The sequence below is a fragment of the Pseudomonas sp. TE12234 genome (assembly GCF_054061835.1).
Genome location: NZ_JBSSEP010000026.1, coordinates 1 through 56,105, shown reverse-complemented (window position 1 = coordinate 56,105; position 56,105 = coordinate 1). Strand labels below are relative to the sequence as shown.

Here is a 56,105-nt window from a genome sequence, read left to right as displayed (position 1 = left end):
AGGGAGTAGCTGAAACTGGCCTCGCGAAACGGGAAGGGCGAGCCGTTGCTGCCTTTGTGCAACAGCAACACGAAACCGATGCCTTCCTGCCATTTCACCACGCTTTCATCCAGGTACTGGCCACCCTTGCGCAGCACCCGGCGACTGGCGCCGATGCCTTCCTGTGGGCCGGGATGAAACCGGCAACCGGTGAGTCCCGGCACGTAGTGCGGGGCAAGACTCAAGTCACGCAGCTTGGCCCACGCGGCCTGTGGCGGGAGATCGAGCACAACGCTGTGGCTGGCAATCGCGGACATGTCGGGGCTCCTCTTGTCAGTGGGATCGGGCGGCATCGAGAAAGGCCGGACGTTCGCCCGCGCCATGCACCGCGATGTCCGCGCCGCTGACATAACGAGCCAGCGTCGAGGCCAGGTACAGGCAGGTATCACCGATGTCTTCGGGACTTGCCAGGCGTTGCAAGGGGATGGTCGCGGCCACCCGCGCAAGGCCGGCGTCGTCACCATAGTGCATGGCGGCCTGCTCGGTGAGAATCAACCCGGCGGTCACCGCATTGACCCGCACCTTGGGCGCCCACTCCACCGCCAGCGAGGTGGTCAGGTTCAGCAAGCCGGCCTTGGCTGCGCCGTAAGCGGCGGTGCCGGGGGAAGGGCGGGTCGCGCTGACGCTGCATATGTTGATGATTGCACCGCCATCGACCTGGGCCTGCATCACCTGGTTGGCTTGCTGACAGAGGTTCAATGGCGCCAACAGGTTCAGGCGGATGATCGCCTCGCTGAACCGGGGTGATGCCGTGGCGGCGTCAGTATTTGGCGAGCCACCGGCATTGTTGACCAGCACGTCGAGGCGCCCGAAGCGCTCGACGATCTGCTCGACCAAGCGCCCCGACTGCTCGACGTCGCGCAGGTCGCAAGGTACGAACCAGGCCTCGCGCCCGGCGCTGGCAGGCAAGGTCGTCGGAGCTTCGCGGCCGCAGATCACCACGTCGGCGCCATAGTCCAGAAAGCGCTGGCTGATGCCGCGTCCGACCCCTTTGCCACCGCCGGTGACCAGTACCACTTTGCCGCGAAAGTCCATCGGATCAAGCATGGGAGTTCTCTTTTTGTCGCTCGGGAATACCGCCGATGCTAGGTCTGCCGACCGTGCAATCCAACGTCCGATGAGACTAGAGACTGTGCAGGGGCGAGCAGGCTCGCTCCTACGGCGCGTAGTCCTGTCGGACGATGTTGATGGGCCGGCCCGCAGGAATAATCCGGCGACAACAACAGGCCGGGAGGACACCTTATGGGCGCTTCAGCGCAAGGGCACTTCGTTACGCTGCCGGAAGGTTTGCAGCTGCACTACTTGGATATCGGCGGGCAGGACGCCGGCAGCGGCGAACCGGTGATTTTCATTCATGGCAGCGGGCCGGGCGCCAGCGGTCACAGCAACTTCAAGCAGAACTACCCGGTGTTTGCCGAAGCCGGCTACCGCGTCATCGTCCCGGACCTGCCAGGCTATGGCGCCTCGGACAAGCCCGAGACCCTCTACACCCTGGACTTCTTTGTCGGCGCACTGAGCGGTCTGCTCGACGCCCTCGACATCCCGCGTTGCGTGCTGGTCGGCAACTCCCTGGGCGGTGCCATCGCCATCAAACTGGCCCTGGACCAGCCGCAACGGGTCAGTCGACTGGTGCTGATGGCACCCGGTGGCCTGATGGAAAAAGAACAGTATTACCTGCAGATGGAAGGCATCCAGAAAATGGGCGCAGCCTTTGCCAAGGGTGAACTGAATGACGCGGCGGGCATGCGCCGTTTGCTGGCGCTGCAGCTGTTCGACGAAAGCCTGATCAGCGACGAGACGGTCAACGAGCGGGTGGCGGTGGTGCAGCAGCAGCCCGTCTGCGTGCTGTCGACCATGCAGGTGCCGAACATGACCGCGCGCCTGGGTCAATTGCAGTGCCCAATCCTTGGCTTCTGGGGCATGAACGACAAGTTCTGCCCGTCCTCCGGGGCCCTGACCATGCTCGAGCATTGTTCCGGCATCCGTTTTGTGATGCTCAGCGAATGCGGACATTGGGTTCAGGTCGAGTACCGCGAGTTGTTCAACCGCGAGTGCCTGGCATTTCTTCAGGAGGCCCGCGGATGAGCGTGCAATTGCGCCGTGAATTCGGCGAAGAACTTTACCAGGCGCTGCTCAGCGGCTCGACCCTGGCACCGCTGACCGAGCGCTGGCCGGCGATCAGCATCGAGGACGCCTACCATATTTCCCTGTACGCCATCGAACGCCGCGTCGCGGCCGGGGACCGGATCGTCGGCAAGAAAATCGGCGTGACCTCGGCGGCGGTGCAGCAGATGCTCAACGTGCATCAGCCGGATTTCGGGTTCATCACCCGACAGATGTCGTTCGCCGACGACGCGCAGATTTCCCTGTCGGCCAACAAGCTGATCCAGCCCCGTGCCGAGGGCGAGATTGCCTTCAAGCTCAAGTACGACCTGGTCGGCCCCGGCATCACCGAAGCCGACGTACTGGACGCCACCGAGTACGTGATGCCGTGCTTCGAAATTGTCGATTCGCGGATTCACGACTGGCGCATCCGCATTCAGGACACCGTCGCCGACAACGCCTCTTGTGGCGTATTTGTGCTGGGCGACAGCCAGGTCGATCCCCGTGGCCTGGATCTGCCCAACCTGCGCATGCGTGTGTTCAAGAACGGTGAGCCCCTCAGCGAAGGCCTGGGTTCGGCGGTGCAGGGCAATCCGCTGACGGCGGTGGCCTGGCTGGCCAACACCCTGGGCGCCTTCGGTATTCCGTTCAAGGCCGGGGAAATCATCCTTTCCGGCTCGCTGGTACCACTGGAACCGGCCCGCGCCGGCGACCGTTTCGAATTGACCATCGATGGCCTGGGCAGTGCCCGGGTGTCTTTCTGCGCCTGACTTGTGGGGTTTTAACCGGATGAGCAAGAAACTCAGAGCGGCCATTATCGGCCCGGGCAATATCGGCACTGATCTGCTGATGAAGATGTGCCGATCGGAATGGATCGAGCCGGTATGGATGGTCGGCGTCGACCCGCAATCGGAAGGCCTCAAGCGCGCCCGCGAGATGGGCGTGAAAACCACCGCGGAGGGCGTCGACGGGTTGCTGCCTCACGTCCTCGATGACGATATTCGCATCGCCTTCGATGCCACCTCGGCTTATGTGCATGCGCAAAACAGCCGCAAGCTCAACGAACTGGGGGTGATCATGATCGACCTTACGCCGGCGGCCATCGGCCCGTTCTGCGTGCCGCCGGTCAACCTCAAGGAACATGCGTCGAGCCTGGCGATGAACGTCAATATGGTCACCTGCGGCGGTCAGGCGACCATTCCGATGGTGGCGGCCGTGTCACGGGTGCAGTCGGTGAGCTACGGCGAAATTGTCGCCACCGTGTCCTCCGGTTCGGTAGGGCCGGGCACCCGGCAGAACATCGACGAATTCACCCGCACCACGGCCGGCGCGGTGGAGCAAATCGGCGGCGCGCGACGCGGCAAGGCGATCATCGTGATCAACCCGGCCGAGCCGCCGCTGATGATGCGCGACACCATCCATTGCCTGACCGATGACGAGCCGAACCAGGATGCGATCCGCACGTCGGTGCTGGAGATGGTTCGCGAAGTGCAGCGTTATGTGCCGGGCTACAAGCTGATCAACGGGCCGGTGTTCGACGGACGCAAGGTGTCGATTTTCATCGAGGTCGAAGGCCTTGGCGATTTCCTGCCCAAGTCCGCCGGCAACCTCGACATCATGACCGCCGCCGGTTTGCGCACAGCCGAGATGTTCGCCGAAGAAGCCCACAAGGGCACCCTGCAACTGCCGGTCCGTTGAGTGGAGAATCCCGATGAATTTACAAGGCAAGAGCGTCCGTCTGCATGACATGAGCCTGCGCGACGGCATGCACGCAAAACAGCACCAGATCAGCCTCGAGCAGATGGTTTCGGTGGCCTCCGGCCTCGATGCAGCCGGGGTTCCTCTCATCGAAATCACCCACGGTGATGGCCTGGGCGGTGCATCGCTGAACTACGGTTTCCCGGCCCACAGCGACGAGGAATACTTCGCAGCGGTGATCCCGAAGATGAAGCAAGCCAAGGTTTCGGCGCTGTTGCTGCCGGGGATCGGCACCCTCGATCATCTGAAAATGGCGCATGAACACGGGGTCTCGACCATTCGCGTGGCCACCCACTGCACCGAGGCCGACGTATCCGGCCAGCACATCGGCATGTCGGCGAAGATGGGCCTGGATACCGTCGGCTTCCTGATGATGGCGCACATGGTCAGCGCGGAAACACTGCTGGCGCAGGCGCGGCTGATGGAAAGCTATGGCGCCAACTGCATTTATTGCACGGACTCGGCGGGCTACATGCTGCCCGATGAAGTGACGAATAAAATCGGCGCCTTGCGTGCTGGACTGAATGCCGGGACCGAGGTGGGTTTCCACGGTCACCACAACATGGGCATGGCCATCGCCAACTCCCTGGCCGCTATCGAGGCCGGTGCCGCGCGGATCGACGGCTCGGTGGCAGGCCTGGGGGCGGGGGCGGGCAACACGCCGCTGGAAGTGTTCGTGGCGGTGCTGGAGCGGATGGGCGTGAACAGTGGCGTCGATCTCTACCGGATCATGGACGTGGCCGAAGACCTGGTGGTACCGATGATGGACCAGCCGATCCGCCTCGACCGCGATGCGCTGACCCTGGGCTATGCCGGGGTCTACAGCTCGTTCCTGCTGTTCGCCAAGCGTGCCGAGCAAAAATACGGCATTGCCGCCCGTGAGCTGCTGGTGGAGCTGGGCCGACGTGGCACGGTGGGCGGCCAGGAAGACATGATCGAAGACCTGGCGCTGACCCTGTCACGGGCTCGGGGAGTGTTGCCGACCTGAGGCTGGGGCGAACAAAAAAACCACCGAAGATTCGGTGGTTTTTTTTGCGGCCACTGCAAGCCTCGATCAGGGCAGCAGATTGCGTACCAGTGGCGGGTAGCAATTGATGGCGCTGCTGGAGCAACTGAAATACGCGGTGGACGGTCGAAAGGCTTCATCCTTGAACAACTGGCACAGGCTGGCGCTACTGCCGGCGCAAACAATGATGAACAGGGCACAAGTGGCTTTTCGCATGGCGAGCCTCGACACGGATATTTGTTGTTGTGCAGGTACGTTATGGCGAGAGACGCCAGCCGGCTTCGTCCGAATGGACTACCCGGAGAAACTGAAGCCAGCCCACAGCCTTTGTGGCGGCCCCGGCCTCTGCATACACCGCCAATCCCCTGTGGGAGCTTGCTCGCGATGGCGTCGGGTCAGGCACTTTGGTGCTGGATGTGCCACCGTCTTCGCGAGCGGGCTCGTTCCCACATTGGATCTGCGCCGGCCAATATCCTGCCGGCCTGCCTGGCCCGGATGGAGAAGCAACCGTCGGCTGTTCCTACAAAAAGCGCCGACATGCTCGGCATTCAGCAGGTGTTTTCCCACAGGATTTTAGGGTTGCCGGTAGGAAGTGGCTTTTTTAATCTGCCGGCCGTCGCTGCCAATTCAGCGACACTGGACTGGAAACCCGGTGACTAAACGGCGCAAAAGCGCCCTTCATAACGTATGCTTGCGCGCCTTTAATGTGTGCACTCCGTTATGGCGGCTGTGCGCGGGAGACCTTCGGGTCTACCGGGTTGCCGTTTCCCCGGGTTTCCAGCCTGCGTACAGCTGCCACCCTTCGCCTGGAAACGAATGGAGCAGCTCCCACCAGCAAACGGAGCTCCACCATGCCCAAACCCACCCCCAATCCCCCCGAATCAAAAGCCGACAGCACGACTCCCAGCCTTCACCTCAAACCCACCCTCCTGCAATCCAGCATTCCCCACACCCCGAGCAAGATGTTCCTCATCGCCCCCGACATCGACACCGAGAGCCTGCTGGCCCACGCCTGTGAATCACTGGCGTCCGCGAGCATCATGGCCACCGACTTCGCGACCTTCGTGGACGGGCCGCAGCGCAGCATGTTGTTGGGTATCCAGCAGGTGATCATGCTGGCCGAGCTGTCGGTGAACCGTGCACTGGATAACCTCGCTCCGCCCGGTTAACACCGGTCCATTGTGGCGAGCGAGCTTGCTCGCGCTGGGTTGCGAAGCGACCCCAAACCCGATGAATGCGGTTTATCAGACAAAACGCAATCGTCAGCGATGGGGCTGCTTCGCAACCCAGCGTGACGGTGCGGCGTTCCGACAAACTCGCTCGCCACAGATGTTTTGCGATCCATAAAAAACGCGACCCCACAAAGGGCCGCGTTTTTTCACACCCCACAACTACTTCTGCAAAACAGTCGCCGAGTTCGCCGAACCAAACTGCTGCACGCTGGCCGTCTGCGCCATGCCGCTCTGATCAACACTGGCGATGTTGCCAGTACCGCCCTGGGTCACATAAGCCACGTTCATGCTGTCAGCCTGCTTGATGGTGATCACGTTGTCGTCGCCATACAGCTGGTTGGTGAACGCCTGGTTGCCGCTGCCTTCCTGGTTGAACTCGGTGCTGTTGCCGCTGCCGTTGCTGCTGCCCTGGGCCAGGTTGTTGGTGCCGCGCTGGTCGGCGATGAGGATGTTGTCGCTGCCGTTCTGGTCGAAGTACAGCTCGTTGTAGGAATCGGCCTGGGTCACGGTGGTTTTGTTGCCGGTGCCGGTCTGGTGGGTGGTCATGATGTGGCCGGCGCCGTTCTGGGTGAAATTGGCGACGTTGTTGGTGCCATTCTGGTTGACGGTCGCCCGTTGGTTGCTGCCGAACTGGCCACCTTTCTGCGGGCCTTTCCAGTTGCTGGCGTAGACCTTGTTGCCGGTACCCGAGGAGGTGGCGTTGAGCACATGGCTGTCGCCGCTCTGGTAGGTGAAATGCACGTTGCTCGTGCCGGTTTGATAGAGCGCCAGGGTCGAGCCGACGGAGTCGAACTGGTCGGCGTAGATCGCGTTGAGGTCGCCGACTTGCATCACATTGGCGACGTTGTTTTCGCCGAAGCTCTGGTCGACCACGGTTTCGTTGGTCTGCCCGTATTGGGTGACGGTGGCCTTGGCGCCGAGCTGGGTGTCTTGCCAGACTTCGGTGCCGTTGCCGTCGCCGGACTGGTTGATGCTCAGGTTGCCGCCGGTGCCGTTGCGTTGGTCGCCATAGGCGTAGTTGGTGTTGCCGGCCTGGTTGATGTCGATCTGGCCGCCCATCTGGCCGATCTGTTCGGCTGTCGCGTAGTTGGTGGTGCCGTACTGGATGATCACCGCATTGTTGCCCGTGCCCAGTTGAATCTGTTCGATGTTGGCCTCGTTGCCGTCGCCGTACTGGTAGGTCTTGGCGGTGGCGCCTTCCTGACTGTCCTGATAGATGAACGAGAAGTTGCCGGTGCCTTCCTGTTGCTGCAGGGCTTCGCCGCCGCCGACACCGATCGACTGGCTGGCATGGCTGGTGTTGAAGCTGCCGCTCTGGTTCTGGGTGATGGTGCTGTTGTCCTCGAACAATTGCTCGGCGTAGCCGGCGTTGTAGTCGCCGACCTGGGTCTGGCTGATGGTGCTGGTGGCCGTGTCTTGCACGGCGGCCGCATCATTGCCCTGGCCCGTTTGCTGCTGGGTGGCGGTGCTGAATGGCGCCGAGGTTTGCTTCACATCGGCGATGTTGGCGGTACCGGACTGGTTCTGCGTGGACACGCTGTCGTTGGCAAGGGCCTGGGCACTGACAATGACCAGGATGGCGGCGGTGAGGGGCGTCAGTTTGAACATGGTGAAACCTCCAAGTGGTGCAGTGCTTTAGCGATATTGTTTGACCGATACGCTCATGCCGTTGCCGGCCTGGGTGACGGCGCTTTGCTGTCCTGAGCCGGCCTGTTCGATGCTGGCGTCGTTGTTGTTGCCGTTCTGGGCGATTTGCGCGCGGTTGTGGCTGCCGCTCTGGATGATCGAAGCGGCGTTGCCCGAACCTTGCTGGGTGATCAATGCCATCAGGTCGCTGCCTTGTTGCAGGATGAAAGCTTCCTGATTGCTGCCCGACTGCACGATCTGGCCGAGCAGCGACTGACCGTTCTGCTGCAACAGCGCGATGTTGGCCTGGCCGTTCTGGTCGATCAGTGCGTGCTGGCCAATCGGCGGTGGCAGCTCGCCGAGATCGACGGCGGGGGCCAGGTCTTCGTTCTCCATCAAATCGTCGGCGCGCACGCCTGCGCTGCTGCAAAGCAGAAGCAGGCAGAGCAGGGCGGCGGTCGACAGGTTCATGGCGTTGTCCTGTGGGAAGCGGCCAGCCCCATCGACCCGGGAGTCGATGGGGAAAGGGCTCAGTTGGAGATCACCGACACGGTGCGCACGGTGCCTTGGGACGAGGTGATGGTGGCTGTCGGGTTCGCCGACGGAATCACCGTGGTGGTGTTGTTCACTGTCAGCCTCCAGCGACCGGTCACCGGCACCGTGGTAGTGCCCAGGGTTTGCAGCCCGGTCGGGGTGCTGACCTGGATGGTGATGGTGTTGCCGGTGGTCACCGATGAGGTACCCGCGAAGTCCCAGGTGAAGCGGTTATTGGAACGGGCGGTCACCGTGGCCGTGGTCACCGTGAAGGTTTCCGCAGCAGGCCGTGGCGAGACTTGCACCGTGACCGTGGCCGGCGTCGTCGACACAGCACCGAAGCTGTCCTGGGCGAAGTAGCTGAAGGTGGTGGTGAAGGCTGTGGTGACCGTGGCCGGTGGGGTGTAGGTCAGGACCGTGCCGTTACTGCTGACGGTGCCGCGACCTGTCGGTGGTTGAGTGAAGCTGGCGATGGCGAGTGGGACGTTGCCTTCCGGATCGGTGTCGTTGGCCAGCACGTTGATTGGAATCGCCACACCCAGGGTCGCGACGCTGTCGGCGACGGCTACCGGAGGTTGGTTGGGCGCCACGGTAATGGTCACCGTCGCAGGATTGGCCGAGGCCAGGCCTTTGATGTCTTGAGCCTTGTAGGTGAAGGTCGTGGTCAGTGGTGCATTGACCACGGCTGGCGGGGTGTAGATGACCGCGGTCGATCCGCTCAACGCCACCGTGCCCTGGCCGGCGGCCGGTTGAGTGAGCGCGGTGATGCTCAGCGGCACGTTGCCATCCGGGTCGTTGTCGTTGGCCAGCAGGTTGAGGGTGATCGGCACCCCGAAGCTGGTGCTGCCGCTGTCGGCCACGGCGATCGGCGCCTGGTTCTCGCCACTGTCCGGGGCTGTACCGACCACCACCACAGGCTCGGTGTCGCTGCCGCCGGCGGCGGATTTGACGGTGACCGTGGCGGGTGGTTGCGGCAGGTCCGCCACCGTCAGACGTTGCAGGGTGCCGGACTTCGACAGTCGGCCATGGCCTTGAGCGACCATGTCGGGAACCGCCACTTCGTCGCTGGACGTCGCCTCGATCAGCAGGCTGTGATTGCTCCAGTTGTAGCGAGCCGTCTGGATTTTCACCAGGTCACTGAGCTTGCTCGACACGGCGGTCGGGCGGGTGGAGCCGGTCGGGTTGGTGGCGGTGAGCACCACCACTGCAGGCACGGGGCCGTTGAACAGGCGCTGGCCGAAGAACAATCCGGTGCCGTCGCCGGTCAGGTTGGTCAGGCAGGGACTTGGCGGTGGGCCCGGGACCAGGGCGACGGTTTCGCGGAAACACAGCGTGGAGCTGTTGTCGGCTTTGCCGAAGACTTCGACCCGGGTGCTGGTGCCGGTGCCCGACGTGGTGCGGCGGTAGGTGGCGCGGTTGAGTTCGACCGCGGTCTGCGCCCGGTTATCGAGGACTTTGCCGGACACGGTGAAGAGGTTGGTCTCGATGGTCCCGGCGGGGCCCTGGATGCGCACGAAGTTGGTGTTGTTGGGGCTGCCGGTGACCTGTTCGGTGAGGTTCGGGTCGCCGACGTAGGTTTCGATGGTGCCGGTGTCCGGGTTCACTTCGGTGTAAGGCCCGTTGACGCTGCGCAGGAATGGCCCGATCGCACCGTTAAGCGCGCCGCTGAAATTGCCCGGTGCACCGATGCCTACATCTCTGGTGATGTTGATTGCGCGACGTCCTGGTGTCGTGACGTTGACGGTTTCCACGCCGTAGGGGTGGGTAATGGTGTAGGTCCCGGCGACGGGCACGCTAATGCGCATGCGAATCCGCGCGAAACTGATTTGATCGCCATCGACCGGGGTTCCGCTGGCAAATGCCGCTTCGATTCCGGCGACGTAGGCGTCCATTCCATAGCCGGCGGCATTGTTGGGGATGGTGGCCTGGGCGAGGAACCAGAACGATTCGTCTGGCCAGTTATCCGGGAACACCATCGGCAGGGTGTCGTCGAAAATGCCCGGGTTCGGCAGCAGGGTGCACATGTAGGCCGGTGGCGTGGCAGCCGCCACCCGCGAGCTCACGGCCCGGGACTGGCACAGTTCCATCGACAGCAGATTGTTGTCCTGATACCAGATCGGGAATTTCCCGGTGGCAAAGGTATAGGGGCCAGGGTCGACGGCAGCGAGTTGCGCGAAAGCACTGCCGGACAGCGAAAGAGTCAGTCCCAGGGCGTTGAGCGCCAGGCGTGGCCAATTGTTCATGATGCCTCCTGATGGGGATCTGGGCATGTGAGCGTTCATTGCACGATGACCACTTCTTCGGTGTCGCTGCCGCCATTGGAGGACGTCACGCGAACCTTGGCCGGCGGAATCGGTGAGAGGCCGGTGGACAGGCTTTTCACGGCGCCATCGCCGCTGAGCGCGCCGATGGCGGCCCCGGTGCCGGAGGTGGCGGTCAGCACCGGCGGCGATGTTTCATCGCTGGTGGAGGCCACCACGGTGATTTGCCCGGTGCTCAGGCTGTACTCGGCGCGTGAAATCACCACCAGGTCGGTCAGAGGTATCGGCAACGTGGTCGGTGTGCTGCTGGGGATGGCCAGGTGGTTGTCGGCGGTCACCTGCAGGGTGCTCGGCAACGTCGGGTCGGTGGAGGACTGGGCGTACCAACTGCCGGTGCTGTCAGCCTCGGTCAGGTTGAGCACCGGGTTGTTGCTGTCCAGGGTCACTTTGGCGGGCGGTGGCGGGGCCAGGACGAAAACGTCCTGATGGGCCACAGGCGCACTGCTGCCGGCCGTACGCGAGTAGGTGCTGCGCTGGGTGATCATCGGAGTCGGCCGGGTCACCGTCGACAACTTGCCGGAAATGGCCATCACGGTCGTGCGCAGATCCAGCCCGTTGGGACCTTCTATGCGGATGTAGTTGGTATTGAACGGGCTGCCGGTGAAGGCTTCCACCAGGTTTGGGTCGCCGACGAATTGCTCGGCGGAACCGGTGACCGGGTTGGTTTCGGTGTAGGGGCCATTGACGCTGCGCAGGAACGGCCCGACGTCACCCTTGAGCGCGCCGTCGTAGGTTTTCGGTGCGCCGATGCCGATGTCCCGGGTCATGTTGATCGCCCGGCGACCGGGGGTGTCGACGTTGAAGACTTCGACGCCGTAGGGGTGGGTGATGACGTAGGTGCCAGCGGTGGGCACGTCGACGCGAATGCGGATGCGGGCGAAGCTGATCTGGTCGCCTTCGACCGGGTCGCCACCGCTGAAGGCCGCTTCGACGGCACTGACATACGTCAGGTCGATACCGCGTGCGGCATCGACGATTGAGCCGTCGCCGGTGAACCAGAACGCTTCATCGGGGAAGTTGCTCGGGAAAACCACCGGTTTTGTGTCGTCGAAAATCCCGGGAGCCGGCAGCAGATTGCACATGTAGGTGGGGGCCCCCGGCGCGCTGGGGACCCGCGAACTGACGGCCTTGGACAGGCACAAGTCGAGCGTGCGGCCATGGGTGTCCTGGTACCAGGACGCGAAGGAGCCAATGGCCGGTAAATAGGGGCCGGGGTCGACGGCAAACAGTGCTGCCTGGGCAACGCCTTGGGCCAGAGCGGTGACGACCAGGGCAGTCGCGGTTTTGGACAGTAAAGGGTGCATGAGTATTCCCTCTATCAGAGTACCTGCCCCTTGGGGATGGGTCAGTTGGCAGGGCTTCGGCAACTTCCATACCAATCGTTGGAAATACCCCTGAGAGCCCCGCGATACAGGCGTTTGTGACGCAGGCGCAGAACCTGGCCCGATAAAGGGAACGGGCCTCTTTCCCCAACATTGGGGGCAGATGGGGATGGTGCGACAGTGGGGAAAGGGTGGGGGGGATGAGACCCAACTTTGGGCAAACTGCCAGCAGTGGGCTATAAACCCTCTAGGGTTTTTTCGGAAAAACGTCGATGACCATGCAGGCAAAAACGCTGGAGTCCGATAAGGGCGACATCCGCTTGAGCAGGCGCAAGCGGCCGTTCAATCTGCTGCGCTGGTTTTCGCTCATCAGCATGGCGGTGATCGGTACGGTGGCGGTGGCGCTCGGCTCGGTATCGACCAGATTCGTGATTACCGAAAGCGTGCAGCGCGATGCGTTATTGACCTCGCAGTTCCTGACCGCGATTGCCTCGGCCGAGGTGCGCCATGTGTCGATCCCCAACGTGCGGACCATGGGTGAATTGCTCGACCCGCGCAAAGACCGCGACTTTCCCGATGTCGACCCGATGGCCCGGGCCAACGCCCGTGGCGAATTCCTCGACCACATCTCACACTTGCCGGACGTGATCCTGGCCAACGTTTACGCCCCCGACCGCATGGTGATCTGGTCAACCAACCCTGCCTTGATGGGCACCACCATTCATGCCGATGAAGACCTGGACCGGGCCTTCGCCTCAATGACGCCGGTATCGGCCAGTTACCACGATGTGGACAAGAGCCGCATGGAACAGAAGTTCGTGACGCCACCGCAATACATCTTCATCGAGAACTACATTCCACTGTTCGATGCCGATGGCGACAAAGTCACCGCGATGGTCGAAATCTACAAGGAGCCCCAGGACCTGATCCAGCGCATGGCGCGCGGCCTGGTGCTGATCTGGCTGGCCACGGCCCTGGGCGGTGGGCTGATTTACCTGGGCCTGTACTGGATTGTGCGGCGGGCAGCGATTCTGCTGGCGCAGCAGCAAAAGCAATTGATCACCAACGAAACCTTTGTCGCCCTGGGCGAGATGTCATCGGCGGTCGCCCACAGTTTGCGCAACCCGCTGGCGACCATTCGCTCAAGCGCCGAACTGGCCCTGGAGTTCGACGGCGGGCCTGCGCACAAGAACATCAACGACATCATCGGTCAGGTCGATCGCATGTCGAAGTGGGTGCGCGAGTTGCTGCAATCCTTGCGACCGCTGAGCGACGAAGCCGAGCCGGTGAACCTGGTCGCGGTGTTGCTTGACAGCCTCGCGGCGTTTGAGCAGCAGATCGCCAGGGCCGGGATCAACGTCGTGTTCGAGCCTCAGGACACGCCCATGGTGTTGAGCCAAAAGGTGCAACTGACGCAGATCCTCAACAGTTTGCTGGCCAATGCCCTGGAGGCCATGGACGAAGGCGGAACGCTGACCATCAGCCTGAAGCCGATCGATGCCCGCCGCGTGTGCCTGGTGATGAGCGATACCGGCAAAGGCATGAACGCGGAGCAGCGTGCCATGGCGTTCCGGCCGTTCTTCAGCACCAAGCAGGGCGGGCTCGGAGTCGGGCTGCTGCTGGTCAAGCGAATCATGGAGCGTTTTGGCGGCACGGTGGCCCTGGACAGCCGTGAAGGCGAGGGCACGCGTGTCCGGTTGTCGTTCAAGTTGATTCCCTGAAAATGGGGGCGAAGTTTCCCCGCTAGCGGGTGCCATTCCCCAGTCGTTTTTTTCAGGTCATGGCACATTGATGTTGATAAGCCATTGTTTCAGCGTGTATTAATTCTTTCGTATAACGCTGTTACAAATTTGGCGAGCTATTTGCAAAACCCCCATCACCCCCTTCACGCATACGAGGCGGCTGGTGATGGACAGAAAAGCGCGGTATCCCTTCAAATGGTTTGGCCTGGCGCCCTTGAGCGTCATCCTCTCAATGACACTCAGCACAGGGACGCTGCGCGCTGCACCCATAGACGACGAGCGACAGCCGGAGCCGTCCGATCCTTCCGCTTACTACGATGAGCCGGCGGACGAGCCGGCCGCATTGAACGCCATCTTGACCATGCCGGAGGCCAACCAGGATTCCTTCGAGTTGCCTGACGGGGTCAAGGGAACACGCGATTCCACCCGGGTGGAAAACGTTCTGCCGCCCACCGTGCAGACCAGTTTCAACTACCCCACCAATGGCAAGCCGAGCCCGTTGTTTGGTGCGCAGCCGTTCACCCAGCAGTTGGTGCTGTTCGAAGAATTCGGCCCGGAAAAACTCGACCCCACCACGCCTGCGGCGCCATTGCCGTTTCCACCGGCAGCCATTGGCCCGTTGCCCCAGCAGGACCCCACCAATGCCGCCCGCAGTGCGCCACCCAGCAACGCACTGGATGCGTTCCTGCGTCAACCCGGGTTGACCCCGTTCCCCAGTCAGTACTCCAACGTGGTGGACCGCAATCCTTGGCAGGCGCAGATCGAATATTTCCTCAACCGCCGCATTGGTTCGTCGGCTGAAGGTCGTCCACCAGGAAAGGGCTGGTCGCATCAGCGCTGGAACGAGTTCTACCCGCAGATGGCCTACAAAACCGTGCAGACCGGTGCGCGGGTCAACAGCGGCTGGCGTGACAGTCATCAGATGCACGGCTATGCCGTCGGTGAGTTCGGCCCCGGTGGGCTCTACCATAACGTCGCCGGTGTACCGGCAACGGACGGCACCTCCAAGGGCGTCGATGCGCGTTTCCACCCGAGCATGCCGGTGCAGAATCACAATTCGGTGTGGACCTTCGACGGTACCTTGCCGCCCAAATTGTTGATGGTGCGTTACGGCCAACCGGTGTTGATGCGCCATTACAACGGTTTGCCCATCGACCCTTCGGCGAACATGGGGTTTGGCCTGCACACCATCAGCACCCACGAGCACAACGGTCACGCGCCGGCGGAAAGCGACGGCTATGCCAACGCGTTTTTCTTCCCCGGCCAGTATTACGACTACCGCTGGCCGATCCAGTTGGCCGGCTATGACAGCATCAACACCGATGCCCATGACCCACGCGCGGCCTTCCCTTGCGCGCCGGGCGAAACCCTGTGGACCAACGACGTCAATCCCAGCCGCAAGACCTGCGAGAACGGCACGATCAAAATTCGTGGCGACTGGCGCGAAACCATGAGCACCCACTGGTTCCACGACCACATGCTCGATTTCACCGCGCAGAACGTCTACAAGGGCAACGCGGCGATGATGAACTACTACAGTGCCCTGGACCGTGGCAATGAATCGGTGAAGGACGGCGTCAACCTGCGCTTTCCCAGCGGCAGCGCCTTGCCGTGGGGTAACCGCGACTACGACGTCAACCTGGTGTTTGCCGACAAGGCCTGGGACAAGAACGGTCAGCTGTGGTTCAACCCCTTCAACACCGACGGCTTCCTCGGTGACCAGGTGCTGGTCAACTGGCAATGGAAACCGACCCTGGACGTGCGTGCCCGCAGCTACCGCTTCCGCATGCTCAACGGTTCGGTATCGCGTTACTACAAGTTTGCACTCGTACGTGAAATCAAGGGCACCAGCGGTGAGTTCCAGGGGCCCAAGGGCTCGGGTGTGTCTTATGCTCGGGTGCCGTTCCACATGATTGCCAACGACGGCAACATCATGGAGCACAGCGTGCCCTTCGACGGCACCATGGACCTGGACGGCGACGGCGATAAACAGAACCACAACGCGATCCTGCCGACCCAGGGGATTGCCGAGCGCTTCGACATCATCGTCAATTTCGCGAAAAACGGCATCAAGCCAGGGGACAGGATTTTCTTCGTCAACCTGCTGGTGCACGAGGATGGCAAAGGCCCGAAAGAACCGGTCTCCCTGGCCGACGTGCTGTCCGAGAAATACCTGGCGGTGATCAAGCAAACCAGCAACGGACCGCAGTGGGACAGAGGCGATCCGGCGGTGGGCAAGGTGTTGCAGCTCAACGTCAAGCCCTACACCGGTCAGGACCTGGCCATGGACCCGGCGCTGTATGAACCGGCCAAACCGGGCAAGGCTGAAGGCCTGGTGATGATCCCGCTGAAGATCCACCGCGACAACGCGGCCGACAAGGCGCTGCTGGCCAAGGCCCGTCACCGCACCTTTGTCTTCGGTCGTTCCGACGGCACCGACGAAGCCCCGTGGACGGTCAAGACCGATGGCGGCTTCGGCTTCCACATGGACCCTCGTCGCCTGAACGCGGCGACCCAGTTGGCCAGCTGGCCCACTGATGCCGGGACGACCGGTTTCGGCACCCTGGAAGTGTGGAACATCAAGGCCGGTGGTACCGGCTGGAGCCACCCGGTGCATGTGCACTTCGAGGAGGGGATCATCCTCAGTCGCGGCGGCAAGGCACCACCGGAATGGGAAAAATGGGCACGCAAGGACGTTTACCGCATCGGTTCGGAGAAGGATGGCCTGGACAATGTGGAAATGGCGATCAACTTCCGCGAATTCGCCGGGACCTACATGGAGCACTGTCACAACACCCAGCATGAAGACAACTCGATGCTGCTGCGTTGGGACATTGAGAAGCCCGGGCAATTCCAGTTGATGCCGACACCGCTGCCCAGCTGGGATGGCGTGCGCTATGTAAACTCGGCGGCGCTGCCAACCTTCCGCACTGGCGACGGCATGGGCCCACAAGTGCTGGTCAAGTAATGAACCGGGAGGGTGTCGACATGAAGTGGCAAACACCACGCTCACGAGACTGGGGCATGCACCTGGTGCTGGTATTGGCGACCTGCGTGCTGGCCAGCCAGTTGCTGGTCGCCGGCCAGTCACCGTCGACACCTGCACCTGCATCGACAGCCGCTGATACCGCGGTCGCCGACTCCGCCACCCCGTGGGGTGGCGACTATTTCCCCAACACCTTGCTGACCGATCAGGACGGTCGGCAGGTGCATTTTTTCGACGACCTGATCAAGGGCAAAGTGGTGGTGATCAACTTCATCTTCACGTCCTGCAGCGACTCCTGCCCGCTGGAAACCGCGCGCCTGCGCCAGGTGCAGAAACTGCTCGGTGATCGGGTCGGCAAGGACGTGTTTTTCTACTCCATCAGCATCGATCCACTGAGCGATACACCGGCCGTGCTCAAGGCTTATGCGCAACGCTTCCAGGTCGGGCCGGGCTGGCAGTTCCTCACCGGGGAATTCGCCGATGTCACCGAGCTGCGGAAAAAACTCGGGCTGTTCATTGAAGGTGTCGACAACGGGCGCAGCAAGGATCACAACCTGAGCCTGATTGTCGGCAACCAGCACACCGGGCGCTGGATGAAAGCGTCGCCGTTCGAAAATCCGTGGATTCTGGCCGACCAGTTGGCCAACACCTTGCAGAACTGGAAGCAACCGAGCATTGAGCAGAGCTACGCCGACGCTCCGCCAATCCGGCCGCCGAGTAACGGCGAAGAGCTGTTTCGCACCCGCTGCGCGTCGTGCCACAGCCTCGGCCCGCAGGACGGGCAGGGCATCGGCATGCGCAGCATCGGCCCGGACCTGATTGGCGTGACCCGTCAGCGCAATCCGGTCTGGCTCAACCGCTGGATTCGTGAGCCGGACCGCATGCTGGCGGAAAAAGACCCGATTGCCATGGCGCTGTTCGAGCGTTTCGACAAGATCCCGATGCCCAACCTGCGCATGGACGAGCATTCAGCGCAGTCGATCATCGAATTCCTCGAGGAAGAAACCGAGCGTCAGCATCCGGTCGCGACATCGTTGGCCAGCAGCACAGAGGCACCGGAACATCATCAGGCGATCGCGGTGCCCGGCAAGGCCCTCGATAAAACCCGGGCGCAGTAGTGGCTAAATAATTTCAATGGGCAGTCAATCCCGGTCAATGCCACCTACACTGATCCGGGACATGGCTAAGAAGGCTTGTTTCAAGTCTCCAGGACGGTTCCATGCAGAGACCAGAACAACAAAAAATACCTGCGCCGGATGCGCCGGCAGCAGAAGGCAAGGGCTGGCGTCCGCCATTCAATCTGGTGCGCTGGTTTTCCCTGGCGAGTTTTTTCATCATCGCCGCCGTGGCCCTGGGGCTGGGTTACATTTCCACGCGCTTCGTGGTGGAAGAGAGCATTGAGCGCGACTCGCTGCTCACCGCCCAATTCATCCAGGCCATTGGCGATGCGGAAATTCGCCATGCCGGAATAACCACGACCAGGACCATGGGCGAAATGCTCGACCCGCGCCTGGACAACGCCTATCCCGATGTCAATCCGGGTTCCCGTGCCGCTGCCCGCATAGAGTTTCTCGACCATGTCGAGCACCTGCCGGACTCGTTGTTGGCGGTGGTGTATGCGCTGGATCGCACGGTGGTCTGGTCGACCAACCCGGAGATGATCGGCATGCGCATCGAAGGCGACGATGAGCTGGACGAGTCCTTCGAAATGAAAGAGACGGTGTCCACCAGCTACCACGAAATCGATGAAGAGCGTCCCGAGCAAAAACTGTTGCGCGAGCCTGAGTATTTGTTCGTCGAGAACTACATCCCGATGTTCAACGCCGACAAAAGCAAAGTGATTGCCATGGTGGAAATCTACAAGGAGCCGGCCGACCTGGTGGCGCGTATCCAGCGCGGATTCAAGGCGATCTGGCTGGCGACCCTGCTCGGTGGCGCGGCCATCTACCTGGGGCTGTTCTGGATCGTGCGGCGGGCGGCCACGCTGCTGCAGAGCCAGCAGAAACAACTGATCGCCAACGAGACGTTCGTGGCCCTGGGGGAAATGTCCTCGGCGGTGGCCCACAGCCTGCGCAACCCGCTGGCGAACATCCGCTCCAGCGCCGAACTGGCCCAGGAGATCGCCAGCCAGTCCGCACAGAAGAACATCGGCGACATCATCAGTCAGGTCGATCGCATGTCGCGCTGGGTCCGTGAATTGCTGGTGTCGTTGCGCCCGGTGAATGACGACGATGAAAACGTCGATCTGGTGCTGGCCGTCGACGATGCCCTGAGCGCCTTCGACCCCTTGATCAAACGTTCGAACGTCGAAGTGCGCTTCACGCCCAAGAGTGTTCCGCCGGTCGTCAGCCAACAGGTGCTGCTGACGCAAATTCTCAATAGCCTGTTCGCCAATGCCCTGGAGGCCATGCCCAAGGGTGGCGTGTTGAGCGTCGATATCGAATCGACGACGCCCGAGCAGGTGAGCCTGATTATCAATGACACCGGTAAGGGCATGACCCGGCAACAACTGCACTCGGTCTTCAAGCCGTTCTTCACCACCAAGCAAGGCGGGTTGGGCGTAGGCCTGGCCCTGGTCAAAAGAATAATGGAGCGTTTCGAAGGTTCGGTCGAACTGACCAGCCAGGAGCAGGAAGGAACTCGCGTCAGTCTCAACTTTAAAGTGGCAACGGGAGGGGAATATGGAACACAGCATATTGCTGGTCGAGGATGATGAACTCCTCGCCGAGAATATTCAGACCTACCTGGAGCGCAAGGACTTCGAGGTGACAGTCTGTCACTCGGCGGAAGACGCACTGGAGCAATTGGGGACCTTCGTTCCTGACGTCGTGCTCACCGACAACTCCTTGCCAGGCATGAGTGGTCACGACCTGATCCAGAAGTTGCGCATCAGCGCACCGGACCTGAAAGTGATCATGATGACCGGCTACGGCAACGTCGAAGATGCCGTGGTGGCGATGAAAGAAGGCGCCTTCCATTACGTGACCAAACCGGTGGCCTTGCCAGAGCTCAAGCTGTTGCTGGACAAGGCCCTGGCCACCGATCGGATGGAGCGCACGCTGTCGTTCTACCAGGAACGCGAAGCCCAGAAATCCGGGGTGCAGGCATTGATCGGTGAATCGGCACCGATGCTTTACCTCAAGGGCACCATCAACCAGTTGCTCGACGCCGAACGCCGCATGGCCAACTCCGATCTGCCACCGGTGTTGGTGGAAGGCGAAACCGGTACCGGTAAGGAGCTGGTGGCCCGCGCCCTGCATTTCGATGGTCCGCGCGCCAAGGGGCCGTTCATTGAGTTCAACTGCGCCTCGATTCCATCCAACCTGGTGGAGTCGGAGCTGTTCGGTCACGAGAAGGGCGCGTTCACCGACGCCAAGGACCGTCGCCTCGGTCTGGTCGAAGCGGCCGATGGCGGCACACTGTTTCTCGACGAAATCGGTGAAATGGACCTGCTGCTGCAGGCCAAATTGCTGAAGCTGCTGGAGGACCGGACGATTCGCCGGGTCGGTTCGGTCAAGGAGCGCAAAGTCGATCTGCGGGTGATCAGCGCCACCAACTGCAACCTTGAACAAATGGTCCAGCAGGGCAAGTTCCGCCGCGATCTGTTCTTCCGGTTGCGCATCATTTCGATCAAGGTGCCGCGCCTGTATGCCAGGGGTGAAGACATCCTGCTGCTGGCCCGGCACTTCCTGGCCACCCACGGCAAACGCTACGGCAAGCCGAACCTGCACTTCAGCGACCAGGCCGAAGAGTTGCTGCTCAACTACAGCTGGCCCGGCAACGTGCGCGAGCTGCGCAATATGCTCGAGCAAACCGTATTGCTGGCGCAGCACGACACCATCGCGGCCCATCAGCTCAACGTCTGCCTGAGCCTGGTGGATGAGCCGCCGATGTTCCAGCACGAGATGCCCCCCAGCGAGCCGCGTCCTTCCTACAACGGCAGCGAGTCGATGAACCTGCCGGAAGTCGAGCGCGACATGGTGCGCAAGATGCTCGACAAGACCGACTGGAACGTCACCAAATCCGCACGCCTGCTGGGCCTGAGCCGCGACATGCTGCGCTACCGGATCGAAAAGCTCGGCCTCGCTCGCCCGGACAAACGCCAGTGGTAACGAGCCGCTTCAAGCGGGAGCGGCCCTTTACAGGGCCGGGTCCGGTGCGCTGCGACAGGACTGCATGCACGAGGGATCGAGGACTTCCTGGTTCACGTAGACACCGCGCTCCGGGTCGTAGGAGCGGATGAACACGCGAACGGTGGTGTCCGCTACCGTCGGCAGGCGGGAGTCGGAGAACACATGCTCGCTTGAAATCGGGATGAATTCGGCGGGCGCCGTCGGGATGTATGAGCCTGGCGGCACGGTGTTGATGGAAGGCGGCGAGGGATGGGCGAAGGGTTGGTCTGACCCGTAATAATGGAACTCGGTGTTCGATTGATCGGTTTGCATCAGGCTGTCGTCCGCCTGTACACCCGTGGCGGCAGTCAGGCACAGGGCAAGCAACAGTGTCTGTTCGGTTTTGTTCATGGCAACACCTGCGAAATCGGTTTTCGCGCATTTCCCCAAGGCCATTAACTATAGCGTTCCCGTGGCCAGGCGTCGGTGTGGCCTGGCTTACAAGATCACTACAACCTCCGGATGGGGTGATTGCCAGGCATGAACTAGAATCGGCGCGGTCAATCAAGACCCGATTCTGGAGCGTGCAATGGAAATGCCGACAAAAGATACAGCCATCGCCAGCAACCGCGATGCCTGGAATGACTCCGCCCGCCACCACAAGGACAGCGCCGAATGGCAGGTGCTGTTGAGCGCGGTGACTCGCAGCGATTTCTCTTGCCTGGACGACACCCTGACCGGGTTGCTCACGCAGGTCGGGGTCGACGGCAAGGAGGTGGTGCAACTGGGCTGCAACAATGGTCGTGAAAGCCTGTCGCTGTATGCCCTGGGGGCCAGGCATGTGGTCGGCGTCGATCAGTCGGCGGCGTTTCTCGATCAGGCGCGGGAACTGGCCTCTCGCTCACCCCGTGATCCGGAATTCATCGAGGCCGACATTCACCACTTGCCGCTTCAGTTGCAGGGTCGCTTCGACCTGGCGCTGATCACCATCGGCGTATTGAACTGGATGCCGGACATCGGCGAGTTTTTCCGCCACGTGGCGCAGACGCTGAAGCCGGGCGGCGCGCTGGTGGTGTACGAAACCCACCCGTTCCTGGAAATGTTCGACCCCGAGGCCGCCGAGCCTTTCGGACTGGCCAGCTCCTACTTTCGCGCCGAGCCTTTTGTCCAGAACCAACCGATCGTCTACGAAGGCAAAGTCGAGCAACCGGCCGCCGCGTCCTACTGGTTCGTCCATACCCTGGGCGCCATCTTCACCGGGGCCATCTCCGCCGGATTGCAGATCAGCCACTTCAAGGAGTACCCGCATTCCAACCGCGAGGAGCTCTATGATCGCTACCAGAAGCAAGCGGCGCAGTTGCCGTTGTGTTTTACCTTGGTGGCGGTGAAGTGCTGAGTAGGTGTTGCGCTGACTGACGCCATCGCGAGTGAGGCCTCAGAAGTTTTCGCCCCGATCAACCTTCCCCAGCCACGCCATAGGCCACCCTCGGCACCCCTGGCAGGTGCTGCTCCAGCAGTTCACTCAACGACTCGCCCTGCTCCAGACAAGCATCGCCAAAGTCGGCACCCAGTTGACTGGGGTGGGCGACGATTTCCAGTAGACCGTCGTCCGGTGGTGGGGCGTTGCGCAGGTCCTGCGGGGTGCCCACGTAGTCGGCGGTGGCGCCGGCCAGGCGGCTCAAGCGGTGATTGAGCAAGTGCTTGAACATGCGTTTGGGCAGGCTTTGCGTGTGTCCCAGGTTACGCGCCAGGCGCAGGGGAACGCCTTGGTCGGCGGCGAAACGCGCGACGATTTCGCCGATCGGCCAGATGGTGTGCACGTTCTGATGGGAGTCCAGATGGCTGGGCCTGACACCATGGTCCAGGCAGCGTTGCCACTGCGCTTCGAGTTCTTCGTGTACGGCGCGGCGATCCTGATGGCCGAGCCACAGACGGGCGCGGGACAGGTTGAGGTCGAACAGGCCGGCGCTGTCGCAGAAGGTCCGGCGCGTCAGAATGCGCCGGCTCAACGGGCGGCCGGAGGTGAGGTTGAAGTGCAGGCCCACGCGTCCTTCCAGCAACGGATGCCGGGCCAGTGAACACGCCGCTTCGAAGGCCGGCATATTGGCCATGGCGGTGGCGGAACTGATGACCCCGGCCTGGAAGGCGCCCAGGATCACCGCGTTGTCGCAGGCACTGAGGCCGAAATCGTCAGCGTTGACGATGACTTGGCGAGGCATGTTCGTCCTCCATGGGGGGTAGGTGGATGCAAGGGCTCAGAAATCAATCCAAGGGGTATAGACCAGACTCCCGCATCCATGACAGCCAAATGTCAGATCAACATCTCCCGCTTTTGCGGCCAATTGCCATCAAGCGCTTGCCGCTGCTGGATCTGCAACAGGCAGGAAGGGCCGGGAAGGCTTTGGGCAAATCGATAAACGGTCGTGAGTCTTTGAATTCGCGGCAGGCGCTACCGTCTTTTGAACACGGCTCGAAGGTCGTTCGGTAGCCGACAAAAAACATTGAGTCCCGCTATTCTTGGCCCACGCTCCTCCAACAGGTTCTTCCATGCTTGAAGTCCGCGGTGTCTTCAAAAGCTACGCCACGCCCCAAGGGCCATTGCCGGTGTTGCAAGGGGTCGACTTGACGCTGAAACCCGGCAGCAGCCTGGCGTTGATGGGCGAGTCGGGCAGTGGCAAGAGCACCTTGCTGCACTTGATCGCCGGTCTGGACAAGGTGGATCGCGGCAGCATCCGCCAGGGCGAGCATCGCCTGGAGCAGATGAACGAAAGCCAACTGGCGAACTGGCGGCGCACCGAGATCGGTTTGGTGTTCCAGCAGTTCAACCTGATCGGCAGCCTGCGGGTGGAGGACAATCTGGCATTCCAGGCGCGGCTGGCGGGGCGGCATGATCGGCGTTGGCAGGCGCATCTGGTGCAGCGCCTGGGGTTGAGCGAGTTGCTGCGGCGCTATCCGGAGCAGTTGTCCGGAGGGCAGCAGCAACGGGTGGCGTTGGGGCGTGCCCTGGCGTCGCGGCCGCCGTTGCTGTTGGCCGACGAACCCACCGGCAGCCTCGATGAAGCCACCAGCGATGACGTGCTCCAGCTGTTGCTGGAACTGCTCGATGACAGTCCGACGACCCTGCTGATGGTCACCCACAGCCCCCATGTTGCGGCGCGGCTGGCCGACAAAGTGGTGCTGCACGGCGGACGTCTGGCCGGTGTGGGCGAGCGCTGAGATGGGCATTTTTGGCGAGACCCTGCGCGCGTTGCTCAGCCATTGGCGGCTGCATCCGGTGCAGTTTTTCAGTGTGCTGACCGGGTTGTGGCTGGCCACCAGTCTGCTGACTGGCGTGCAGGCGCTCAACAGCCAGGCGCGGGACAGCTACGCCCGCGCCAGCCAGTTGATCGGCGGTGAGCCTCAGGCCAGTCTCAGTGCGCCGGGGGGCGGGACCTTCTCACAGCAGTTGTTTGTCGACCTGCGCCGCGCGGGTTGGCCGGTGTCGCCGGTGTTACAGGGCCGGCTGATGCTTCAGGGTCATGAGGACCAACGCTTGCAACTGATGGGCATCGAGCCGGTGTCATTGCCGGCCGGTGCGGCGGTGGCCGGGCAGGCCCTGGCCATCGAGCAGGTGGTCGGGTTTTTCACGGCGCCCGGCAGCACCTGGATTGCGCCGCAGACAATGCAGTTCCTGGGGTTGAGCGAAGGGGCGCGCCCCCTCGCGGCAAATGGTCAGATGCTGCCGCCCTTGCACGCGCAAAGCGACATGGCCCCTGGGGTGTTGCTGGTGGACATCGGTTTCGCCCAGGCGATTCTCGGATTGCCGGATCAGTTGTCGCGTCTGCTGCTGCCCAAGGGCTTCACCGCGACATTACCGGATGCGCTCAAGGGGCAACTTCAGCTCAAGACCGCGGGCGAAGAAAACAATCTGGCGCGCCTGACCGAAAGCTTTCACCTGAACCTCGACGCCTTGGGTTTTTTGTCATTCGTGGTCGGCCTGTTCATTGTGCATGCCGCCATAGGCCTGGCGCTGGAACAACGTCGAGGTTTGCTCAGAACCCTGCGCGCCTGCGGGGTCAGTGCACGGATGCTGATCACCTGCCTGGCCGTCGAACTGGGTGTGCTGGCGCTGATGGGCGGGGTGGCCGGCGTGGTCAGCGGCTATTGGCTGGCCGGCGTATTGCTCCCGGACGTCGCCGCCAGCCTGCGCGGGTTGTATGGCGCGGAAGTGGCGGGGCAACTGAGCCTCAGTCCGCTGTGGTGGCTCAGTGGGATCGGTCTGAGCCTGCTGGGCGCCTTGCTTGCCGGAGCCAACAGTTTGTGGCGGGCGGCACGCTTGCCATTGCTGGCGCTGGCCGATCCGCAGGCCTGGCATCAGGCCCATGCGCGCTGGCTGCGACGCCAGGGGTGGGTGGCGACCCTGGCCTTGGCTATCGCATGGCTGGCCTTGCTGCGCGGTGACAGCCTGGCCAGCGGTTTTGTACTGATGGCCACGCTGTTGCTGGGGGCCGCGCTGGCGTTGCCGGTGCTGCTCAATACCTTGCTCAATGGTTTGCTCAGAGGCAGTCGATCCGTGCTCGGCCAATGGTTCCTGGCCGATTGCCGGCAGCAATTGCCCGCGCTGAGTCTGGCGCTGATGGCGTTGCTCCTGGCGCTGGCGGCAAACATCGGTGCCGGCAGCATGACCGCCGGTTTTCGCCAGACCTTTAGCGACTGGCTCGAGCAACGGCTGACCGCCGAGCTGTACCTCAATCCGCAAAACCCGGCCCAGGCCCGGGAACTGCACGCCTGGCTCAAGCAACAGCCGCAGCTCACGGCGGTGTTGCCGAACTGGCAAGTCGCAATCCAGTTGCAAGGCTGGCCGGTGGATGTCTTTGGCGTGATCGATCACCCGACTTACCGCGAGCATTGGCCACTGCTCGAAGCCTTGGGCGACAAACCCTGGGATCGCCTGGCCAGGGACGACGCGATGATGCTCAGCGAACAACTGGCACGACGCTTGAAAGTGCAACTGGGCGATCACCTGACGATTCCCACGCCCAATGGCGACTGGTCGCCGCGTATCGTCGGGATCTACGCCGACTATGGCAATCCGAAGGGGCATGTGCTGGTCAACGTCAATCACTTGCTGCGCGGCTGGCCGCAATTGACGCCGAACCGTTTCAACCTGCGCATCGAGCCGGCATTGATCACGCCGTTCGTCACGGCGCTGCAAGCGCGTTTCGCCCTGGATGACAGCCGCATCGTCGATCAGGCCCGGCTCAAGGGCTGGTCCACGCAAGTCTTCGAACGCACCTTCGCCGCCACCGCCGCGCTCAACAGCCTGACCCTGTGCGTAGCGGGCGTGGCGCTGTTCATCAGTCTGCTGACCCAAAGCCAAAGTCGCCTCGGGCAACTGGCGCCGCTGTGGGCGCTGGGCGTGACGCGCCGGCAACTGATGCTGCTCAACCTCGGGCAAACCTGGTTGCTGGCATTGCTGACGCTGGTGCTGGCGTTGCCGCTGGGCATTGCCCTGGCGTGGTGCCTGGACACGGTGATCAACGTCCAGGCCTTCGGTTGGCGCCTGCCATTGCGGGTGTTCCCGCTGCAATTGCTGCAACTGATGGGGCTGGCGGTGCTGGCGACCTTGCTGGCCTCGGCATGGCCGCTGTATTCGCTGTATCGCACGCAACCGGCGGACCTGCTGAGGACCTTTGCCCATGAGGATTAGGCTGGGTGTATTGATAATTGCCGCCTTGCTCGCCGGTTGTGATCAATCGGCGCCGGTGGACAAAGGCTTTGCCGGGCTCGGCAATCAAGCGGCCGCATTCACCCCGGTGGTGCCGGGTCGCGTGTTCAGTTTTCCGGCAGATCATGGCCCGCACGATGGCTTTCGCATCGAGTGGTGGTACGTCACCGCCAACCTCAAGGACGCGCAGGGCCGTGAGTTCGGCGTGCAATGGACGCTGTTTCGCAGCGCCTTGCAAGCCACGCCCGAGCTGTCTGGCTGGGCTAATCGGACCTTGTGGCTCGGTCACGCGGCGGTGACCTCGGCGGGGGTACATCACGCCGCCGAGCGTTACGCCCGTGGCGGTGTGGGCCAGGCCGGAGTGAACCTGACGCCATTCGATGCGTGGATCGACGACTGGCGTTTCAGCAGTCAGGCAACGGTGGCCGACCCGCTGGCCGATCTGCAACTCAGCGCCCGCGACAAGGGGTTCAGCTATCAATTGCACCTGACCTCCAATCGGCCCCTGGTGCTTCAAGGCGACCAGGGTTTCAGTCAGAAGTCCGAACAGGGCCAGGCGTCGTACTACTACAGCCAGCCGTTTTTCCAGGCCAGCGGCACCCTGGAAATCGACGGCGAGACGCATCAGGTCAGCGGTCCCGCGTGGCTGGACCGTGAATGGAGCAGCCAGCCCCTGACCGCCAACCAGACGGGGTGGGACTGGTTTTCCCTGCACCTGGACAGCGGCGAACAGGTGATGCTCTATCGCATGCGGCAAAAGGACGGCGCCCCTTACCTGACCGGTACGTGGATCGACGCCCAGGGGCAGGCGCAGTTGTTGAAGGCCGACGACATCCGCCTTGCTCCCCAGGACACCGCCAGGGTGGCCGGGCGCAAGATGCCGGTCAGCTGGTCGATCCAGATCCCCGGCAAACACCTCGACATCGTCATCAGCGCACTCAATCCCGGCGCCTGGATGGATTTGCGCATTCCGTATTGGGAAGGGCCGGTACGCCTGAGCGGCAGCCATGGCGGGCAGGGCTATCTGGAAATGACCGGCTATTGAGGGCGATGCTGCTCAGATAAGAGATAGAGCGAGCAATCAATAACCTGTGGCGAGGGAGCTTGCTCCCGCTGGACTGCGCAGCAGTCCCTTTTTTGGGGGCGCTTTGCGCCCCAACGCGAGCAAGCTCGCTCGCCACAGATGCAGTGTTCGTCCTTGACTGAACAGCATTGGGCTATTGAGGGGGAACTCTCGACAGCGCGCTATCCTCCCAAGTCAATAAGCCCTTTCACAGGAGCCTGCCATGCGCGAAGACCTGACACCGCCCGACCTTGAAACGTGGCAGCGCCTGTTCGAAGACGAGGGCTACTGGCAACAATCCCCCGATGCCCACTACATGGAACTGCAGCGCCTGGCCGACGACCTGTTGGGGCAGGGCGCCATTGACCTGGAACAATGGCAGGACCTCAAGGCCAGGGCTGAGCAATCCCATAAGGACTCCCCGGCCGTGAACGTGGCCCGGGAAGTCGACGATCCCGAAACCTGAGGACAATTCCGTGAAACCCTGCGCCCTGCGGCCCCACCCCGGCACCAGGGCCGGGGCAATGGAAGCGCCAGCAGCGAATCGATGTCGCAAGAAACCGCCAGCAGTCCCTGATCAGCGTCTATGCTCATCGGCACGGTCGGCGCTTGATCGAGGTTGAGCGCCTTTCGCTGCCATTCTTCACAGGGAAAGTACCGCTATGAAACGTCACACTCGCAAGCTCTCCACATTGACCCAGGCGATCAGCCTGGCGGCTGTGTTGTCGACGGCCAGCTTCTGCGCTTTCGCTGCGGACATTCCGTTGGCGGAGTCCGTGATTTCCGATCATGTCACCACCAAAGTCGTGTCGGTCGACGTGCCCAACCGTCAGGTGGTGCTGGAAGGCCCTGAAGGTCATCAGGTGTCGTTGCAACTCACTGAAAAGGCCAAGAACCTGGACAAGCTGAAGGTCGGTGACAAGGTCAAGGTTGATGTTCTGCACTCGGTCGCGGTCTCTCTGGACACCAGCGTCGATAAAGGCCTGCCGGGCACTACCGAATACACCGGAGAGACGCGCAATGCACCGGGCTCGGCCAAGCCAGGTGGAGAAGCCTACCGGCAGGTGAAGGTGGAGTTGCAGATCACTGATATCGATCTCAAGCACCATCGCGTCACCTTCAAAAACCCGGCCGGCCAGTCGAAAACGGTCGATGTGCAACGGCCTGAAGTTCAGGCCAAGCTCAAGGACCTGAAAAAAGGCCAGAGTGTGGTGGTGACTTATACCGATCTATTAAAAGTGACCACTCTGAAATAGATGGATAGTTGGTTTTACAGGGCGATTGTTCTTGTATAAGCGTTTGTACAAGAACAATCAGTTGTTAATGGACGAACTGGTGAGTTTGGTTTTTTTGTTCGAATCAACTATCCGTTGATATGTCAGTAACAGGTGTAACTGCAAATTTCATGTTGTAAACGCGGTTTTTCTCAACGACATCAATTAAAATGCTTCTCGTTCGCCCAGTGCCGAGGCTCTTTACCAGTGCAAGGATTGCCGAGGCCATTGCACTGGGCGAACAACTTTCTCCAGTCATTCCAGCCTGTTTTTCACCTCCTCAAAAGAATCCAAGTCGATCAGCCGCGCGGATCGATATTGATGTCGCCTGCGCAGACTTTCCCATGAGGGATGAACGTCACTCATCGAAAGTTGAAGTTCGGATATTCCGTCAGCCCCCATCATGTTGGGGGCACTGAAATGCAGCTCTGCAAAATGTACAAAGTGCAGGCGTTCACCCCCGGATACCGATCAACACGGTCCCTTACTTTGAGTTCGGCCATGGACAGGCGAATTCGCTTGTCGCGCACTATGCTAGAGGGCCGGCAAGTCGAACGATCAGTGCCGCGCGAAGGTCATACGGCAGGACCCTGCGCCACGTTGTGCGCACCATGGCTAAAGCCACCACTGCAGTCCCGAGATGGAGTGAAGACGACATGAAAATCCTGATGGTTTTAACGTCCCACGATCAATTGGGTAACACCGGCAAGAAAACCGGGTTCTGGCTGGAAGAATTCGCCGCCCCGTATTTCGCCTTCAAGGACGCGGGGGCTCAGTTGACCCTGGCTTCGCCCAAGGGCGGGCAGCCACCGCTGGACCCGAAGAGCGATGAGCCCGATGCGCAAACCGAAGCCACCGAACGCTTTCGCAAGGACGCCGCAGCACAATCGGCGTTGGCATCGACAGTCGTCCTCAGTTCGGTGAAGGCCGACGATTACGACGCCATCTTCTACCCCGGCGGCCATGGGCCGTTGTGGGACCTGGCCGAAGACAAGCATTCAATCGCGTTGATCGAAGCCTTTTACAAGGCAGGCAAACCGGTCGCGGCTGTGTGTCATGCACCGGGTGTCTTGCGCCATGCCAAAGGCGCCGATGGCCAGCCACTGGTCAAAGGCAAGAAGGTGACGGGGTTTACCAACAGCGAAGAAGAAGCGGTGCAACTGACCCACGTCGTGCCGTTTCTGGTGGAGGACGAACTCAAGGCCAAGGGCGGGATTTATTCAAAGGGACCTGACTGGGCCAGCTATGTGCTGACCGATGGTCTGTTGCTGACCGGGCAGAATCCGACGTCTTCGCAAGCGGCTGCCGAAGCCTTGTTGGCAAAATTGAAGTAGATACTGCTTTTGTCGGAGCACGGCTTGCCAGTGATGGCGCAGGCGAAATCGCTATCGCTGGCAAGCCAGGCTCCCACAGTCCCGTGTGTTAGAGAGTGCTCAACACGGCGAAACACTGCTCGATCGAGCGCCGCTGCGTCTCGGCGTACAACCCCAGCTCATCAATCGTCGGACGGCCCAGGGCCTGCTCGAACGCTTGCTGGTTGGAATGCACCCCGTAGTGGGTTTGCGCCGCATCACCCAGGTTTGACTGAAATATCCCCGCCGCACTGACCGGTAGGAAATCTTCGTACACCAAGGGTTCAACCTGCAGATAGCCACCGCTGACCAGATCTTCCAGCGTCAAGGTGTTCAGCCCCTTCGCGGCCAGGCCTTTTTCCGTCACGAAATAGCGAAAGTACGCCAGGTCCTGTTGGCGCATGCCTTCGTACGTGTCGGGAAACTCACTGAAATGCTGCACCATCAGCGCGTTGTAGCGAGCGGCGTTGGCTTCGTTGGGGAAATCCTTGAGCTCATCGCGCGCCGCATTGAGCAAGCGGTCGTACAGCGCCCGTCCTTTGGGCGTGAGGGCCGCGCCGCGTTGTTCGATTTCACCGAAACGGGCGCTGTGGCTGCCCCGGGCCTCGGCCTGGTCAGTGAACGCGATCGGCTCGTCGAGTGCCTTGAAACTGGTTTGGCGCAACAGGATCGGGCACTGACGGCGGGGCGGGCCTTCGATCACGGCTTTGGGGGTGATGCCATGCGCCGGCATTTGCGCCTGGACGATATCGATGTCGAGGGTGCGCGGTGTCAGGTGATTGATGTGCGGGCCCTTGAAGGCCACCACATCGGCAATCAGGCGATGCTGGGCGCTGAGCTGACGGTACTGCTCGGCAGTGACGGTGGCGCTGTGGTGCCAGCGGAAGGTTTCCAGCGCCTGTTCGACGAAGTCCCGGGCTTGCGGTTCGGTGAGGCCGCCCTGGCTTTCGGCTTGATCGATAAGGGCGAGGGCGGTGGGGGTGAAGATCGAGCGTTTGTCGAGCGTCGATTGGGCGAATGCCCGCAGCTGCGGATCTTCGATCAACTCCAGGCGCAACAGCGAAGTGAATACCCGGAACGGGCTGACTTGCAGCGCCTCTTCATGCACGGCACGAAACGCGGTGGAATGCACTGGCACCCCGGCCGGCGTCAGGTCGTAATAACCCACCGGTTGCATGCCCATGACCGCGAACAGACGGGCGAGGGTCGCCAGTTCTGCCGCCGTCCCGACACGGATCGCGCCGTGGCGCTCCAGGTCCAGGCGCTCGATTTCGCCGGTGCTTTGCAACTGCCGGGCCACTTGTGGATCGCTGTCCAGCACATGACGGTTGGTCTGCTCCACCAGTTCCATCAGCGCGCCGTACAGCGGCACCTCTTCGCGGTACATGTCGGACATCGCTTTGGAGAAGCGTTGGCGGATCAGGTCGGGGCTGACGAAGTTCGGGTGATTCATGAACACAATTCCTGGCGCGGTGACGTTGAGCAAAAGATCGCAGCCTTCAGCGTCGCCGACAAACGAAGTTTCTGACGAACTTCATTCTGCAAAGGACTGCATCCTCAGTGCAGTCGTTGATCCTGAGGGCTTTCCGAGCGCAGGGATGCCAAAAACTCCCGATACAGGCGCGCCGAACCGGAGGGCGCTTCGACCATCGGCATATGGCCGATGCCTTCCCAGACTTCCACCCGCAGATTGGCCAGGCCTTTGCTCCAGATGGCCACGCTGCTGACATCGATCAAGCGATCCTTGCGTCCCCACAGCAACAGCGCGGGTGCTTGAATGGCTGGAAGCTTGGGCTCCATCGGTGGGCTGGCGCGAAAGTCGCGGAAGATTTCTTCCAGTTCGTCGCGTGCCTGTTCGTAGCGATGGGCCATGGCGTCCAGCACCACCCGCGGCACCCAGGGTGGAGCGGCCATGGTCATGCCATAGAAGTATTTGAATTCTTCCCGGGAGTTGATCAGGAACGGGTTGTGGCCCTTGGCCAAGTGCCGTTCCAGGTCACTGGGTTCGGGGGCGGTGACGCCCGCCGGGTCGAACAGGGCGACCGAGGCAATGCGGTCCGGATAGGTGGCCGCCAACCATGCCGCAATGTAGCCGCCCATCGAGTTGCCGATCACATGGACCTTGTCGACCCCACAGACATCGAGCAGCTGGATCATGCGCTTGGCCTGCAGCGGGATGTCATAGCCGCCGCCTTCCTTGAAGCCGGTTTCGCCATGGCCGGCGATGTCGGGAATGATCACCCGGTAGCTGCCGACAAAATGCCGGGCAAAGCGCAGCCAGAGATTCTTGTCGGCACTGAAGCCGTGCAGCATCAAGACGTTGCTGGACGCCTCATAAGGGCCGCCTTGCCAGGTCGAGACGGTCATTTCGGATATGGGCACGACGATCTTGTGCAACTTGTACAGCTTGGCCTCGGTGGCCACGCTCAAGTCATAAAGCCAATAGCCGATGGCCGGATAGCTCAACCAGCTCCAGGCGGCAAAGACCGCGATAGCGACAACCAGTAAAAGCATCAGGTGTCTTCCTTCTAACGGTTCAGGACAAAATGTGATCGGCGGGTTTCAGGGCTCGGGTCAGGCGATGGAAGCTGAAACTGAACCCCGGAAACATGGCAATCACATGACCGCTCTTGCTTTGATACCAACTGTGGCAGCCTCCTGACTTCCACACGGTGCGTTCCATTTCTCTATGGATCATTTCAGTGTAGGTACGTTCTGCCTCGGGGCGAACTTCGATGCTGCGCAAACCTCGTGATTTGAGGGTACGAATGCAGTCGAGGATGTAATTCATCTGCGATTCGATGATAAACAGCGCCGACGTATGGCCGATGCCGGTGTTTGGGCCGGTGACGATAAACAGGTTGGGAAAGTCCGGCAGGCTGGTGCCGAGGTACGCGCGCGGGAACCGGGCCCAGACATCTTTCAGGCGAGTGCCGTGCTTGCCGGTGACCGGGTAGGAGATCACTCCGTCGGTAGCGTCGTAGCCGGTGGACCAGACAATCAGGTCCAGGTCGATGTGCTGGCCGTCCTGCATGACGATGCCGGTTTCGTCGAGGGCGGCAATGCCTTGTTCACGGCTGTGCAGCGTCACATTGCTGCGACCCAGTGCTGGGTACAGCGTGCTCGACAGGATCACCCGTTTGCAGCCGATGGTGTAGTCCGGCGTCAGTTTTCGCCGAAGTTCGGCGTCCGGCACCTGGCGCTTGATGAAGCGCAAGGCCTGGTGCTGGACCATGCGTATCGCCGGTTTGGAGTATTTGAAGGCAATCACCCGGGTTTCGAATTGCCAGTAAATCAGCCAGCGCAGCAGTTTGTAGGCCGGTTTCAGCCCGAGCAACCAGCGCTGGAAGCGGCCAAACGAGCGGTCAGCCCGGGGCAATACCCAGTGCGGCGTGCGCTGGAATACATGCAGGTGCGCGACATCCGGGGCCATTGCCGGAATCACCTGGGCCGCACTGGCGCCGCTGCCGACAATGGCCACGCGTTTTTGTCGGTAGTCGTAGGTGTGATCCCAGTTGTTGGTGTGAAAAGTCTTGCCCTGAAAGCGTTCCTGGCCTTCGAAGTGCGGGACCACAGGCTGGCTCAGCGGCCCGGTGGCATTGATCAGGAACTGCGCGTAGAAGGTGCCCTTGGCGGCCGTGTGGACCGCCCAGCGTTTGTTTTCGTCGTCCCATTCGACGCGTTCGACATTGGCTTGCAGTTCAACCCGGTCGCGCAGGCCGAAGTGCTCCACGACATAGCGGGTGTAGCGGTGCAGTTCGGCCTGTTCGGCGAACATCTGCGTCCAGCGGTAGGGCGCGAAGGACAGCGAGTAAAGCGGCGAGGGCACGTCGACCGCGGCGCCCGGATAGGTGTTCTGGCACCAGGTGCCGCCGAAAAAGTCCCGTCGCTCGAGCAGGCGAAAGTCGGTGATGCCGGCCTTGAGCAAATTGACCGCTGCACATTGACCGCCAAAGCCGCTACCAATGATCAACACCTGAAAGGTCTGCATGGGCCTCCTCTTTATCGTTTTTGCGTCAAGCCTGTCTTCATGTATAGCCAAACATTGAGCGTACGCCTGGCGGCTATGCCACGGTATTCAGCCCGCCCACCGGTGATGGCTATTTAACGTTGCCCTGTTAGACTTCGAGGCATACGCGCAACCCTGGAAGCATCAGGTACCGCTCTGTGGAGAGGTCCCAATGGGAAAGATGGGAGTGAAAGGGCTTTCACTGGCCAGGAGGCTCTACACGTCGCGCATGCTTGGCCTGGTGCTGGGGCTGTTATGCGTGAGTGTGGCGATGTACCCCCTGAACCCGGCACCCTGGGTCTGGGCACTGATGTTGTTCAACGGCCTGATCTGGCCGCACCTGGCCTATCAATGGGCGCGCCGGTCCCAGGCTCCCTATCACGCCGAACACCGTAACCTGCTGGTTGACGCCTTTCTGGGTGGCTTCTGGGTGGCGGCCATGCAGTTCAATCCGCTGCCCAGCGCGACCACCATTTCCATGATGGCCATGAACAACGTGGCGATCGGCGGCTTGCGCTTTCTGTTGGCGGGCAGCGTTACGCAGATCCTCGGGATCGGTATCGGATGGCTGATTTTCAAACCGCTGTTCATTCCTGAAACCAGCCAGATTCAGCTTTACGCCTGCTTGCCCTTGATGTGTTTTTATCCGCTGGCGCTGGGCTGGATCTGCTTTCGCCAGGCCCATACCCTCGGACGGCAGAAACGTGAATTGCTGGCCCTGAGCCGAACCGACAGCCTGACCGGTCTGCTCAACCATGGCGCCTGGAAGGATCAACTGGAAGTCGAGTTTCAGCGCTGCCAGCGCCAGCATCAGGGCGGGGCGATTGCGCTGATCGACATCGACCATTTCAAAATCATCAATGACACTTACGGTCACGTCGCCGGTGACATCGTGTTACGGCAACTGAGCAAGATGCTCAAGCAGAACCTGCGGGCCACCGATGTTGCCGGGCGTTATGGCGGTGATGAGTTTTGCGTGATTCTTCCGGATCTGCCCTTGATCAATGCCGCGGCGGTCATGGAAGCGCTGCGTGATCGCTTTGCCACGTTGGGCTATGAGCAGAATCCGGCGCTGACCGTCAGCCTGAGCATCGGCCTGGCTGCGTTCAATCCCGCTCACAGTGACGCGACCTTATGGCTCAGCGATGCTGACCGGGCGTTGTACGAGGCCAAGACGACGGGGCGTAACCGGGTCATTTGCTGCGGTGATGGTCGGGCTGAGCATGAGCTGCTTGATTCGGTTTGATGATCTTTGAGGCAGCCTGCCTTGCTCCCCGATTCCTTGTAGGAATTGGCTTGTCGGGGCGTCGCATCGCAGCGATGGCGGCCTGACAGCCGACCCATCACCCGCAGGTGCACCCGATCCACTGTAGAAGCGAGCTTGCTCGCGATGGTGGCATAGCAGGCGATGTGGAGTTGGATGTGCCCGACTCGTCGCGGGCAAGCCTGCCACAGGGGGAACTGGATGTTCCCGGGTTTTGCGTCGGGTCAGAGCCCGAGGTCAAGGGCGTCGGGCGATGGCGCCCATGGCCATGAACAGTGCGGCAATCGCCCGGGCTTCGTGGAGTTCGCCGCGGGCTACGAGCTCGGGAATGTGTGCCAGGGGCACGCGAACGCATTCCAGGGGTTCGGGTTCGTCGCCGGTCAGTTGGCGGGGGCTCAATCCCTCAGCCAGGACCACCCGGTAGCGGTGACACAAATGCCCCGGCGCCAATGTCAGTTCACCCAGTTCGGTCAGGCGTGCCGCACGCAGCCCGACTTCCTCGCAAAGTTCCCGTTGGGCCGCTTGCACATAATCTTCGTCGGGCTCCGCGCCGCCCTTGGGCAGGCCGAGGATGGTTTTTTCCACACCGACCGCGTATTCGCGCACCAGCAACACATGCTCCGGATCAGGCATCGCCACCAGCATGACCGAGCGGTAACCGGTGCCGCGCAGGCGTTCGTAAATCCGCTGCTGGCCATTGCTGAATTGCAGGTGCAGGGCTTCGATCTGAAAGTGGTCGCTTTGCGCCAGCAGTTCAGTCTTGAGGATGGTTGGACAGTTGCGCATGGGTCAGGCCCCCTGGTTGGGATGGAGCCACTGTGCGCCGTACCGGGAGGGCCGCCATCGTCCGAGCGGACGAGGGCGAAAACCGGCCCTAACCGAGGGTCGCCACGCTGCGCAGAATCAAGCGCACCAGCATTGTCTGGCGGGTCACGCCGGTCTTGGAGAACGTGGAGCGCAAGTGCGCCCGCGAGGTGTTGCGGCTGATTCCCAGTTCTTCCGAGGCTTCGTCGAGGGTCAGGCCGTTGGCCAATAACATCGCCAGCTGGGTTTCCGCCGGGGTGAAGTCGAACAGCGCGCGAACGATTTCCTGGGGCGCGGTGGACTGTTGTTCCGGGTCGCTGATGAAAATCACCACGGTCGGGCACTGTTTGCCTTCGCTCCAGTCGGTCAGCGGCACCGAACGCACGATAATTCCCAGGTCCGCGCGGCCGGACGGTCGCTGCACACGCAGCGCTTCGACCACCGACGGGTTGCTGCTCTTTTGCGACAGCAGCGACTGCTTGACCAGGCGCCGGAACTCCTGGGTATCGCGGGCCGTCCCTACTTGCAGGCCGTCGTTGACCAGTTTGATCCCGTCCTTTTCCTGGATCAGCCGATCGGCAACCGGGTTGGTCTGCAGCACTTTTCCGGCTTCATCGAGGATGATCGTGCCCACGGCCATCTGGTTCACCGCACCGGCGTACAGGTTGCGTTCGGCTTCGATGCGGTTGAGCTGCATGTGGATTTTGATCGAGCGTTCCAGGTGCGGGATGAAATGCGTGAGCAACGCTTTCTCTTCGCCGCCGAAGGGCTTGTCGTCGCGCCCGCGGCTGATGCGGATCCGGCACTGGGCACCGTCAACGGTGTTGATGTCGGCACCGAGGATGTGGAACACGTCCACCGGTTCTAGGAAATTCTTGTAGAACTCCGAGTGCTGCCAATCGTCGTTGGACACGAACTCGGCGAGGGTCACCACCTGGCGGTTAGGCAGGTCGACAAACGGGTCGAGGCTGAAAAAGTGCTTGTTGTAAGACGCCGTCGCCTCGGTCGAGGTGCCGGTGGTGTTGACCATCAGGCCGTCCACATGCGCGCTGGGCGGACGCAGGATGAAGGTCACGTACTTGCTTTGCAGGTGCACGTTGAGCTGGTTGAGAAAGGTTGCCCAGGGAATGGTTTCCAGTGGCCCCTGATAGAGGTTGCCGAGTAATTCACTGAACGTATCGAGGCTGAGGTCCTGCTGCATAGGGAAAAACCGTTTTTATTATTAGCGTTGGCGGTGGCCGAGAATAAGCGTCGATATCGACTCCTTGCAACGCTCGGGCGCAGGGCCTGACAGGCGGCTGCCGACCAGGCCCCTGGAACGCGAAAGGCTGCGTATTCAGGCGCGTTCGCGAGCGCGCACGACAAATTTCTTGTGTTCCAGCACGTCCGCCGACAGCGCCGCGACGTCGGTGTAGAACTGCTCATACCAGCGACGCAACTGATAGACCGGGCCGTCGCCGTCACACAAAAGCGGGTTGTCGACGCGGGTCTTGCTGTGCCAGATCGCCACGTCTTCGTAGAAAGCTTCCTGGGCCTGCTGCACGTAGGCCTTGGCCATCGCCTGATTCTGTTCTTCGCTCAGCCCCGGGATTTTCTTTACCAGCACGCCGTAGCGCAGGGTGAAGCTGTCGAGGTCGATCGGTACGTGGCAATTGAGCAGGATCGAGTGGATCGGCTGGCCGTTCATGGCGCCGGTCATTTCGGTGATCTGATAGGCCGGGCCGTAGTAGGTGGCCACGGTGCTCAACTCGCTGTCGCCCGACAAACGCTCGCTGCGGGCGCTCATGATCTGGGTCGCCAGGTGGCCTTCGAACACGTTGCTGAATTCCTCGACCGGGGCGCCGTGGACAGTGCCGAAGTGCGCCATGTCGGCGATGTTGTCGATCAATTCGCGGCAATTGGTGCCGATCTGCAGTTCGGCGACTTCCCACGCCGCCCAGTCGTCACTGAAGCAGGCGTCGATGCGCGGGATGCGCTGTTCGGGAAGCGGAAGGTTGCCCTCCGGGTCATTCCAGACAAACAGAAGATGGTTTTCTTCCATGAGCGGCCAGCTCTTGATCCTGGCCCGTGGAGGAATGCGCTTGGCATAAGGAATGTCATCACAGACACCATCGGCACCCCAGCGCCAGGCGTGGAACGGGCAGCGGATCGAGTTGCCTTCGACACAGCCGGTGCTCAGGTCGGCGCCCATGTGCGGGCAATAGCCGTCGAGGATATGCAGCTCGCCGTCTTCGCCTTGAAAGACCACCAACCGGGTCCCGAATACCTCCAGGCGATGGGCCTTGCCGTCACGGTATCGGGCGGCCAGGCCCAGGCAATGCCAGCCGCGGGCGTAGCGGTCTTCCAGCAGTTTGGCTTCGATGCGGTGCAGGGTACTCATCTTATTGTTCTCCCAAGGGTCACGGGTTCGGCGCACGTAACGGATTCTGCCGGCCCTGTAAAAGCGGGCATCGTCTGAATGGACGATGGCTGCATCGGGCCGGCCGGCTCTACTGGCGCCATTGGACCCAGTGCAGGAGTTGGCGATGAGTAATGAATCAGGGCCGGTGGCGGTGATTACCGGGGCTGCCAGCGGTATCGGTCGTGGCCTGGCCGAACATGCGGTAACGCTGGGCATGCGTCTGGTGCTGGCGGATCGGGATGCGGCGGGCCTGCAAGCCCTGGGCGATCAGTTGCGGGAAAGCGGGGCGCAGGTCATCACCTGCGTGACCGATGTCGGCGATCTGGCTCAGGTCGAGCGCCTGCGTGATTGCACGATCGAACACTTTGGCGCGGTGGATCTGCTGTTCAACAACGCCGGGGTGATGCAAACCGGCTACAGCTGGGAAATCACCGACGCGCAATGGCAACGCATGCTCGACGTCAATCTGGGCGGCGTTATCAACGGCATTCGCAGTTTCGTGCCGCTGTTGTTGCGTCAAGGGCGGGCGGCCCATGTGATCAACACCGCATCCCTCGCCGGGCTGGTCAGCAGTCCGTTGATGGCGCCGTACAACGTGACCAAACAAGCCGTGGTGGCCCTCTCGGAAACCCTGCATTACGAACTGGCCATGCTCGGCGCGCCGGTATCGGTTTCGGTGCTGTGCCCGGGACCGGTCGCCAGTGAAATCATGGCGTCGAATCAGACTGTGGACATGGCCGGTTCGTCCTTCAGCCAATTGCTCGACAGTACGATTCGTCAAGGCATGACGCCGGCAGAACTGGCGACGCAGGTGTTCGCTGCCGTCGCGCAAAAACGCTTCTGGATCTTGCCTCATAAGGGCTTCAAACCGGCGCTGGAGCGTCGGGTACACAGCATTCTGGAAGAAACCAACCCACAGTTTCACATGACCGATGTCGAGGAAGATGACCATGCCGCTCGATAAGCAGATTGCTGCGGTGCTCCAGCCGTTTCGCGACCTCCCGCCGCCCGATTTCAGCCAGCTCGACGCCGCGCAATACCGGCAGTTCAGCGACAACCTGCTGCCCGCGATCCCCGGTGACCCGATGATCGAGGTGCGTGACCTGAAGGTCGCCGGCGCGGCGGGGCAGCTGGATGCGCGGCTTTATCGGCCGCTTGAGCAAGACAATCTGCCGCTGCTGGTGTTCTTCCACGGCGGCGGTTTTGTCATGGGTAACCTCGACACCCATGACAACCTTTGTCGTTCCCTGGCACGCCAGACCGAAGCGGTGGTGGTTTGCGTCGCCTATCGACTGGCGCCGGAACATCCATTTCCGGCGGCGCCGCAGGATTGTTACGCCGCCACCTGCTGGCTGGTCGAGCAGGCCGCCGCGCTCGGCGTCGATGGCCGCCGGCTGGCGCTGGCCGGGGACAGTGCCGGGGGCAATCTGGCGCTTGCGGTCAGCCAATTGGCGGCGCAACGTCAAGGGCCGAAAATCAGTTACCAGTGTCTGTTCTACCCGGTCACCGATGCGCGTTGCGACAGTCAGAGCTACGAGGATTTTGCCGAAGGCTATCTCCTCTCCAGCGCGATGATGTACTGGTTCTGGCAGCAGTACTTGCCCGATGCCGGGCTGGGTGATGATCCCCTGGCTTCACCCTTGCGTGGCGACAGGCTGGCGCAGTTGCCGCCCACCACGCTGCTCACGGCCGAGTTTGACCCGTTGCGTGACGAGGGCGAGGCATTCGCCCGACGCCTGCTTCAGGCCGGCGTTTCGGTGCGCCTGCAACGTTGTGAAGGCATGGTTCATGGCTTTATCAGCCTGGCGCCGTTCGTCGAGCGAGCCGCATGGGCGTTGTCCGATGCCGCGGCAGACTTGCGCGGGGCACTCAATTGAACGGCGCGGCGAACCTGGCATTCGATGCGGTGCCACAGTTGATCGAGGCCATTGCCGCCGGGCAAATGGTGGTGATCACTGACGACGAACACAACGGCGAAGGCTCGTTGCTGATGGCTGCCGAACAGTCAGGCGCCGAAGCGGTCACGTTCATGGCGGTCCAGGCGCGCGGGTTGATTTGCCTGGCCTTGACCGAACAACGCTGTCGCGCCTTGGGCCTGGACCTGATGGTGCCCCATTCACGGGCGCAACACGGTGTGGGTTTTACCCGCTCGATCGAGGCGGCCACCGGGGTGTCCACCGGCATTTCCGCAGCGGATCGGGCGCGCTCGATCCAGGTCGCGGTCGATCCGGCCAGCGTGCCTGCGGACCTGGTTCAGCCCGGGCATGTCTTTCCGGTGCAGGCCTTGCCCGGTGGCGTGATGCAGCGCGCCGGGCATGTCGAAGCCGCTTGCGACCTTACCCGACTCGCTGGCCTGCAACCGGCTGCGACGCTGGTGGGCATTCTCAACGAGGAGGGTGAGCTGGCCCGTGGTGCCGAACTTCACGAGTTTGCCCGTCGTCATGGCCTGCGCATTGGCAGCATTGCTGATTTGATTCACTACCGCATCCTGCATGAAGGCACGATCGAGCGTGGTGATGAGTATCCGCTGCATACCCGGCACGGCGTGTTTCAGGTGACCACTTACCAGGACACCTACCAGGGGTTGCTGCATCTGGCACTGGTCAAAGGCCGGGTGGACAGTGCTCAGCCGGTTCTGGTGCGAGTGCAAAGCATCGAGACGCTGCGCGACGCATTGGGTTGTGAGGGCGAAGGCGGGCCGCAGCAATGGACACTGGAGCGGTCGCTGGCGGCCATCGCCGCGGCTGAATGCGGTGTGCTGGTGCTGCTGGCGCAGAAGGAAACGGCCGACGGTGTGCTTGAACAACTGCGTCAACGCAGCGGCGGCAAACCACGGGCGCCACAGTTTCCGCAACGGACCCTGGGCGTCGGCGCACAGATCCTGCGCGATCAAAACGTTCGCAAAATGCGCTTGATGAGCTCGCCGGTGCCCTACAAAGCGGTGTCCGGGTTTGATCTGGAAGTGACCGGGTTTGTGCCGTTTCAAACAACTACCTGAGGCAGACACATAACCCTTCGTCAGCAAGCTCGCGATGGCGGTCTGGCAGGCGCAATCGATGTTGGATGTGCCGACCTCATCGCGAGCAAGTTCTCTAAATGACTTAAGGTTTTAAACCCCGCAACATTCCCTTCGCTTGATCCTGCACCGCATCCGGTGCGGTCATGTTGCCGTCGATCACGGTGATCACCGCATGTCCCTGCCACAGCTGATACGCATCGGCCTTTTGCTGGGCGGCGGTCGGGGTCGAGGGGGCGGTCAGGTTGACATGAACCACGCCATCGGCGCCGCGCTGGGAGATGAAGTTCACCCGGTCCCAATTGCCGATTGGCGCGAAACTCACACCTTTGACTTCACCGGGCGGCAGTGCCGGGTAGTTGAGGTTCAAGCCGCTGGCACCTGGCAGGCCGAGCACGTTCAGTTCGCAGGGGCGTTTGTGTTTGGCGCAGGTCTGTCTTGCTGCCGTACCAGCCAGGGTCGCTTGCTCGATGACTCGCACTGCAAACCGCGCCGTATCGTCCATGGCGCCCAGGGTTTTGCGATAGCCGGCCTGCTGATCCTTGATGATCAGGTCCATGTCGATGGCCGTCGACACCGCCACCGCCGGAATTCCCTTGAACATCGCCCGCACCGCCGCGTTCAGGGTGCCGGACATCTGTGTCAGCGGACCGACGTTTTCGCCGAAGTTAGTGCCCGACACCACCAGGTCTGGCGGGTTGTCCTTGAGCAGCACGTCAAGGCCGACGTTGACCGCATCTACCGGAGTACCAATGGCAGAGGTCTTGCCGGTGGGCGAGGTGTAGCCCTCCGGTGGCCCGACGCAGAATTTACCCGGCGCCAGTTCGGTCACCGCCAATGCCTGGCCGGGCACGACCACGCTGGCGGCGCTGATGCCGCTGCTGTCGTTCAACGGGCCGACCAGGGTTACCCGATGTCCGGCGGCGGTCAGCGCGCGGTACATCGCATCGATGCCGGGTGCGCGGCAACCATCGTCGTTGGTCAGCAGGATGTTCAATGCATTGGCCTGCATCGACAGGCCGACGCTGGCCATGGCGATGACGCCAGTGAGCAGTTTATTCATGGGGCGTTTCCGTGAGTTGAATCGAGAGAAAGCACAAAGCCCCGACCGATCGAATCGGTCGAGGCCTTGAGGGTTTAGCGGGTGCCGAGTTTGCGCAGGTTGCCGGGGGTGAATTCGTCTTCGGTGAAGGCGGTGGCATTGAGCTTGGCGGGTTTCTGATCGACCAGCATGCGGTCAACCAGATACGAACCGGCGATCAGGTCATGGTAGATGCCGAGGCGAGCATGGTAGCGCTGCATCTCGTAGGCGTAGATCGAGGTTTGCATGTTGGTGCGCCAGAGCACGCCGCGACTGTCGTAGTTGTCCGCCAGGGTCGCCGCCCAGGAGTCCTCGTCCAGGTACAGCACGCGCTTGGCATAAACGTGTCGGGCACCTTCCTTGAGGGTGGCTTGCAGAACCCACACGCGATGTTTTTCATAGCGCATGTATTGCGGATCGACGTGGCCGGTGGTGGCCAGGATCTGGTCGGTGCTCACGCTCGGATCGTCGATCTTGTAGTTGTGGTACGGAATGTAGATTTCTTTTTTACCGAGGATGGTCCAGTTGTAGCGATCCGGTGCGCCGTTGAACAAGCGGTCTTCGTCGTACACACGGAAACCACCGGCACCGCTTGGCGAGTCATAGCCCACGGTCGGCGCGCGACGGACGCGACGTTGTCCCGGGCTGTACTGCCAGGCCTGACGCGGCGAGGCGGTCGGGTTGATGAACTCGTGACCGACGACGATCTCGCCTTTCTTGCGCACCGGTTCAAGCGTGGTGATCAGGAAGTTGGTGAGGATACCGTTGGCGCTTTCCAGGGTTTTGTCCGGGCTGGACCAGATCGAGAAGATCTTGTAGTTGACCTGTTCGAGCACCCGTTCCTTGTTGGAGTAGACCACCGCCTGCCCGTAGTTGGCCTCTTCGGTGTTGGCGCGCCCGGCCAGCGTGTGGTTGAACATCAGTTCGCTGCCGTTCTTCGGAATCGGGAATGGCGAGGCGCCCCAGGCGTTCTGTGTGTCGTTGTTGTCATTGGCCAGTTCGGCACTGACCGCGTTTTTCTTGACCAGGTCTTCCAGGCGTTGATCGAAGCGGAAGTCCCGATGGCTTGGATAGACCGGGATATTGAACGTTTCGGGATAGCGTTTGAGCAGCGCTTTCTGGCCGTCGGTCAGGTTGTCGGCGTACTTGTCCATGTTCTTGGCATTGATCACGAACAACGGTTTTTCCGCGGCGTACGGATCCGGGTAGGGCGTGCCGGGGCCGGCGTATTTGAGCTGCGGTGGCAGGCCGCGCCATTTGCCGGTCCAGGCCGGGATGCTGCCGTCGGCATTGCCGGCCTTTTCGGCGCCCATCGGCGTCAGGTCCTGGCCCAGGCGAGCGGCTTCTTCGGGGCTGACCCTGGCGTGGACCAGGCCACTGCCGAGCAGGCCGACGGTCAATGCCGTGGTCAATAATGTTTGGGTGAATCTTGACATGCTGTGCTCCTCCGACAGGGGAATCAGAACCGGTACTTGAAGTTGAGTGCGACGTTGTCGCGGTCGGCCAGCGGACTGTTGTTGGCGTTGCCCAGATAGGCGTTGTATCGGGCTTCGACGGTGAAGTTGCCCAGGTAACGCCACGAACTGCCGATGCTCGCGCGGTTGTCGTTCTGGCCTGCGTTGATCGAGCCCACCAGCGAGCTGTCACCGTGGGCCGCAGCGCTGAAAGTGACCGGCACCGACATGTCCCAACCGCTGAATACGTTGTTGTAATCAAAGTTCGCTTGAACCGTGTAGCCCCAGGCATCGCGGTCGTAGACCAGGCTGTCGGTGCCCGGCAACGTGAAGCCGGGGGCCAGGGTCACCGGCTGCGACTTGTCGTTGCTGATCACGGTGTTGTAGACCAGCTCACCGGTCAGGGTGGTGTTGTCCGCCCAGGACGTCGGGCCGACCACGTAGATCATCGACGTCTGCGCCTGCATGGTTTTGCCGCGCACGGGGCTGGAGAAGCCGTTGTTGACCATCACCGGAGAACCGTCGCGGTAGCTGACCTCACCGGCCCAGCTCACGCTGCCCAGCACGGTGGAAAAACTCGCGCCGTACAGGTCGATGTTGTCGAAGTAGCGCACCTGGTAGTGGCCCAGGTTCGACGCGAAATCCAGCGACGGGGTCTTGTCGTGGTAACGCGAGTAGTAGATGCCGAACTCGGTGTTGTTCAGCGACTCGGCGGCGTAGGTGAACGCCAGGCCGTACTGGCCGCTGTCACTGGGTTTGTCGTCCTTGAGGCGAGTGACGAAGCCGGAAGCGTCGTTGAAACCACCTTCGTCGATAAAGTCGGTGGTGGAGAAGTAACTGCCCACGCCGAACAGTTGAGTCTTCTCCCACTTGTATTGGTAGTAGGCCTGCACATCCAGGCTGTCAGTCAGGCTGTACTGAGTGAACAGCTGGCCGACGGGCAACAGGATCTCCTTCACCTCAACGCCGGGCGTGGTCGCCTTGGTCGCATCCACCGGGCTCTGCGCCGCGGAGATGCCAGGGTAGAACAGACTTTCACCCCAGCTCACCACCTGGTTGCCCAGGCGCGCGTTGAGGGCGTGGCCACTCATGTCCCAGGTGCCGTAGGCGTAGTAATCGAGCATGCGCAGTTCGTTGCGATGCTGGTCGATGGTGTCCTGGGAGAAGTGGTCTGGCTGGCTGCAATGCCCCCCCGCAAAGCAGTTCGAGGTGCCGGTATTGTTGTCGTTGCTCTGATCGTAGACGTTGTCATAAAAGCCCGTCGCCCGGACGAACACGCCATAGTCGTCTTGCCATTTGATGTTGGCTTCGGTGAGGAAACCACTGCGGTTGTTGATCAGGCTGCCCTTGGCGAACGCGTTATCGCCGTCGTTGCCGTTGGCATTGGCCGTCAGTTTGTGATCGCGGGACTCGGCCCGCCAGGCCAGGCTGTATGTCAGCGTGGTGTCCCAGTCGATGCTCATATCCTCGTTCGGCTGGAAGCTCATGGCGTTGACGTGAGCGCTCAGTCCACCAGCCAGCAACAACAAAGCCAGCTGTACGCGAGTGTGCTGTGTTGGTGGGGCGATTATTGTTTTTATCATGTCGTCCTCATGCCCAGGTCAGACCTGCCTGACCTGCATTTGCGGGGGGTTATTGGTGCTGTGGGCGACTATGGAGTCACGACTTGCGCGCAACATCGTCCAAGCGGACTAAGCGATTTGCAGGGGAGGGCGGTTACCGTCGCCTTAGTCCCAACGGACGATGAACACCCGGCGTGCGCGGCGAACAATCCCGGGACCGACTGCACCGGGCGAAGATCTGGCGGCGGCGGATTCTGCCTGATGGGCGCTGAACAAGGGTGATCGCATGAACGCTGCCGGGATCAAGTGGGACGAATGCTGTGATGTGCTGGTGATTGGCTCCGGAGCAGGGGGAATGACCGCTGCACTGCGCGCCCATGACCTGGGTCTCAATGCGCTGTTGATCGAGAAGAGTGGTGAATACGGCGGTACCTCGGCGGTGTCCGGCGGTGGTATCTGGATCCCCGACAACCATCGGATCAAGGCGCTTGGCGGCAGCGATTCGGCGGCTGAAGCGATTGCCTATATCCGTGCGGTGACCCATGGCGAGATCGATGACGGACGCATCGAGGCCTACGTCGAACATGGTCGCGAGATGGTCGAATACCTCGAACGCCAGACGCGGGTGCGTTTCGAGGCACAAGCGCGTTACGCCGATTACTACCCGGAAGTCGAGGGTGGCAAGCCGGGCTATCGCTCCATGGACCCGCAACCGTTCGATGCCGCCGAACTGGGCGAAGAATTCCTGCGCATGCGCGCGCCTTCCCCCGGCACCCTGATGATGGGGCGCATGGCGATGACCATGAAAGAAGCCCAGGTGCTGCTGTGTCGCGGGCCCGGCTGGTTGCGCCTGACCTTGCGGGTGATGTGGCGTTACTGGCGTGATCGTGAGGGCCGGCGTTTGTCGCGCCGCGATCGATACCTGACGCTGGGTAATGCCTTGATCGGCGCCTTGCGTTGCTCACTGCAGGATCGCGGCAAGTCGCTGTGGCTCAACTGTTCGCTGGAAGAGCTGTTGCTGGTCGGTGACCGGGTGGGCGGCGCACGGGTCAATCGCAATGGTCAATGGCTCAACGTCAAGGCGCGCTGCGGGGTGATCATCGCCGCCGGTGGCTTCGAGCGTAATCAGGCGATGCGCGCCCAGTACCTGCCGCAGCCGTCGCGTGCCGACTGGAGTGCCACGCCGCCGCACAATACCGGCGACGGTATCCGTGCCGGTCAGGCCATTGGCGCGCGCACGGCATTGATGGAGCACAGTTGGTGGGCGCCGACCACCCACGTCCAGGGCGAAGAAAAACAGCGTGCAATGTTTGTCGAACGGACCTTGCCGGGGTGTGTGCTGGTCAACAGCGCCGGCGAGCGTTTCGTCAACGAAGCCGCGCCCTATACCGATATCGTTTATGCGATGTACGCCAACAATCGCGAAGGCGCAGCGAGCGTGCCGTGCTGGATGGTGTTCGACGCCGAGTTCCGCCGCAAATATCCCTGCGGCGCGTTGTTGCCGGGGTATGCACAGCGTGACTGGCAATTACCGGCGCATCTGCGCGAGTACTTCCACAAGGCCGACAGCCTGCAGGCATTGGCGGCGAAGATCGGCGTCGATGGCGGCGGATTGGTGCGCACCGTGCAGCGCTTCAATGCCATGGCGGTGCAGGGTGTCGACGAAGATTTCCATAAGGGTGAATCGCTGTTTGATCGTTATTACGGCGACCCGAACGTACAGCCCAATCCGTGCCTGGCGCCGTTGCTCAAAGGGCCGTTCTATGCGGTACGCATCGATGCCGGGGACATTGGGACCAAGGGCGGTTTGTTGACCGATTTGCATGCCCGCGTGCTGCATGAGGACGGCCAGCCCATCAAGGGCCTGTACGCCATCGGCAACAGCGCCGCATCGATGATGGGCCGCACCTATCCGGGTGCCGGTTCGACCATCGGCCCGGCCATGACCTTCGGGTACCTGGCGGCCAACCACATCAAGCGCCAGAGCGAGACGGCTTCGGCCAAAAGCGTGTTCGGGAGTGTCGAATGAACAGTCAACGTCAACAGGTGGCGGTGGTCACCGGGGCCAGTCGCGGGGTTGGCCAGGGCATTGCCCTTGCGCTGGGGGCCAAGGGCATGACGGTGTATGTCACCGGCCGCGCCCCGGAGCACGGTGGGTCGAATGTGTACGGCCATGCGTTGCGTGGCTCGCTGGAAGACACCGCCGCCGCGATCACGGCCGCTGGCGGGCGTGGTATCGCGGTGGCGTGTGACCATGCCGATGACGTGCAGGTGCAGGCGTTGTTTGCGCAGGTCGAACGGGAATGTGGACACCTGGACCTGCTGGTGAACAACGCGGCGTACATCCATGACCAACTGATCGAGCCGGGCCCGTTCTGGGCCAAGCCTTTGGCGTTGGTGCGCATTCTTGATGTCGGGCTGCGCTCGGCTTACATCGCCAGCTACTATGCCGCGCCTTTGTTGCTGCGCAGTGCCCAGGGGCTGATCTGTTTCACCTCTTCATTCGGCGCCGGTTGCTACATGCACGGTCCCGCGTACGGTGCGCAAAAGGCCGGAGTCGATAAGCTGGCGGCGGACATGGCGATCGATTTCGAAGGGCAGGGTGTGGCGGCGTTGTCGCTGTGGCTTGGCCCGCAACTGACCGAGCGCACGAAAATCGCCGGCGAGCAGCACGGTGAGCAATACCAGGCTTTTCTCGCCCACGCCGAAACCCCGCAATTCAATGGCCGGGTGATTCATGCCTTGCTCAATGACCCGCAGGTGATGACGTTGTCCGGGCAGACGTTGATCACTGCGGAGATAGCGCCCGGTTATGGCATCAGTGAAGCCGAGGGTCGTCAGCCACCTTCACACCGCGCCCTGCTGGGGGAACCGCGCCGGCAGCATCCGGCGCGGGTGGTTTAGCCGACATAAACATCCCTCTGCAGGAGCTGGCTTGTCGGGTGGCCGCATCGCAGCGAAGGCGTCGGCACAGTTAATATCACTGGCGCCTGACACACCGCTTTCGCTGGCAAGCCAACTCCTACGGATTTTTGGGTGGCCTCAGCTTCCGCCTGCGACCACAAACCCTGTGGGAGCTGGCTTGCCAGCGAAGACGGCATCAGCTTCAACAACATGGGTGCCTGACACACCGCCATCGCGAGCAGGCTCGCTCCTACAGCAATGCTGTTCAGATAAGAGATAGAGCGAGCAATCAATAACCTGTGGCGAGGGAGCTGGCTCCCGCCGGGGCGCGCAGCGGCCCAAAAAATGGGACTGCTGCGCAGTCCAGCGGGAGCGAGCTCCCTCGCCACAGGTACAGTGTTCGTCCTTATCTGAACAGCATTGCGCTCCTACAGGGACTGCGTTCAACTGACCGGCTGCAACGCCCATTCGCGCAATACATTCTTCGTCACTTTCCCCGCTGCGTTGAGCGGCATGCTTTCAAGTACCTGCACCCGGCGCGGGACTTTATAGTTGGCCATCTGCTCACGGCACCAGGCGAGGAACCGGGCCTGCTCGATCTCGACGCCCGGTGCTGGCAGCAAAAACGCCATCGCTACTTCACCGAGGCGCTCATCGGGAATGCCGATGACCGCCGCCTGGGCCACGCCCGGATAGGTCAGCACGCATTGCTCGATCTCCGCCGGATACACATTGAATCCGCCCGTGATGAACATGTCCTTGAGGCGATCGGTGATGCGCAGGTATCCCTGTTCATCGAGCATGCCGATGTCACCCGTGTGCAGCCAGCCGTCGGTGTCGAGCGTCGCCTGGCTGGCCTGCGGGTCATTGAAATAGCCCTTCATCAGGTTGTAGCCACGCACCTGGACTTCGCCCGCAACGTTCGCCGGTTGGCTGCGACCCTGACTGTCGACGCAGCGGATTTCCACGCCGGGCATGGCCCGGCCACTGGTGTTGGCGACCCGCTCGGCAGTGTCGCCCGGGCGGCAAATGCTGGCAAAACCGCAGACTTCGGTCAGGCCATACGCGGTGACGATGGTGGCAAATCCCAGTTCCTCGCGCATGCGCTGAATCATCTCCACCGGAATCGCCGCCGCGCCGGTCACCGCCACCCGCAACGAGCTCAAATCGAAGTCGCTGCGTTGCGGATGGGCGAGTAGCGATTGATACAGCGTCGGAGGCCCGGGCAGCACGGTGATGCGCTCACGCTGGACGCATTCGAGCACCGTCTGCACATCGAACACCTGCTGCGGCAGGATGGTGCAACCGCGCATCAGCGCCGCCAGCCATCCGGCCTTATAGCCGAAGGAGTGGAAGAACGGATTGACGATCAGGTAGCGATCGCCCTCGCGCAAACCGACGATATCGCTCCAGTCGCGCACGATTTGCAGGTTCTGCCCGTGACCAGTCATCACCCCTTTGGGTTTGCCGGTGGTACCCGAGGTGAACAGCACATCGGACAAGGCCTGCGGGCCGACCTGTTGTTCGCGGGTACGCAGGGCCAATTGCGGCAGGTCCGCCGCCAGCTCAAGAAAGGTTTCCCAACCCAGGGTGCCGGCACTTGCACCGCGCAAGGTGACGATGTGGCGCAGGTCGGGCAGGGCTTCAGCGGCCAGCATGCCGGGGTAATCGACGCCGAGAAATTCGCCGATGGCAAACAAAACGCAGGCGCCGCTTTCGCGCAGGATGTAGCCGGCCTCGCTGCCTTTCATCCGGGTGTTGAGTGGCACCAGCGCGGCGCCGACACTTTGCAGCGCACCGGCGGCGACAATCCATTCCCACACGTTGGGCGCCCAGATCGCCACCCTGTCCCCGACTTGAACCTCCAGTGCCAGCAAAGCGCGGGCGGCTTGCCGGCGCAATTGGTCAAGTTGTCGGTAGCTGATGACTCGGCCCGCATCCTCGATGGCGGGGCGGTCGCCGTAGGCCTGGGCAGCGTTGGCGAACAGTTGAGCGATGGTCAGTGCGGTGGCGACAGGCGGCATGGGGCCTCCCCGGTTAGAAGACAGATACGAAAAAGAGGGAGTGGGCCGGGCAGGGCGCCCGGCCGGGTAGCGAATTACTGGGCGGGCGGGGCGAAGCGACGGCCGGCGGAGAAACCGCCGTCCACGGCGATCATCTGGCCGCTGACGAACGACGCGTCGTCGGATGCCAGGAACAGCGCGGCGCTGGCCACTTCTTCCGGTTGCCCGGAGCGACTGAGCATGTGTTGCGAGGCGAAGAAGGCGTGAAACGCTTCGTGCTCGCGGACCATGCTTGTCATCGGCGTTTCGATCAGGCCCGGGCACAGGCCGTTGACGCGTACATTGGCGTGGCCGTAGTCGATGGCCATCGAGCGGGTCAGCTGGTTGATGCCGCCCTTGGCGACGTTGTAGGCGACGTTGTTGTCGCAGGCTTGCAGGCCAAAGATCGAACCAATGTTGATGATCGAACCACTGCGCTGCGAGACCATCGACGCCACCGCGTATTTGCTGGTGAGCATGCTGCCGGTCAGGTTGATGTCCATCACCCGTTGCCAGTTGGCGGTGGTGGTCTGGGTCACGCTGCCCTGGTCGGCGACGCCGGCGGCATTGACCAGCACATCGATGCGCCCGAAGCGGCTGATGACTTCTTGCATGACCTGCTGCACCTGGGCTTCATCGCGCACATCCAGGGTCAAGAACAAACCGGGGAAGTCCGCCGGTGCGCTGCCGATGTCCAGCCCGACCACTTGCGCGCCTTCGGCGGCGAAGCGGCGCACGCAGGCCAGGCCGATCCCCGAAGCGCCGCCGGTGACCACCGCGACCTTGTTCTGCAAACGAGCCATAACTGCACCTCTTTTATTGTTGTGGACTAATGCTGGCCGAGTCTAACTGCTGACCGGGCCTGGGTGATCGTCCGTTGAGACTAAGGTGACAAAGCCCCGGCCAGTGAAAAAACAACCTGTGGCGAGGGAGCTTGCTCCCGCTGGGGCGCGAAGCGGCCCTGACAATCAAAAAGCGACAACCGCTTCGCAGCCGAGCGGGAGCAAGCTCCCTCGCCACAGGTTCGTCCTGGATTGAACATCAATCCGGGAAATTCAGGCGTACCCGGGCACCTGTCGGGCGGCTCTGGCAGGCCAGTGTCCAACCGTCGGCCAGCTCTTTCGGGGTCAGCACATCGTTGCGTGCCAACCGGACCTCACCTTCCTTCACGACGCACATGCAGGCCCCACAAAAGCCTTCTTCACAAGACGACGGCACGTCCAGGCCCGCTGCCTTACAGCTTTGCAGCAAGGTATCACCGGGCTGGCAGGCGACTTCGTATTGCTGGCCATCGAGTTCGACGATCAGCGCTTCGCACCGGGAATCCATGGCAGCGGCGCGGGCGAGGGCTTCTTCGGCGAGCAGTTCGTCCGGATCCGCTGGCGAGACGAAGCGCTCGACATGAATGCGTTCGGCGGCTTCGCCCAGTGCCAGCAGCGTGCGCTCCACGGTGTCCATGAACGGTCCCGGCCCGCAGATGAAGTAGTCGCCTCCGGCCGATCCGTGCAGCAAATGACGGACCTGGTGGTCCGTCAGGAAACCCTGCACCGAATCGAGGATGTGCACCACGTGCAGTTGATCAGGATGCGCCTTGATCAACTCACGCAGTTCGTCCTTGAAAATCACCGAGGTTTCATCGCGGTTGGCGTAGATCAACCGGATCGGCCGCCGACTGCTGTGCAGTACCGACTTGAGAATGGAAAACACCGGGGTGATGCCTGAACCACCGCCGAACAAGACCAGGGGTTTGTCGGTGTCTGCCTGCGGGTCGAGGCAGAACAGCCCGGCCGGAGGCAATACCTCCAGCCAGTCGCCGACCTGAACCTCATTCATCCAGTTCGACACCCGGCCGCCCTCGACCCGCTTGACCGTGACCTTGGGCAGTGCATCGGCCAGCGGCGAGCTGGCCATGGAGTAGCAGCGGGTCAACAGTTTGCCGGCGCAGGGCACGCGAAAACTCAGGAACTGGCCCGGTTTGTAGCGAAAGCGCTCACGCAAGGTGGGCGGGATATCCAGCACCAGCGAGCGCGCGTCAGCGGTCTCGTCGATCACCGCGCACACTTGCAGCATGACGCTTCCCGTCGTCGATTCAGCTGGGGTCAGGTTCTGTTGTTGCGTGCCCATGTTCACCTCTACCTCAGAGCCCGCTGATCAGTTGCGCGTTGTCGACACGGATCTCGGCGCCGTTGACGAAGCGTGACTCGTCCGTGGCCAGGAACAGCACCACGTTGGCAATGTCCCGAGGCGCGCACATGCGGTTCATCGGGTCCTGGTCGAGGGCTTCCTGAGGAATCGGCTGGCCGCCCGCCAGGGCCTGGGTCATCGGCGTATTCACGCCGTCCGGGTGCACGCTGTTGCAACGAATGCGATAGCCCTGCTGTTTGCAGTGCAAGGCGATGGAACGGGTCATCGCCGCCACCGCGCCTTTGGATGCCGAGTAGGCGCAGAACATCGGCATCGCGCCCAGGGCCGCCACGGACGACATGTTGATGATCGAGCCGCCACCGGTTTCCTTCATGGCCTGGATGGCGTATTTGCAGCCGAGGAAGTAACCGTCGCCGTTGATCTTCTGCACCTTCTGCCACAGCTCCAGCGTGGTGTCTTCGATGCTGCCCAGGGCCAGGATCGCGGCATTGTTGACCAGTACGTCGAGGCGGCCGAAGTGTTCCACGGTGGTCTTGACCACGTGTTGCCAGTCGCTTTCGCTGGCGATGTCGTGACGGATGAACAGCGCGTTGGCGCCGATTTCCGCAGCGGCCTGGCGGCCGGCTTCTTCATTGAGGTCGGTCAAAACCACTTTGGCGCCTTCGCGGGCCAGCAGCAGGGCGTCTTCGCGACCGATGCCGCTGGCGGCGCCGGTGATGATGCAGACTTTGCCTTCTACACGTTGCATTGTTGTTCTCCTGATCGTGCGGTTTGAAGTGCGACTTGGTCGGCCACGTGGGCGGCAGCCCGGCGACCGGAATAGATGCAATCGGCCAGTGACAGGCCGGAGACATACAGGTTGGAGGCGATACCCACCGCGTTGCGGCCGGCGCTGTACAGGCCTCGAATCGGCACGCCGGCAGGGTCCAGCACCCGGCCACTGCGTTCGCAGACTTTCAGTCCGCCGAGGGTGATGACCGGGCAGGGGAAGAGTTTGCTGTCGAAAGAAAGATCGAGGGCGTACCACGGGCCCTGGTCGAGATCGGCGAGCATCGCTGGGGATTTGCCGAATTCGTCGGCGATGTCACCGCGTGCGGCGCGGCTATAGCGCTCGACGCTCTGGCGCAGCAGTTCGGGCGGCAGGTTGCAGCGTTTGGCCAGTCCGCCGAGGCTGTTGCTGCGCCTGGCGTTAAACAGCAGGTTGAGTAGCACTGGCAGACGCTGGAAATTCCAGACTTTGCCGGGGCCGACCTGACGGAGTGCTTCACGAACCAATGCTCGATTGAGAATCAGAATGGCGCTGCCGTCCTGTGCTTCCACCATGGCGTGGCCGAGGGTCGCGCCGTAGATTTCTTCGTTGGCGTACCGCTGGCCGCGAGCGTTGACGATCATTCCCCTGGCCCAGGCCAGCGGCGGGTTGATAAAGCGCCAGGCGCTGATCTTGTCCATCCGCGCCACGCTGGCACCCGCGCTCTGGCCCAGGGCAATGCCGCTGCCGTTGCAGCCGGTGGTGCCCAACGGCAAGCCCGCCAGGTATTGCGGTGCATGCTGGCGCACCAGATCGCGATTGAAAATGAAGCCACCACTGCTGAGCAATACGCCCTGTTCGGCGCGAATCAACAGGCGTTCGGCGCTGGCTTGCTCGATGCGGCGCTGGCGGGCGCGCAAACGATCGGCCAGGGCCGGGGCGTACATATGAATGGCGCTGGCCCAGCGTGACAGTCGCGCATGTTGGCGTGCGGCCCGGCTGCCCGGCGGTAGCTGCCAGGCTTCGACGCCGAGCACCTGGTCGCGGGTGTCGAGCACCAGTCGCCGTACTTCGCACTGACTGCGTAAGCGTGCACCGTGGCGCAAGGCGCTGGCCTTGAGCGGGGCGAACAGGCTGGCGCCGGACATGCCCGGACCTTTGGTGCGATGACCGCGCGGTGCCGGTTTGGCGTGCGCGGCATAGTCCGGCACGGCTTCGTTGCCGGAGTAATAGAGGTAGAACCGGTCGCTCGGGTACGAGGTCTTGTGCGGCGGGACGCTGGCTTCAAACGCAACGCCCTGACGTTCGAGCCAGGCCAGTTGCTCGCAGCTGCCGGCGCAGAAATCCTTGAGTGTCTGGCTGCTGACGGCTTCCCCGACTTCCTGGCGCAGGTAATTGAACATGGCTTCGTCGGTATCGTCGTAGCCCGCCTGACGCTGGTACGGGGTGCCACCACCGGCATACACCACGCCGCCACTGAGTGCTGTCGCGCCACCTCCTTCGAAGCGATCCAGCGCCAGCACCGCCAGGCCACGGCTGGCCGCTTCGATGGCGGCACAGGCACCGGCACCGCCGAAACCGACGACCAGCAAGTCGCAACGGTCATTCCACGGCAACTGCTCGGCGCTGTTCACTCGCAACGCCGTCAACCCGTTCAGGCCTTCCATGTTCGGGCCTCAGCCGGCGACAGCGAAGGAGGGGGCGGGTTTGGCGGTGGTGGTGTAGCTGCCGTCGAGGTAGACCAGCGGGGTGATGGCTTCACTGGTGTGGATTTGCAGGATGCGCCCGATGAATACGGTGTGGGTGCCGTAGCTGAAGTGGCCGTCCTGGCGGCAGAGGATCGCTGATTGCGCGTCGCCCAGGTATGGAATGCCGCCGGGGCTGGTCAGCCAGTTGCCACGGTCGAAGCGTGCTTCGCCCTTGATCGCGCCGCTGCACAGGTTGGCCAGGTCCTGTTGCTCGACCCCGAGGATGTTGACGCAGAAGTCGGCGCCGGTGGCCAGTGCGGCGTGGGGCGAGGCGGTCTTGTTGACGCAGATCAGCAGCGATGGGGGTTCGGTGCTGAGGGAGTCGACGGCCGTGGCGGCCATGGCGAATCGTTCGGAGCCGTTGCTGGTGCTGATTATGGTGACTGACTTGGCCAGGCGGCGCATGGCCTGGAGCATGTCGGCTTTGAGGTTGGCGTCGTTCATCGCACTGGGCCTTTTTGGTTGGGGGGAGTGCGGTGGATTCTTGCTCTGGGTTGTTTGGGGGGCATCGTCCGAGGGGACTAGTTTGCCTTTGGCCTTTGGCCTTGGCGGCCTTTGGGCCCACCAGGTTTTGGGGTGGTTGGGTACATATCCGTTGCTGCGGTGATGGCGGCTGGCGGTTTCGCCCTTACGGCGACTTACTTTTTTTTCAAACCCCTCCGTGTCAGGCTACCTGTCGCCCTTGTTGATTGACTCAACTAATCAAGAGGGCGAAGGTGCATAACAATGTCCAAAATGGGCAAACGCTAC

Annotated in this window: 47 protein-coding genes (1 of these 47 running past the window's edge); 23 read left to right on the top strand and 24 right to left on the bottom strand. The window is 62.0% G+C overall.

The features are described 5' to 3' along the window. Both ACVWYU_RS28345 and ACVWYU_RS28340 read right to left on the bottom strand, forming a co-directional pair. Positions 1 to 296, bottom strand: the 5' portion of a protein-coding gene (locus ACVWYU_RS28345; protein ID WP_457374256.1) for an SRPBCC family protein. Its footprint begins 175 nt before the window's first position; 296 of the gene's 471 nt are visible here — the first part of the coding sequence; the start codon lies at positions 294 to 296; its stop codon lies off the left edge, out of view. Positions 297 to 312: 16 nt separating this feature from the next. Next, positions 313 to 1,086 carry an SDR family oxidoreductase gene (locus ACVWYU_RS28340; RefSeq protein ID WP_457374255.1) on the bottom strand — a complete coding sequence of 258 codons (774 nt, stop codon included), beginning with the start codon at positions 1,084 to 1,086 and terminating at the stop codon, positions 313 to 315. Between the two features lie 195 nt (positions 1,087 to 1,281). Here ACVWYU_RS28340 and ACVWYU_RS28335 point away from each other — a divergent pair, with 195 nt between their 5' ends. From ACVWYU_RS28335 to dmpG, 4 genes are read left to right on the top strand one after another with little or no spacing between them, the layout of a single operon-like run. Further along, a complete protein-coding gene (locus ACVWYU_RS28335) occupies positions 1,282 to 2,124 on the top strand; it encodes an alpha/beta fold hydrolase (protein ID WP_457374254.1) in 843 nt (280 codons plus the stop codon). Continuing rightward, positions 2,121 to 2,912, top strand: coding sequence for a fumarylacetoacetate hydrolase family protein (locus tag ACVWYU_RS28330; RefSeq protein ID WP_457374253.1), 792 nt, complete (start codon positions 2,121 to 2,123; stop codon positions 2,910 to 2,912). The genes ACVWYU_RS28335 and ACVWYU_RS28330 overlap by 4 nt, the downstream gene beginning before the upstream one ends. A 19-nt stretch (positions 2,913 to 2,931) precedes the next feature. Further along, a complete protein-coding gene (locus ACVWYU_RS28325) occupies positions 2,932 to 3,840 on the top strand; it encodes an acetaldehyde dehydrogenase (acetylating) (RefSeq protein ID WP_247256271.1) in 909 nt (302 codons plus the stop codon). Positions 3,841 to 3,853: 13 nt separating this feature from the next. Next, positions 3,854 to 4,888 (top strand): 4-hydroxy-2-oxovalerate aldolase, encoded by a 1,035-nt coding sequence (gene dmpG / locus ACVWYU_RS28320; RefSeq protein WP_457374252.1) that lies wholly within the window; start codon positions 3,854 to 3,856, stop codon positions 4,886 to 4,888. Between the two features lie 66 nt (positions 4,889 to 4,954). Here the strand turns inward: dmpG and ACVWYU_RS28315 are convergent, their stop codons facing one another. Beyond that, positions 4,955 to 5,122, bottom strand: a complete 168-nt coding sequence (locus tag ACVWYU_RS28315) for a hypothetical protein (protein ID WP_457374251.1) — start codon at positions 5,120 to 5,122, stop codon at positions 4,955 to 4,957. A 635-nt stretch (positions 5,123 to 5,757) separates the two neighbouring features. Between ACVWYU_RS28315 and ACVWYU_RS28310 the strand changes: the two genes are divergently transcribed. Further along, a complete protein-coding gene (locus ACVWYU_RS28310; protein WP_457374250.1) occupies positions 5,758 to 6,075 on the top strand; it encodes a DUF6124 family protein in 318 nt (105 codons plus the stop codon). A gap of 222 nt (positions 6,076 to 6,297) precedes the next feature. Here ACVWYU_RS28310 and ACVWYU_RS28305 read toward each other — a convergent pair whose 3' ends face one another. Genes ACVWYU_RS28305 through ACVWYU_RS28290 form a run of 4 tightly spaced genes read right to left on the bottom strand, consistent with a single transcriptional unit; the run spans position 6,298 to position 11,923 of the window. Continuing rightward, positions 6,298 to 7,746 carry a curlin gene (locus tag ACVWYU_RS28305; RefSeq protein ID WP_457374249.1) on the bottom strand — a complete coding sequence of 483 codons (1,449 nt, stop codon included), beginning with the start codon at positions 7,744 to 7,746 and terminating at the stop codon, positions 6,298 to 6,300. A 27-nt stretch (positions 7,747 to 7,773) separates the two neighbouring features. Next, the gene (locus ACVWYU_RS28300; protein WP_457374248.1) at positions 7,774 to 8,235 is read right to left on the bottom strand and encodes a curlin; all 462 of its coding nucleotides are present in this window, start codon (positions 8,233 to 8,235) and stop codon (positions 7,774 to 7,776) included. A 59-nt stretch (positions 8,236 to 8,294) separates the two neighbouring features. Then, positions 8,295 to 10,541 (bottom strand): Ig-like domain-containing protein, encoded by a 2,247-nt coding sequence (locus ACVWYU_RS28295; protein WP_457374247.1) that lies wholly within the window; start codon positions 10,539 to 10,541, stop codon positions 8,295 to 8,297. 35 nt (positions 10,542 to 10,576) lie between these two features. Next, entirely contained in the window at positions 10,577 to 11,923 is a 1,347-nt protein-coding gene (locus ACVWYU_RS28290; protein WP_390956751.1) for a hypothetical protein, read from the bottom strand. A 290-nt stretch (positions 11,924 to 12,213) separates the two neighbouring features. On the opposite strand from ACVWYU_RS28290, the gene ACVWYU_RS28285 reads away from it, so the two are divergent. The 5 genes from ACVWYU_RS28285 (at position 12,214) to ACVWYU_RS28265 (ending at position 20,781) form a co-directional block, all read left to right on the top strand. Then, on the top strand, positions 12,214 to 13,662 hold the full coding sequence (locus ACVWYU_RS28285) for a sensor histidine kinase (RefSeq protein WP_457374246.1): 1,449 nt from the start codon (positions 12,214 to 12,216) through the stop codon (positions 13,660 to 13,662). Positions 13,663 to 13,849: 187 nt separating this feature from the next. Then, positions 13,850 to 16,651 carry a multicopper oxidase domain-containing protein gene (locus ACVWYU_RS28280; protein WP_457374245.1) on the top strand — a complete coding sequence of 934 codons (2,802 nt, stop codon included), beginning with the start codon at positions 13,850 to 13,852 and terminating at the stop codon, positions 16,649 to 16,651. After that, positions 16,651 to 17,787 (top strand): SCO family protein, encoded by a 1,137-nt coding sequence (locus ACVWYU_RS28275; RefSeq protein WP_457374244.1) that lies wholly within the window; start codon positions 16,651 to 16,653, stop codon positions 17,785 to 17,787. Before ACVWYU_RS28280 ends, ACVWYU_RS28275 begins: the two co-directional genes overlap by 1 nt. Before the next feature lie 101 nt (positions 17,788 to 17,888). Further along, on the top strand, positions 17,889 to 19,382 hold the full coding sequence (locus ACVWYU_RS28270; RefSeq protein ID WP_457374243.1) for a sensor histidine kinase: 1,494 nt from the start codon (positions 17,889 to 17,891) through the stop codon (positions 19,380 to 19,382). Continuing rightward, positions 19,351 to 20,781 carry a sigma-54-dependent transcriptional regulator gene (locus ACVWYU_RS28265; protein ID WP_090319306.1) on the top strand — a complete coding sequence of 477 codons (1,431 nt, stop codon included), beginning with the start codon at positions 19,351 to 19,353 and terminating at the stop codon, positions 20,779 to 20,781. The genes ACVWYU_RS28270 and ACVWYU_RS28265 overlap by 32 nt, the downstream gene beginning before the upstream one ends. A 27-nt stretch (positions 20,782 to 20,808) precedes the next feature. Here the strand turns inward: ACVWYU_RS28265 and ACVWYU_RS28260 are convergent, their stop codons facing one another. Beyond that, positions 20,809 to 21,192 carry a hypothetical protein gene (locus ACVWYU_RS28260; RefSeq protein WP_090327253.1) on the bottom strand — a complete coding sequence of 128 codons (384 nt, stop codon included), beginning with the start codon at positions 21,190 to 21,192 and terminating at the stop codon, positions 20,809 to 20,811. A gap of 178 nt (positions 21,193 to 21,370) precedes the next feature. Here ACVWYU_RS28260 and ACVWYU_RS28255 point away from each other — a divergent pair, with 178 nt between their 5' ends. Beyond that, a complete protein-coding gene (locus tag ACVWYU_RS28255; protein WP_457374242.1) occupies positions 21,371 to 22,177 on the top strand; it encodes a class I SAM-dependent methyltransferase in 807 nt (268 codons plus the stop codon). A gap of 58 nt (positions 22,178 to 22,235) precedes the next feature. Here the strand turns inward: ACVWYU_RS28255 and ACVWYU_RS28250 are convergent, their stop codons facing one another. Beyond that, positions 22,236 to 23,000 carry a ChbG/HpnK family deacetylase gene (locus tag ACVWYU_RS28250; protein WP_457374241.1) on the bottom strand — a complete coding sequence of 255 codons (765 nt, stop codon included), beginning with the start codon at positions 22,998 to 23,000 and terminating at the stop codon, positions 22,236 to 22,238. Positions 23,001 to 23,328: 328 nt separating this feature from the next. Between ACVWYU_RS28250 and ACVWYU_RS28245 the strand changes: the two genes are divergently transcribed. The 6 genes from ACVWYU_RS28245 to ACVWYU_RS28220 all read left to right on the top strand — a co-directional run bounded on the left by ACVWYU_RS28245 (position 23,329) and on the right by ACVWYU_RS28220 (position 30,159). Next, on the top strand, positions 23,329 to 23,997 hold the full coding sequence (locus ACVWYU_RS28245) for an ABC transporter ATP-binding protein (RefSeq protein ID WP_390956743.1): 669 nt from the start codon (positions 23,329 to 23,331) through the stop codon (positions 23,995 to 23,997). A gap of 1 nt (position 23,998) precedes the next feature. Then, the gene (locus ACVWYU_RS28240) at positions 23,999 to 26,470 is read left to right on the top strand and encodes an FtsX-like permease family protein (protein WP_457374240.1); all 2,472 of its coding nucleotides are present in this window, start codon (positions 23,999 to 24,001) and stop codon (positions 26,468 to 26,470) included. Next, entirely contained in the window at positions 26,460 to 27,533 is a 1,074-nt protein-coding gene (locus ACVWYU_RS28235) for a lipocalin-like domain-containing protein (RefSeq protein WP_457374239.1), read from the top strand. Before ACVWYU_RS28240 ends, ACVWYU_RS28235 begins: the two co-directional genes overlap by 11 nt. A gap of 241 nt (positions 27,534 to 27,774) precedes the next feature. Beyond that, positions 27,775 to 28,017, top strand: coding sequence for a hypothetical protein (locus tag ACVWYU_RS28230; protein WP_247254295.1), 243 nt, complete (start codon positions 27,775 to 27,777; stop codon positions 28,015 to 28,017). A 196-nt stretch (positions 28,018 to 28,213) separates the two neighbouring features. After that, the gene (locus tag ACVWYU_RS28225) at positions 28,214 to 28,807 is read left to right on the top strand and encodes a hypothetical protein (protein ID WP_247254296.1); all 594 of its coding nucleotides are present in this window, start codon (positions 28,214 to 28,216) and stop codon (positions 28,805 to 28,807) included. 674 nt (positions 28,808 to 29,481) lie between these two features. Further along, the gene (locus ACVWYU_RS28220) at positions 29,482 to 30,159 is read left to right on the top strand and encodes a type 1 glutamine amidotransferase domain-containing protein (protein WP_457374238.1); all 678 of its coding nucleotides are present in this window, start codon (positions 29,482 to 29,484) and stop codon (positions 30,157 to 30,159) included. A gap of 88 nt (positions 30,160 to 30,247) precedes the next feature. On the opposite strand, the gene hglS is transcribed toward ACVWYU_RS28220, so the two are convergent. From hglS to ACVWYU_RS28205, 3 genes are all read right to left on the bottom strand, one after another. Then, complete coding sequence (gene hglS, locus ACVWYU_RS28215) at positions 30,248 to 31,630, bottom strand: 2-oxoadipate dioxygenase/decarboxylase HglS (protein WP_457374237.1); 1,383 nt, start codon at positions 31,628 to 31,630, stop codon at positions 30,248 to 30,250. 104 nt (positions 31,631 to 31,734) lie between these two features. Further along, positions 31,735 to 32,691, bottom strand: coding sequence for an alpha/beta fold hydrolase (locus tag ACVWYU_RS28210; protein ID WP_090319346.1), 957 nt, complete (start codon positions 32,689 to 32,691; stop codon positions 31,735 to 31,737). Between the two features lie 22 nt (positions 32,692 to 32,713). Next, complete coding sequence (locus ACVWYU_RS28205; RefSeq protein WP_090319348.1) at positions 32,714 to 34,168, bottom strand: flavin-containing monooxygenase; 1,455 nt, start codon at positions 34,166 to 34,168, stop codon at positions 32,714 to 32,716. 190 nt (positions 34,169 to 34,358) lie between these two features. Here ACVWYU_RS28205 and ACVWYU_RS28200 point away from each other — a divergent pair, with 190 nt between their 5' ends. After that, positions 34,359 to 35,432 (top strand): diguanylate cyclase, encoded by a 1,074-nt coding sequence (locus ACVWYU_RS28200; RefSeq protein ID WP_390956738.1) that lies wholly within the window; start codon positions 34,359 to 34,361, stop codon positions 35,430 to 35,432. Positions 35,433 to 35,687: 255 nt separating this feature from the next. On the opposite strand, the gene nudE is transcribed toward ACVWYU_RS28200, so the two are convergent. The 3 genes from nudE to ACVWYU_RS28185 form a co-directional block, all read right to left on the bottom strand. Beyond that, positions 35,688 to 36,236: an ADP compounds hydrolase NudE gene (gene nudE, locus ACVWYU_RS28195; protein ID WP_390956737.1), complete on the bottom strand. Its 549-nt coding sequence runs from the start codon at positions 36,234 to 36,236 to the stop codon at positions 35,688 to 35,690. Between the two features lie 88 nt (positions 36,237 to 36,324). Then, positions 36,325 to 37,455 carry a helix-turn-helix transcriptional regulator gene (locus tag ACVWYU_RS28190; protein WP_390956736.1) on the bottom strand — a complete coding sequence of 377 codons (1,131 nt, stop codon included), beginning with the start codon at positions 37,453 to 37,455 and terminating at the stop codon, positions 36,325 to 36,327. Positions 37,456 to 37,590: 135 nt separating this feature from the next. Beyond that, entirely contained in the window at positions 37,591 to 38,634 is a 1,044-nt protein-coding gene (locus ACVWYU_RS28185; protein WP_457374236.1) for a Rieske 2Fe-2S domain-containing protein, read from the bottom strand. Positions 38,635 to 38,779: 145 nt separating this feature from the next. Between ACVWYU_RS28185 and ACVWYU_RS28180 the strand changes: the two genes are divergently transcribed. From ACVWYU_RS28180 to ACVWYU_RS28170, 3 genes are read left to right on the top strand one after another with little or no spacing between them, the layout of a single operon-like run. Continuing rightward, positions 38,780 to 39,619 carry an SDR family NAD(P)-dependent oxidoreductase gene (locus ACVWYU_RS28180; protein ID WP_457374235.1) on the top strand — a complete coding sequence of 280 codons (840 nt, stop codon included), beginning with the start codon at positions 38,780 to 38,782 and terminating at the stop codon, positions 39,617 to 39,619. Next, positions 39,606 to 40,532: an alpha/beta hydrolase gene (locus ACVWYU_RS28175; RefSeq protein WP_457374234.1), complete on the top strand. Its 927-nt coding sequence runs from the start codon at positions 39,606 to 39,608 to the stop codon at positions 40,530 to 40,532. Before ACVWYU_RS28180 ends, ACVWYU_RS28175 begins: the two co-directional genes overlap by 14 nt. Next, on the top strand, positions 40,484 to 41,653 hold the full coding sequence (locus ACVWYU_RS28170) for a 3,4-dihydroxy-2-butanone-4-phosphate synthase (protein ID WP_457374233.1): 1,170 nt from the start codon (positions 40,484 to 40,486) through the stop codon (positions 41,651 to 41,653). The genes ACVWYU_RS28175 and ACVWYU_RS28170 overlap by 49 nt, the downstream gene beginning before the upstream one ends. Positions 41,654 to 41,756: 103 nt before the next feature. On the opposite strand, the gene surE is transcribed toward ACVWYU_RS28170, so the two are convergent. The 3 genes from surE to ACVWYU_RS28155 all read right to left on the bottom strand — a co-directional run bounded on the left by surE (position 41,757) and on the right by ACVWYU_RS28155 (position 45,789). Beyond that, the gene (gene surE / locus ACVWYU_RS28165; RefSeq protein WP_457374232.1) at positions 41,757 to 42,734 is read right to left on the bottom strand and encodes a 5'/3'-nucleotidase SurE; all 978 of its coding nucleotides are present in this window, start codon (positions 42,732 to 42,734) and stop codon (positions 41,757 to 41,759) included. A gap of 74 nt (positions 42,735 to 42,808) precedes the next feature. Then, positions 42,809 to 44,188 carry a DUF1329 domain-containing protein gene (locus ACVWYU_RS28160; protein WP_390956732.1) on the bottom strand — a complete coding sequence of 460 codons (1,380 nt, stop codon included), beginning with the start codon at positions 44,186 to 44,188 and terminating at the stop codon, positions 42,809 to 42,811. Between the two features lie 23 nt (positions 44,189 to 44,211). Next, on the bottom strand, positions 44,212 to 45,789 hold the full coding sequence (locus tag ACVWYU_RS28155; protein ID WP_457374231.1) for a DUF1302 domain-containing protein: 1,578 nt from the start codon (positions 45,787 to 45,789) through the stop codon (positions 44,212 to 44,214). 265 nt (positions 45,790 to 46,054) lie between these two features. Between ACVWYU_RS28155 and ACVWYU_RS28150 the strand changes: the two genes are divergently transcribed. Beyond that, a complete protein-coding gene (locus ACVWYU_RS28150; protein ID WP_457374230.1) occupies positions 46,055 to 47,797 on the top strand; it encodes an FAD-binding protein in 1,743 nt (580 codons plus the stop codon). Then, positions 47,794 to 48,672, top strand: coding sequence for an SDR family NAD(P)-dependent oxidoreductase (locus ACVWYU_RS28145; RefSeq protein WP_457374229.1), 879 nt, complete (start codon positions 47,794 to 47,796; stop codon positions 48,670 to 48,672). The genes ACVWYU_RS28150 and ACVWYU_RS28145 overlap by 4 nt, the downstream gene beginning before the upstream one ends. 443 nt (positions 48,673 to 49,115) lie before the next feature. Here ACVWYU_RS28145 and ACVWYU_RS28140 read toward each other — a convergent pair whose 3' ends face one another. The 6 genes from ACVWYU_RS28140 to ACVWYU_RS28115 form a co-directional block, all read right to left on the bottom strand. Further along, a complete protein-coding gene (locus tag ACVWYU_RS28140) occupies positions 49,116 to 50,696 on the bottom strand; it encodes a FadD3 family acyl-CoA ligase (protein WP_457374228.1) in 1,581 nt (526 codons plus the stop codon). A gap of 74 nt (positions 50,697 to 50,770) precedes the next feature. Continuing rightward, a complete protein-coding gene (locus ACVWYU_RS28135) occupies positions 50,771 to 51,517 on the bottom strand; it encodes an SDR family NAD(P)-dependent oxidoreductase (RefSeq protein ID WP_457374227.1) in 747 nt (248 codons plus the stop codon). A 238-nt stretch (positions 51,518 to 51,755) separates the two neighbouring features. Next, the gene (locus ACVWYU_RS28130) at positions 51,756 to 52,838 is read right to left on the bottom strand and encodes a 2Fe-2S iron-sulfur cluster-binding protein (RefSeq protein WP_457374226.1); all 1,083 of its coding nucleotides are present in this window, start codon (positions 52,836 to 52,838) and stop codon (positions 51,756 to 51,758) included. Positions 52,839 to 52,851: 13 nt separating this feature from the next. Continuing rightward, positions 52,852 to 53,607, bottom strand: a complete 756-nt coding sequence (locus ACVWYU_RS28125; protein WP_247256255.1) for a glucose 1-dehydrogenase — start codon at positions 53,605 to 53,607, stop codon at positions 52,852 to 52,854. Further along, the gene (locus ACVWYU_RS28120; RefSeq protein ID WP_457374225.1) at positions 53,595 to 55,274 is read right to left on the bottom strand and encodes an FAD-binding protein; all 1,680 of its coding nucleotides are present in this window, start codon (positions 55,272 to 55,274) and stop codon (positions 53,595 to 53,597) included. The genes ACVWYU_RS28125 and ACVWYU_RS28120 overlap by 13 nt, the downstream gene beginning before the upstream one ends. A gap of 9 nt (positions 55,275 to 55,283) precedes the next feature. Continuing rightward, positions 55,284 to 55,799, bottom strand: a complete 516-nt coding sequence (locus ACVWYU_RS28115) for a flavin reductase family protein (protein ID WP_247256253.1) — start codon at positions 55,797 to 55,799, stop codon at positions 55,284 to 55,286. Between the last annotated feature and the right edge of the window lie 306 nt (positions 55,800 to 56,105).

What these genes read in the sequence shown, in the direction of transcription:
- ACVWYU_RS28235 (WP_457374239.1), top strand. Translation starts at nt 26,460, where the DNA reads ATGAGGATTAGGCTGGGTGTATTGATAATTGCCGCCTTGCTCGCCGGT.
- ACVWYU_RS28340 (WP_457374255.1), bottom strand. Translation starts at nt 1,086, where the DNA reads ATGCTTGATCCGATGGACTTTCGCGGCAAAGTGGTACTGGTCACCGGC.
- ACVWYU_RS28250 (WP_457374241.1), bottom strand. Translation starts at nt 23,000, where the DNA reads ATGCCTCGCCAAGTCATCGTCAACGCTGACGATTTCGGCCTCAGTGCC.
- ACVWYU_RS28280 (WP_457374245.1), top strand. Translation starts at nt 13,850, where the DNA reads ATGGACAGAAAAGCGCGGTATCCCTTCAAATGGTTTGGCCTGGCGCCC.
- ACVWYU_RS28175 (WP_457374234.1), top strand. Translation starts at nt 39,606, where the DNA reads ATGCCGCTCGATAAGCAGATTGCTGCGGTGCTCCAGCCGTTTCGCGAC.
- ACVWYU_RS28230 (WP_247254295.1), top strand. Translation starts at nt 27,775, where the DNA reads ATGCGCGAAGACCTGACACCGCCCGACCTTGAAACGTGGCAGCGCCTG.
- ACVWYU_RS28125 (WP_247256255.1), bottom strand. Translation starts at nt 53,607, where the DNA reads ATGCAACGTGTAGAAGGCAAAGTCTGCATCATCACCGGCGCCGCCAGC.
- ACVWYU_RS28180 (WP_457374235.1), top strand. Translation starts at nt 38,780, where the DNA reads ATGAGTAATGAATCAGGGCCGGTGGCGGTGATTACCGGGGCTGCCAGC.
- ACVWYU_RS28285 (WP_457374246.1), top strand. Translation starts at nt 12,214, where the DNA reads ATGACCATGCAGGCAAAAACGCTGGAGTCCGATAAGGGCGACATCCGC.
- ACVWYU_RS28170 (WP_457374233.1), top strand. Translation starts at nt 40,484, where the DNA reads ATGGGCGTTGTCCGATGCCGCGGCAGACTTGCGCGGGGCACTCAATTG.
- ACVWYU_RS28120 (WP_457374225.1), bottom strand. Translation starts at nt 55,274, where the DNA reads ATGGAAGGCCTGAACGGGTTGACGGCGTTGCGAGTGAACAGCGCCGAG.
- ACVWYU_RS28245 (WP_390956743.1), top strand. Translation starts at nt 23,329, where the DNA reads ATGCTTGAAGTCCGCGGTGTCTTCAAAAGCTACGCCACGCCCCAAGGG.
- ACVWYU_RS28135 (WP_457374227.1), bottom strand. Translation starts at nt 51,517, where the DNA reads ATGGCTCGTTTGCAGAACAAGGTCGCGGTGGTCACCGGCGGCGCTTCG.
- ACVWYU_RS28260 (WP_090327253.1), bottom strand. Translation starts at nt 21,192, where the DNA reads ATGAACAAAACCGAACAGACACTGTTGCTTGCCCTGTGCCTGACTGCC.
- ACVWYU_RS28210 (WP_090319346.1), bottom strand. Translation starts at nt 32,691, where the DNA reads ATGCTTTTACTGGTTGTCGCTATCGCGGTCTTTGCCGCCTGGAGCTGG.
- ACVWYU_RS28330 (WP_457374253.1), top strand. Translation starts at nt 2,121, where the DNA reads ATGAGCGTGCAATTGCGCCGTGAATTCGGCGAAGAACTTTACCAGGCG.
- ACVWYU_RS28315 (WP_457374251.1), bottom strand. Translation starts at nt 5,122, where the DNA reads ATGCGAAAAGCCACTTGTGCCCTGTTCATCATTGTTTGCGCCGGCAGT.
- ACVWYU_RS28305 (WP_457374249.1), bottom strand. Translation starts at nt 7,746, where the DNA reads ATGTTCAAACTGACGCCCCTCACCGCCGCCATCCTGGTCATTGTCAGT.
- ACVWYU_RS28190 (WP_390956736.1), bottom strand. Translation starts at nt 37,455, where the DNA reads ATGCAGCAGGACCTCAGCCTCGATACGTTCAGTGAATTACTCGGCAAC.
- ACVWYU_RS28310 (WP_457374250.1), top strand. Translation starts at nt 5,758, where the DNA reads ATGCCCAAACCCACCCCCAATCCCCCCGAATCAAAAGCCGACAGCACG.
- ACVWYU_RS28140 (WP_457374228.1), bottom strand. Translation starts at nt 50,696, where the DNA reads ATGCCGCCTGTCGCCACCGCACTGACCATCGCTCAACTGTTCGCCAAC.
- ACVWYU_RS28255 (WP_457374242.1), top strand. Translation starts at nt 21,371, where the DNA reads ATGGAAATGCCGACAAAAGATACAGCCATCGCCAGCAACCGCGATGCC.
- ACVWYU_RS28325 (WP_247256271.1), top strand. Translation starts at nt 2,932, where the DNA reads ATGAGCAAGAAACTCAGAGCGGCCATTATCGGCCCGGGCAATATCGGC.
- ACVWYU_RS28185 (WP_457374236.1), bottom strand. Translation starts at nt 38,634, where the DNA reads ATGAGTACCCTGCACCGCATCGAAGCCAAACTGCTGGAAGACCGCTAC.
- dmpG (WP_457374252.1), top strand. Translation starts at nt 3,854, where the DNA reads ATGAATTTACAAGGCAAGAGCGTCCGTCTGCATGACATGAGCCTGCGC.
- nudE (WP_390956737.1), bottom strand. Translation starts at nt 36,236, where the DNA reads ATGCGCAACTGTCCAACCATCCTCAAGACTGAACTGCTGGCGCAAAGC.
- ACVWYU_RS28335 (WP_457374254.1), top strand. Translation starts at nt 1,282, where the DNA reads ATGGGCGCTTCAGCGCAAGGGCACTTCGTTACGCTGCCGGAAGGTTTG.
- ACVWYU_RS28225 (WP_247254296.1), top strand. Translation starts at nt 28,214, where the DNA reads ATGAAACGTCACACTCGCAAGCTCTCCACATTGACCCAGGCGATCAGC.
- ACVWYU_RS28160 (WP_390956732.1), bottom strand. Translation starts at nt 44,188, where the DNA reads ATGTCAAGATTCACCCAAACATTATTGACCACGGCATTGACCGTCGGC.
- ACVWYU_RS28130 (WP_457374226.1), bottom strand. Translation starts at nt 52,838, where the DNA reads ATGGGCACGCAACAACAGAACCTGACCCCAGCTGAATCGACGACGGGA.
- ACVWYU_RS28155 (WP_457374231.1), bottom strand. Translation starts at nt 45,789, where the DNA reads ATGATAAAAACAATAATCGCCCCACCAACACAGCACACTCGCGTACAG.
- ACVWYU_RS28300 (WP_457374248.1), bottom strand. Translation starts at nt 8,235, where the DNA reads ATGAACCTGTCGACCGCCGCCCTGCTCTGCCTGCTTCTGCTTTGCAGC.
- ACVWYU_RS28205 (WP_090319348.1), bottom strand. Translation starts at nt 34,168, where the DNA reads ATGCAGACCTTTCAGGTGTTGATCATTGGTAGCGGCTTTGGCGGTCAA.
- ACVWYU_RS28295 (WP_457374247.1), bottom strand. Translation starts at nt 10,541, where the DNA reads ATGAACAATTGGCCACGCCTGGCGCTCAACGCCCTGGGACTGACTCTT.
- ACVWYU_RS28275 (WP_457374244.1), top strand. Translation starts at nt 16,651, where the DNA reads ATGAACCGGGAGGGTGTCGACATGAAGTGGCAAACACCACGCTCACGA.
- ACVWYU_RS28270 (WP_457374243.1), top strand. Translation starts at nt 17,889, where the DNA reads ATGCAGAGACCAGAACAACAAAAAATACCTGCGCCGGATGCGCCGGCA.
- ACVWYU_RS28290 (WP_390956751.1), bottom strand. Translation starts at nt 11,923, where the DNA reads ATGCACCCTTTACTGTCCAAAACCGCGACTGCCCTGGTCGTCACCGCT.
- ACVWYU_RS28150 (WP_457374230.1), top strand. Translation starts at nt 46,055, where the DNA reads ATGAACGCTGCCGGGATCAAGTGGGACGAATGCTGTGATGTGCTGGTG.
- ACVWYU_RS28115 (WP_247256253.1), bottom strand. Translation starts at nt 55,799, where the DNA reads ATGAACGACGCCAACCTCAAAGCCGACATGCTCCAGGCCATGCGCCGC.
- ACVWYU_RS28200 (WP_390956738.1), top strand. Translation starts at nt 34,359, where the DNA reads ATGGGAAAGATGGGAGTGAAAGGGCTTTCACTGGCCAGGAGGCTCTAC.
- hglS (WP_457374237.1), bottom strand. Translation starts at nt 31,630, where the DNA reads ATGAATCACCCGAACTTCGTCAGCCCCGACCTGATCCGCCAACGCTTC.
- ACVWYU_RS28265 (WP_090319306.1), top strand. Translation starts at nt 19,351, where the DNA reads ATGGAACACAGCATATTGCTGGTCGAGGATGATGAACTCCTCGCCGAG.
- surE (WP_457374232.1), bottom strand. Translation starts at nt 42,734, where the DNA reads ATGAATAAACTGCTCACTGGCGTCATCGCCATGGCCAGCGTCGGCCTG.
- ACVWYU_RS28145 (WP_457374229.1), top strand. Translation starts at nt 47,794, where the DNA reads ATGAACAGTCAACGTCAACAGGTGGCGGTGGTCACCGGGGCCAGTCGC.
- ACVWYU_RS28220 (WP_457374238.1), top strand. Translation starts at nt 29,482, where the DNA reads ATGAAAATCCTGATGGTTTTAACGTCCCACGATCAATTGGGTAACACC.
- ACVWYU_RS28240 (WP_457374240.1), top strand. Translation starts at nt 23,999, where the DNA reads ATGGGCATTTTTGGCGAGACCCTGCGCGCGTTGCTCAGCCATTGGCGG.